Origin of the sequence: Arcicella rosea (assembly GCF_014204325.1) — a bacterium.
Taxonomy (GTDB): Bacteria; Bacteroidota; Bacteroidia; order Cytophagales; family Spirosomataceae; genus Arcicella; species Arcicella rosea_A.
In genome coordinates, this window is the sequence record NZ_JACHKT010000032.1 from 1 (window position 1) to 57,671 (window position 57,671).

The 57,671-nt window shown below is 33.8% G+C and carries 47 protein-coding genes (1 of these 47 running past the window's edge); 15 read left to right on the forward strand and 32 right to left on the reverse strand.

The genetic code is table 11. The features are described 5' to 3' along the window. Positions 1-278 precede the first annotated feature (278 nt). Positions 279-1,904, reverse strand: coding sequence for an L-glutamate gamma-semialdehyde dehydrogenase (pruA, locus tag HNP25_RS17450; protein WP_184136256.1), 1,626 nt, complete (start codon positions 1,902-1,904; stop codon positions 279-281). 406 nt (positions 1,905-2,310) lie between these two features. Here pruA and HNP25_RS17455 point away from each other — a divergent pair, with 406 nt between their 5' ends. From HNP25_RS17455 to HNP25_RS17465, 3 genes are all read left to right on the forward strand, one after another. Then, positions 2,311-3,147, forward strand: a complete 837-nt coding sequence (locus tag HNP25_RS17455) for a bifunctional helix-turn-helix domain-containing protein/methylated-DNA--[protein]-cysteine S-methyltransferase (RefSeq protein ID WP_184136258.1) — start codon at positions 2,311-2,313, stop codon at positions 3,145-3,147. A 162-nt stretch (positions 3,148-3,309) separates the two neighbouring features. Continuing rightward, entirely contained in the window at positions 3,310-4,005 is a 696-nt protein-coding gene (locus tag HNP25_RS17460) for a 2OG-Fe(II) oxygenase (protein ID WP_184136260.1), read from the forward strand. Further along, the gene (locus tag HNP25_RS17465) at positions 4,002-4,265 is read left to right on the forward strand and encodes an Ada metal-binding domain-containing protein (RefSeq protein WP_184136262.1); all 264 of its coding nucleotides are present in this window, start codon (positions 4,002-4,004) and stop codon (positions 4,263-4,265) included. The genes HNP25_RS17460 and HNP25_RS17465 overlap by 4 nt, the downstream gene beginning before the upstream one ends. 12 nt (positions 4,266-4,277) lie before the next feature. On the opposite strand, the gene HNP25_RS17470 is transcribed toward HNP25_RS17465, so the two are convergent. The 3 genes from HNP25_RS17470 to HNP25_RS17480 all read right to left on the reverse strand — a co-directional run bounded on the left by HNP25_RS17470 (position 4,278) and on the right by HNP25_RS17480 (position 7,272). Then, positions 4,278-4,937 carry a tetratricopeptide repeat protein gene (locus HNP25_RS17470; RefSeq protein WP_184136264.1) on the reverse strand — a complete coding sequence of 220 codons (660 nt, stop codon included), beginning with the start codon at positions 4,935-4,937 and terminating at the stop codon, positions 4,278-4,280. 631 nt (positions 4,938-5,568) lie between these two features. Further along, positions 5,569-6,201: a LysE family translocator gene (locus tag HNP25_RS17475; RefSeq protein WP_184136266.1), complete on the reverse strand. Its 633-nt coding sequence runs from the start codon at positions 6,199-6,201 to the stop codon at positions 5,569-5,571. A gap of 87 nt (positions 6,202-6,288) precedes the next feature. Continuing rightward, positions 6,289-7,272 carry a ComEA family DNA-binding protein gene (locus HNP25_RS17480; RefSeq protein ID WP_184136268.1) on the reverse strand — a complete coding sequence of 328 codons (984 nt, stop codon included), beginning with the start codon at positions 7,270-7,272 and terminating at the stop codon, positions 6,289-6,291. Between the two features lie 252 nt (positions 7,273-7,524). Here HNP25_RS17480 and thrC point away from each other — a divergent pair, with 252 nt between their 5' ends. Then, on the forward strand, positions 7,525-8,835 hold the full coding sequence (gene thrC, locus HNP25_RS17485) for a threonine synthase (protein ID WP_184136270.1): 1,311 nt from the start codon (positions 7,525-7,527) through the stop codon (positions 8,833-8,835). A gap of 157 nt (positions 8,836-8,992) precedes the next feature. Here thrC and HNP25_RS17490 read toward each other — a convergent pair whose 3' ends face one another. The 11 genes from HNP25_RS17490 to HNP25_RS17540 form a co-directional block, all read right to left on the reverse strand. Then, positions 8,993-10,765, reverse strand: coding sequence for an AMP-dependent synthetase/ligase (locus HNP25_RS17490; protein ID WP_184136272.1), 1,773 nt, complete (start codon positions 10,763-10,765; stop codon positions 8,993-8,995). A gap of 191 nt (positions 10,766-10,956) precedes the next feature. Further along, entirely contained in the window at positions 10,957-12,030 is a 1,074-nt protein-coding gene (locus HNP25_RS17495) for a hypothetical protein (protein ID WP_184136274.1), read from the reverse strand. A gap of 196 nt (positions 12,031-12,226) precedes the next feature. Then, complete coding sequence (locus tag HNP25_RS17500) at positions 12,227-14,059, reverse strand: tetratricopeptide repeat protein (protein WP_184136276.1); 1,833 nt, start codon at positions 14,057-14,059, stop codon at positions 12,227-12,229. Positions 14,060-14,496: 437 nt separating this feature from the next. Further along, positions 14,497-16,131: an Ig-like domain-containing domain gene (locus HNP25_RS17505; protein ID WP_184136278.1), complete on the reverse strand. Its 1,635-nt coding sequence runs from the start codon at positions 16,129-16,131 to the stop codon at positions 14,497-14,499. Positions 16,132-16,312: 181 nt separating this feature from the next. Continuing rightward, a complete protein-coding gene (locus tag HNP25_RS17510) occupies positions 16,313-17,197 on the reverse strand; it encodes a class I SAM-dependent methyltransferase (protein ID WP_184136280.1) in 885 nt (294 codons plus the stop codon). Positions 17,198-17,296: 99 nt separating this feature from the next. Next, entirely contained in the window at positions 17,297-19,159 is a 1,863-nt protein-coding gene (gene mnmG, locus HNP25_RS17515) for a tRNA uridine-5-carboxymethylaminomethyl(34) synthesis enzyme MnmG (RefSeq protein WP_184136282.1), read from the reverse strand. Between the two features lie 486 nt (positions 19,160-19,645). After that, the gene (ybeY, locus tag HNP25_RS17520) at positions 19,646-20,065 is read right to left on the reverse strand and encodes an rRNA maturation RNase YbeY (RefSeq protein ID WP_184136284.1); all 420 of its coding nucleotides are present in this window, start codon (positions 20,063-20,065) and stop codon (positions 19,646-19,648) included. 156 nt (positions 20,066-20,221) lie between these two features. Then, entirely contained in the window at positions 20,222-23,572 is a 3,351-nt protein-coding gene (locus HNP25_RS17525; RefSeq protein WP_184136286.1) for a DUF4175 family protein, read from the reverse strand. Between the two features lie 164 nt (positions 23,573-23,736). After that, entirely contained in the window at positions 23,737-24,501 is a 765-nt protein-coding gene (locus tag HNP25_RS17530; protein WP_184136288.1) for an exodeoxyribonuclease III, read from the reverse strand. Continuing rightward, on the reverse strand, positions 24,498-24,845 hold the full coding sequence (locus HNP25_RS17535; RefSeq protein WP_184136290.1) for a hypothetical protein: 348 nt from the start codon (positions 24,843-24,845) through the stop codon (positions 24,498-24,500). Before HNP25_RS17535 ends, HNP25_RS17530 begins: the two co-directional genes overlap by 4 nt. An 89-nt stretch (positions 24,846-24,934) precedes the next feature. Beyond that, positions 24,935-25,279: a carboxymuconolactone decarboxylase family protein gene (locus HNP25_RS17540; protein ID WP_184136292.1), complete on the reverse strand. Its 345-nt coding sequence runs from the start codon at positions 25,277-25,279 to the stop codon at positions 24,935-24,937. An 88-nt stretch (positions 25,280-25,367) separates the two neighbouring features. Here HNP25_RS17540 and HNP25_RS17545 point away from each other — a divergent pair, with 88 nt between their 5' ends. Further along, entirely contained in the window at positions 25,368-26,045 is a 678-nt protein-coding gene (locus HNP25_RS17545; protein WP_184136294.1) for a ComF family protein, read from the forward strand. A gap of 49 nt (positions 26,046-26,094) precedes the next feature. Here HNP25_RS17545 and gldJ read toward each other — a convergent pair whose 3' ends face one another. The 5 genes from gldJ to HNP25_RS17570 all read right to left on the reverse strand — a co-directional run bounded on the left by gldJ (position 26,095) and on the right by HNP25_RS17570 (position 35,594). Continuing rightward, complete coding sequence (gldJ, locus tag HNP25_RS17550) at positions 26,095-27,321, reverse strand: gliding motility lipoprotein GldJ (protein ID WP_184136296.1); 1,227 nt, start codon at positions 27,319-27,321, stop codon at positions 26,095-26,097. 206 nt (positions 27,322-27,527) lie between these two features. Next, positions 27,528-30,887, reverse strand: coding sequence for a transcription-repair coupling factor (mfd, locus tag HNP25_RS17555; RefSeq protein WP_184136298.1), 3,360 nt, complete (start codon positions 30,885-30,887; stop codon positions 27,528-27,530). Positions 30,888-31,036: 149 nt separating this feature from the next. Then, a complete protein-coding gene (locus tag HNP25_RS17560) occupies positions 31,037-33,535 on the reverse strand; it encodes a S9 family peptidase (RefSeq protein ID WP_184136300.1) in 2,499 nt (832 codons plus the stop codon). A 234-nt stretch (positions 33,536-33,769) separates the two neighbouring features. Next, complete coding sequence (locus HNP25_RS17565; protein WP_184136302.1) at positions 33,770-34,771, reverse strand: sensor histidine kinase; 1,002 nt, start codon at positions 34,769-34,771, stop codon at positions 33,770-33,772. A gap of 91 nt (positions 34,772-34,862) precedes the next feature. Next, a complete protein-coding gene (locus HNP25_RS17570; RefSeq protein ID WP_184136304.1) occupies positions 34,863-35,594 on the reverse strand; it encodes a LytR/AlgR family response regulator transcription factor in 732 nt (243 codons plus the stop codon). A 169-nt stretch (positions 35,595-35,763) separates the two neighbouring features. Between HNP25_RS17570 and HNP25_RS17575 the strand changes: the two genes are divergently transcribed. Further along, a complete protein-coding gene (locus tag HNP25_RS17575; protein WP_184136306.1) occupies positions 35,764-37,035 on the forward strand; it encodes an erythromycin esterase family protein in 1,272 nt (423 codons plus the stop codon). A gap of 374 nt (positions 37,036-37,409) precedes the next feature. Here HNP25_RS17575 and HNP25_RS17580 read toward each other — a convergent pair whose 3' ends face one another. Further along, positions 37,410-39,059 (reverse strand): OmpA family protein, encoded by a 1,650-nt coding sequence (locus HNP25_RS17580; protein ID WP_184136308.1) that lies wholly within the window; start codon positions 39,057-39,059, stop codon positions 37,410-37,412. A 58-nt stretch (positions 39,060-39,117) separates the two neighbouring features. Then, positions 39,118-39,699 (reverse strand): LOG family protein, encoded by a 582-nt coding sequence (locus HNP25_RS17585; RefSeq protein WP_184136310.1) that lies wholly within the window; start codon positions 39,697-39,699, stop codon positions 39,118-39,120. Positions 39,700-39,921: 222 nt separating this feature from the next. Here HNP25_RS17585 and HNP25_RS17590 point away from each other — a divergent pair, with 222 nt between their 5' ends. Then, positions 39,922-40,998 carry an acyltransferase family protein gene (locus tag HNP25_RS17590; RefSeq protein ID WP_184136312.1) on the forward strand — a complete coding sequence of 359 codons (1,077 nt, stop codon included), beginning with the start codon at positions 39,922-39,924 and terminating at the stop codon, positions 40,996-40,998. 77 nt (positions 40,999-41,075) lie between these two features. On the opposite strand, the gene HNP25_RS17595 is transcribed toward HNP25_RS17590, so the two are convergent. Then, a complete protein-coding gene (locus tag HNP25_RS17595; RefSeq protein ID WP_184136314.1) occupies positions 41,076-41,981 on the reverse strand; it encodes a TIGR01777 family oxidoreductase in 906 nt (301 codons plus the stop codon). 196 nt (positions 41,982-42,177) lie between these two features. Between HNP25_RS17595 and HNP25_RS17600 the strand changes: the two genes are divergently transcribed. Beyond that, the gene (locus HNP25_RS17600) at positions 42,178-42,984 is read left to right on the forward strand and encodes a lysophospholipid acyltransferase family protein (protein WP_184136316.1); all 807 of its coding nucleotides are present in this window, start codon (positions 42,178-42,180) and stop codon (positions 42,982-42,984) included. 4 nt (positions 42,985-42,988) lie between these two features. Then, positions 42,989-43,690 carry a DNA repair protein RecO gene (gene recO / locus HNP25_RS17605; RefSeq protein WP_184136318.1) on the forward strand — a complete coding sequence of 234 codons (702 nt, stop codon included), beginning with the start codon at positions 42,989-42,991 and terminating at the stop codon, positions 43,688-43,690. 12 nt (positions 43,691-43,702) lie between these two features. Here recO and lptB read toward each other — a convergent pair whose 3' ends face one another. From lptB to HNP25_RS17635, 6 genes are all read right to left on the reverse strand, one after another. Beyond that, on the reverse strand, positions 43,703-44,434 hold the full coding sequence (gene lptB / locus HNP25_RS17610) for an LPS export ABC transporter ATP-binding protein (protein WP_184136320.1): 732 nt from the start codon (positions 44,432-44,434) through the stop codon (positions 43,703-43,705). Then, positions 44,431-44,673 (reverse strand): hypothetical protein, encoded by a 243-nt coding sequence (locus tag HNP25_RS17615; protein WP_184136322.1) that lies wholly within the window; start codon positions 44,671-44,673, stop codon positions 44,431-44,433. Before HNP25_RS17615 ends, lptB begins: the two co-directional genes overlap by 4 nt. Continuing rightward, the gene (locus HNP25_RS17620; protein WP_184136324.1) at positions 44,670-45,110 is read right to left on the reverse strand and encodes a hypothetical protein; all 441 of its coding nucleotides are present in this window, start codon (positions 45,108-45,110) and stop codon (positions 44,670-44,672) included. The genes HNP25_RS17615 and HNP25_RS17620 overlap by 4 nt, the downstream gene beginning before the upstream one ends. Beyond that, positions 45,107-46,414, reverse strand: a complete 1,308-nt coding sequence (locus tag HNP25_RS17625) for an AAA family ATPase (protein ID WP_184136326.1) — start codon at positions 46,412-46,414, stop codon at positions 45,107-45,109. The genes HNP25_RS17620 and HNP25_RS17625 overlap by 4 nt, the downstream gene beginning before the upstream one ends. 70 nt (positions 46,415-46,484) lie before the next feature. Further along, positions 46,485-48,209, reverse strand: coding sequence for a single-stranded-DNA-specific exonuclease RecJ (recJ, locus tag HNP25_RS17630; protein ID WP_184136327.1), 1,725 nt, complete (start codon positions 48,207-48,209; stop codon positions 46,485-46,487). Positions 48,210-48,298: 89 nt separating this feature from the next. Then, positions 48,299-48,889, reverse strand: a complete 591-nt coding sequence (locus tag HNP25_RS17635; RefSeq protein WP_221432500.1) for a NifU family protein — start codon at positions 48,887-48,889, stop codon at positions 48,299-48,301. Between the two features lie 121 nt (positions 48,890-49,010). On the opposite strand from HNP25_RS17635, the gene HNP25_RS17640 reads away from it, so the two are divergent. From HNP25_RS17640 to HNP25_RS17660, 5 genes are all read left to right on the forward strand, one after another. Further along, on the forward strand, positions 49,011-50,390 hold the full coding sequence (locus HNP25_RS17640) for an MptA/MptB family glycosyltransferase (RefSeq protein WP_184136329.1): 1,380 nt from the start codon (positions 49,011-49,013) through the stop codon (positions 50,388-50,390). A gap of 99 nt (positions 50,391-50,489) precedes the next feature. Further along, positions 50,490-52,379: a DNA mismatch repair endonuclease MutL gene (gene mutL, locus HNP25_RS17645; protein WP_184136331.1), complete on the forward strand. Its 1,890-nt coding sequence runs from the start codon at positions 50,490-50,492 to the stop codon at positions 52,377-52,379. Between the two features lie 32 nt (positions 52,380-52,411). Beyond that, complete coding sequence (locus HNP25_RS17650) at positions 52,412-53,425, forward strand: M28 family peptidase (protein WP_310587179.1); 1,014 nt, start codon at positions 52,412-52,414, stop codon at positions 53,423-53,425. Positions 53,426-53,629: 204 nt separating this feature from the next. Beyond that, positions 53,630-54,727 (forward strand): glycine cleavage system aminomethyltransferase GcvT, encoded by a 1,098-nt coding sequence (gcvT, locus tag HNP25_RS17655; protein ID WP_184136333.1) that lies wholly within the window; start codon positions 53,630-53,632, stop codon positions 54,725-54,727. A 27-nt stretch (positions 54,728-54,754) separates the two neighbouring features. Further along, positions 54,755-55,459 carry a 2-phosphosulfolactate phosphatase gene (locus tag HNP25_RS17660; protein ID WP_184136335.1) on the forward strand — a complete coding sequence of 235 codons (705 nt, stop codon included), beginning with the start codon at positions 54,755-54,757 and terminating at the stop codon, positions 55,457-55,459. A gap of 82 nt (positions 55,460-55,541) precedes the next feature. Here HNP25_RS17660 and HNP25_RS17665 read toward each other — a convergent pair whose 3' ends face one another. Beyond that, entirely contained in the window at positions 55,542-56,237 is a 696-nt protein-coding gene (locus HNP25_RS17665; RefSeq protein ID WP_184136337.1) for a DsbA family oxidoreductase, read from the reverse strand. A gap of 268 nt (positions 56,238-56,505) precedes the next feature. On the opposite strand from HNP25_RS17665, the gene HNP25_RS17670 reads away from it, so the two are divergent. Beyond that, on the forward strand, positions 56,506-57,090 hold the full coding sequence (locus tag HNP25_RS17670) for a DUF4136 domain-containing protein (protein ID WP_184136339.1): 585 nt from the start codon (positions 56,506-56,508) through the stop codon (positions 57,088-57,090). A gap of 20 nt (positions 57,091-57,110) precedes the next feature. Here HNP25_RS17670 and HNP25_RS17675 read toward each other — a convergent pair whose 3' ends face one another. Beyond that, positions 57,111-57,620 carry a cupin domain-containing protein gene (locus HNP25_RS17675; protein WP_184136341.1) on the reverse strand — a complete coding sequence of 170 codons (510 nt, stop codon included), beginning with the start codon at positions 57,618-57,620 and terminating at the stop codon, positions 57,111-57,113. Next, a protein-coding gene (locus HNP25_RS17680; RefSeq protein WP_184136343.1) for an RES family NAD+ phosphorylase crosses the window boundary here: on the reverse strand, positions 57,607-57,671 show its final stretch. It continues 403 nt past the right edge of the window; 65 of the gene's 468 nt are visible here — the last part of the coding sequence; the start codon falls outside the window, past its right edge; the stop codon is at positions 57,607-57,609. Before HNP25_RS17680 ends, HNP25_RS17675 begins: the two co-directional genes overlap by 14 nt.

Consider the following 57,671-nt stretch of genomic DNA (forward strand, 5'->3'; position numbering starts at 1 on the left):
AACCCGTTGGCGTCGTTTGGGAGTGCAAAGATGTAGGATTAATTCGTAACCACCAAACTTAATCGCAAAGTTTTTTGAAAATATTTCTATAAAAATCCATAACATACACCGCAAATAACTTAATATCAATACTTTATTGCACTCAATAAATATTGAAAATATTTGAAAGTTTTTTCGATATTTATCCCAATTGATAAATCTGATAACAAAAAAGAGGTGAAGCATATAATTAATACCTCACCGCTCTTTATATTTTCCTACAAGATTTTTATCCAATACTAACCTAAAAATGGATACTTATAGTCTGTTGGCGATACAAATGTTTCTTTGATTGTTCTTGGAGAAACCCATCTTAATAGATTTAACATTGAACCTGCTTTATCATTTGTTCCTGATGCTCTTGCTCCTCCGAATGGCTGTTGTCCAACTACTGCTCCTGTTGGTTTGTCATTAATGTAAAAGTTTCCAGCTGCGTTCACTAACTTTTTATTAGCTACTTCTAAAGCATAGCGGTCTTGTGAGAAGATTGCTCCCGTTAAAGCATAATCAGAAGTTGTGTTTACAATATCTAAGGTTTCTTCATACTTTTCTGCATCATATACATAGATAGTAAGTACTGGACCAAAGATTTCTTCAGACATGGTTGTATAGTGCGGGTCTTCTGTTAAGATAATGGTTGGCTCTATGAAATATCCTTTTGATTTATCATAGTTTCCTCCTGCAATTACTTTTGCTTTATCAGATGCTTTTGCATTCGCTATATAAGTAGTGATTTTATCAAAAGCCTTTTCATCAATTACTGCATTGACGAAATTTGAAAAGTCTTCAACTGGGCCAACTTTGATTTCATTTAAGTCTGCTTGAACATATTCCCACGTTTGTTCCCAAAGTGTATTTGGAATGTACGCTCTTGAAGCTGCCGAACATTTTTGTCCTTGATATTCAAAAGCTCCACGTACCAAACCTACGGCAAGTGCTTTTGCATCGGCTGATTTATGGGCTACCACAAAATCTTTACCGCCTGTTTCTCCAACAATTCTTGGATATGATTTATACTTATGAATGTTTTCTCCGATTGTTTTCCAGATATGTTGGAATACTTTGGTACTTCCTGTAAAGTGTACGCCTGCAAATTGTGGATGATTGAAAACAATATCACCTGTCAATGGACCATCGGTGTAAATTAAATTGATTACGCCATCTGGCAATCCTGCTTCTTTCAAAATTTTCATTAATACATTGGCAGAATAGATTTGTTGCGGTGAAGGTTTCCACACTACAACATTTCCCATCAATGCTGCCGAAGCTGGAAGATTTCCTGCAATGGCAGTAAAGTTGAAGGGTGTTACGGCAAAAACGAATCCTTCTAATGGACGATACTCTAATCTATTCCAAACATAATCTGAAGAGATTGGCTGTTCTGCATAAATCTGCGTAGCGAAATGTACATTGAAACGAAGAAAGTCTATCCATTCACAAGCGGCATCAATTTCTGCTTGGTAAGCATTTTTTGATTGACCTAACATCGTTGAAGCATTCAATTCATTACGATATTTTGTTGCTGAAAGGTCGGCTGCTTTTAAGAAGATAGCCATTCTATTTTCCCAAGGTAAATTTGCCCAAGCTTCTCTGGCAGCTAAGGATGATTCAATAGCTTGGTTTACATGAGTAGCATCGCCTTCGTGATAATATCCTAAAATATGTTGATGGTCGTGTGGGGAAGTTAATGCTTGTTTGTTTCCTGTTCTTACTTCTTCTGAACCAATATACATTGGTACATCTGCTACGATACTTCGCATTTCAGTAAGTTTCGCAATAAGTGCTTCACGCTCCTTAGTATTAGGTGCGTATGAGTTGATTGGCTCATTCTTGGGCGTTGGTACGCTGAAAAATCCTGTTGACATTTGATGAAGTTTTTGGTTTCATGTAAAATTACTGATTTTTTTGGACTGTATGACTTTAGAATTTGGAGACTTTAGGATTTTTGGACTTGAAGACTTTAAGACTGGAGGATTGAAAGACTAAGGATTTTACAAATTTCAAGACTGGGGTGTTTAATAACATGAAGTATTATAAATTAGGAAAGGAATATTTGGGAGTGTTGAAGTATTTAAGTCTAAATTTTTCTAATCCTAAAGTTGATAATTATTGAAGTCGTTAAGTCTCAAAATCCTAAAATCTTAAAGTCTTAAAGTCCTCCAGTCCTAAAGTCTTTAAGTCCAAAAATCCTAAAGTCACTCAAAAAAAGCAACTTTCGGGTTGAGGATGTTCTTTTATCAATCGACATTTGTATCGTTAATTTTATAAATCATGACAACAGATACTTATCATTATGAACGCATTGCGAAAGCAATTGAGTTTATTAGCGAAAATATTACAGCTCAACCTACTTTGGAGGAAATCGCTGAGAAAGTAAATCTTTCTCCTTTTCACTTTCAAAGAATATTTACGGAATGGGCTGGCGTGAGTCCGAAGAAGTTTTTACAATTCTTGACGGCTGATTATTTAAAAGCGAAAATTAAATCGACGGCTACTTTGATTGAAGCCGCAGAAATCGCTGGACTTTCAAGCCAAAGTAGAGTGTATGATTTATTCACAGGTATCGAAGCGGTTACTCCGCAAGAATTCAAAAGTGGTGGAAAAGGTTTGCATATCAGTTATGCTTATCATCCAACTCCTTTTGGTGAATGTTTTTTGGCTGTTACTGAAAGAGGAATTTGTGGCATGGCTTTTACGGATGAGCAGACAAAAAAGGAAGATTTAGCAACCTTCAAGAAAAAATGGTTTTTTGCTACCATTCAAGAAAATGCTTCGATTACTTATCCTTATATAGAACGCATTTTTATGCCACATCTTAGTTCATTAGATAAACTGCATTTATTGGTACAAGGCACAAATTTTCAATTGAAAGTTTGGGAAGCATTGCTGACGATTCCGCAAGGTTCATTGACTACTTATCAACAAATTGCTGAAAGTATTGGAAAAGACAAAGCTGTAAGAGCCGTCGGTACGGCAGTGGGAAATAATCCGATTGCGTATTTGATTCCCTGTCATCGTGTGATTAGAAAAGAAGGAAAACTTGGAGAATATCATTGGGGAAGTATTCGGAAGAAGGCAATTGTTGGATGGGAAGCGGCAAAAAATTAGTGATTGAGTGAGTTGTGATTTAGTGATTTTTTTTCAAAAAGTACAAATGTATCTTTTGAAAAATTATTGGCTGAAAAATATTCTGAATACTTATTTAATACTTTCATACTAAACATAAAACATTTAATCACTCAATCACAATTCACTAACTCACAATTAAACATGAATATCAATTCTATCAACTGGCAAAATGTTAAAGCTGATTTGGATGAACAGGGTTATGCTGTGATTCCTTCGCTGATACCGACTGAAGTTTGTTCACAATTAATTACTTCTTATACACAAGCAGATTTATATAGAAGTACGATTGTGATGAAACGCTATAATTTTGGAAAAGGTGAGTACAAATATTTTGCTTATCCATTGCCCGAAAGCATTGCGTATTTAAGGAATGAGATGTACAGTCCTTTATCAAAAGTAGCGAACGAATGGAATCAGAAATTGGGCATTGATTTTACTTATCCAGAAAAGTACGCTGATTTTATAGACGCTTGTCGCCAACAAAATCAATGCAGACCAACGCCTTTAATTTTGAAATATGAAAAGGGAGATTTCAATACACTTCATCAGGATTTGTATGGCGACTTATATTTTCCTTTTCAAGCAGTATTGTTTTTAACACAAGTAAATGAAGATTATACTGGCGGAGAATTTGTATTGATTGAACAAAAACCAAGATTGCAGTCGCAAGCAATTGTACTGCAACCCAAGCGTGGTGATATGGTAATTTTTACCACTAATTTCAGAGCAGCTAAAGGGACAAGAGGATATTTTCGTTCACAGATGAAACACGGAGTAAGTAAATTACACAGTGGTAATCGTTATACTGTGGGCATTATTTTTCATGATGCGAAATGAAAACACATCAATCATTTTTAGACGAAAAAGGGACGAATCGTTTATTACTTTCTTTAATTAAAAATAGAAAAATACTTTGGGCTGGAAATTGTAAATTAAAAATTTATGGTAAGCTCAATTGTAAATCTGGCAAAAGAATGAAAACCCAAAACCGTGTCTTCTTTCAAAATGAGCAAGAAGCCATAGCTTTGGATTTTCGTCCTTGTGGGCATTGTATGAGATTGGAGTACTTGGACTGGAAAAGAATTAACATTGATTGATACTTCAATGCTTTATTTTTCCATAAGAAATTTCCTTACCTCTGGATTAATAGCGTTGGGGTCAAGCTTATCAGTAATCTTCAAAAAAACTAAAGCACTATCTTTTTCCATATAATATGAATAAGCCATTGTTAACTGAGTATAAGCCTCTACGTTCTTATTATCTAATTCAACAGATATTCTAAAGTTATCAATTGCTTTATTCAACAATTTAATATCATTGTTTTTAACAAACATTTGGGCATAACTTGTCCCCTTTGAAAGCCATACTTTAGAGTTTTTAGCGTTTAATTTTAACGAATTATTAAAGTAAATTAATGATTCTTCAAACTTCAATTGCATTCCAAGTATATTACCAAAACCCCAATAAACATCTGCATTAGTACTATCTAAAAGCCAAGCTTGGTTAAATCGTTTCATTGAATTGTCATAATCCTTTTTATAGAAATATGCCCAAGCTTCCTTCAAATGACGACTAATAGCCTCATTCCTACTTTTAAAGTATTTGTCACACTCTTCAATAAAATCCTTGTCAATTTCTAATTGCTCTTTACATTTTTTTACTCCACTATTCACACCATACATTGGTAGAATATTGATATTCTCAGGACAATCTTGAGAAGATGAACAACTCAAAAAGAACACGATGATAAGTGCGTGAATCTGTTTCATAGAAATTGGTTTATATTAAAAATTGACTTTCCGAAAGTTTACATCATTCTCATGTAATCTAACACCACAATTTTATTTGTTTACATGGGAGTTAAGTAAGCTTACAAAATAATTTTGATGACTTACATAGCTTCTTTGTAAGCTTAATTTGTCTTCTTGAAGCCTTACATAGCTTTGATGTAAGTTTACAAGAACATTTTGTTTGTTTACAAAATTTCTCTGCAAGCTTACAAAAATATTTTGTTGACTTACATAGCTTTTTTGTAAGCTTAATCTGTGTTTTTGATGCTTACAAAACATCGTTGTAAATCAACAAAAAAGTTTTGCTTGTTTACAAAATTTCTCTGCAAGCTTACAAAAATGTTTTGCAGACTTACAGCAAACCTATGTAAGCTTACAAAATGTCATTGTTGTATGATTTTACATTAAAATAGAGTTTATAAGGTGCTTTGTAAACATCTTTTGTAATTGATTAAACCTACAAAACATTAAAAGCAGTTGATTCTGTAATTTTGTTTGTTTACAAAGAATAATTGTAATACTTAAAATATTGATTATTAATAACTTATAAGTCAAATCAAGTTAATCTTGAAATGCTGTTTACTTACATCAATATTAATAGAATAAATATTCATTTGGCTTTATCTAAGGCTAATTTTATGGCAAGACTTCCCAATATTCCAGCCATAAACCATTTTTGAATTTTAATCCATCTTGGTCTTTCGCTGAACCATGTTGAAATACTGGATGCAAACAAAACTATCAATAAGTTCACCGAAAAACTGACTGCCATTTGGGTAAATCCTAATTGAAAATTCTGAAGTAAAACATTGCCATATTCTGGTTTAATAAACTGTGGAAAGAATGACATATAGAATACCGCAATTTTGGGATTGAGTACATTGGTTAAAAAGCCCATCTGAAACAATTTGAAATTACTGTCGTCTTCTAAAGATGTTGTTTCAAAAACTGATTTACTTCCTGGTTTGATGGCATTCCAAGCCAAGTATAAAAGGTAGCCAACTCCCAACCATTTCAGAAAAGTATAGGCAAATGGTACTGCCATCAAAATTGCGGTGAGTCCGAAAGAAACCATAATGACATGAAATAGAAAACCGACAATTACACCCGACAGCGAAATAATGCCTGCTCGTTTACCTTGTGAGATGGAACGAGAAATTAAATAAATCATGTTCGGTCCAGGCGTGATGACCAAACCGAAAGCGGCGATGATAAAGATAAGTAAGTCTGAAAATGGAATCATATTTTTTTGGTTCTGTACCACGGGATTCCATCCCGTGTTTTTGTTAGAGTTATTAAAATGTCACGGGATGGAATCCCGTGGTACAGTTTAGAATGATAAATATGGTAAAAGTCTTTCAAGGGTTTGTGCGTCCAAGAGTTTAATATTTTCTAAATCTTTTTTACTCGAAAAATTTCCGTGCTGTTGTCGATAGGCAATGATGGCTTTCGCAATATATGGTCTTAAATAAGGATGTTTAAATTCTTCCAAAGTCACTTCGTTGATTTTAATTTTCCGAATCGAAGGATTATTCACTCGCCCATATTTCAACAATTCATCAATAGAAAGTGAGTCTAAACCCCAAATGTATCGTACTTGTTCTACCGAATGAAAACCACCTAATTTTTCTCTTTCTTGCACAATCCTCATCGCACGTTTTGAAGCAACGCCTTTTAATTTCTTTAAATCGTTGGTATCGGCATGGTTCAAATCAAAAACTTGTACTTTAAAGGATTCCTTCACAGCATTTGGAGCAGTAGATTTTTTTTCAGGAATTACGACTAATTGTTCCGTCACAGTATTCTTTGTTGTCGATTGAGTATTCGATAAAACAATATAAGGTGCTAACTTTTGATAAAGTGTATTTGGAAAATTATAAATTTTTAATAAATCTTCTTTTTTACGAAACACTCCTCCTTTACTTCTATACTTAACAATGCGTTCAGATAGCCAAGTTGGTATGCCCAATTTTGTTAAATCGTCAGCAGTAGCCAAGTTAGGTTCAAAGTTGAATAAATTTATTTTATTTGCACTCTCTATAAAGTCGTTTCCTTTCGAGTATTTGTCCGAAAAAAAATTATTTTTCGTTCTACGATTCTCTGAAGCTTCTTTAATTTCGATTTTTGCTATCAATTCTTCTATCTTCCTTGAATCTACAGAAGACACAACGCTCTGTTTTTCAGGAATATAATCAACAATAAAAGTAAAAAATATCAGCAGAAATACTAAAAAGATAAGTAAAATGAAGCCTTTAATTTCCGTCTGATTAAAAGCAAAAAAATCACGGAGGTAGTTTTGTAGTTTCTTGTACATGGTGTTATTATTAAAATCAATAAGAGGTTGAAGTACAGAAAATCAAATGTTTATTCTGTAATTCGGGCTTTTGAACTAATTTTGTAATTCTTTTATCGCTTTAAGCCTTAGGCTGTAAGCTGTAAGCTATTTTTAAATTATTGTTATCAAAAATAATCTCGACTATTTTTGATTTTTTGATGATACTAATTTACAAGATTTCTTATTACGAAAGTCTTGAAATTGAAGCTTTTATCTGTTCCAAAAACGTTTATGATACTTTATAGCACAAATCATCAAAGTGATGATGTTTCTTTAGAAGAAGCAGTTTTTAGAGGACTTCCTCCCGACAATGGCTTGTATATGCCACACGTTATTCCGACTTTACCCGCTTCTTTTTTTGAAAAGATTGATACGCTTTCAATTTCAGAAATTGCTTTTGAAGTAAGTAAAGCTTTATTGGGCGACGATATTCCTGAAGAAGATATTAAAACGATAGTAGAAAGAGCGATTGATTTTGATGCTCCTTTGGTTGCTCTTGAAAAAGATACTTACGTTCTAGAATTATTTCATGGGCCGTCAATGGCTTTCAAAGATTTTGGTGCAAGATTCATGGCATCGTTGATGTCTTACTTTTTGCAAAAATCACAAAAAGATATTCATATTCTTGTGGCAACATCTGGCGATACCGGCGGAGCAGTGGCACAAGGTTTTTATAAAACGCCGGGCATCAAAGTAACGATTTTGTATCCGACTGGAAAAGTATCGGACATTCAGGAAAAACAATTGACTACTTTAGGCGAAAACGTAACAGCTTTAGAAGTAGATGGTACTTTTGACGATTGTCAGGCTTTGGTGAAAGCTGCCTTTTTGGATAAAGAATTATCTACAAAAATCAATTTAGCTTCTGCCAATTCAATTAATATTAGCCGATTGATTCCTCAATCTTTCTATTATTTCAATGCTTATGCACAATTGAAAAAAGCTGGCAATACCAAACCAGTCGTTTTCTGTGTGCCAAGTGGAAACTTTGGAAATTTATCAGCAGGATTGATTGCTCAGAAAATGGGCTTACCTGTGAAAATGTTTGTGGCTGCTACCAATGTAAATAACATCGTTCCTAAGTATTTAGCTTCTGGCAATTATGAACCAAAGCCTTCACAAGAAACCATTTCAAATGCGATGGATGTAGGAAATCCTTCTAATTTTATCAGAATGCGTTTGTTGGCTGGAGATGCTTTCGAAGAAGTAGTAAAACATATTGCTGGAGATTTCAGTGATGATTCTGCTACCAGAGCAGCCATGAAAGATGTTTATGAAAGAACGCAATACGTAATGTGTCCACATACAGCGGTAGCATACTTAGGTTTGAAATCTTATACCGATACTTTGTCAGAAGAAGTAGCAGGCGTGTTGTTATCCACAGCTCATTATGCTAAATTTTTGGATGTCGTAGAAGAAACTTTAGGCACATCAGTAGTAGTTCCAGAAAGACTTTCGGCTTTACTTTCTAAAGAAAAAGTAGCCATTCCGATGACGAAGGAGTTTGGAGATTTTAAGGAATATCTTTTGGGTTTAATTTGAAGATTTGAGAATTTGAAGATTTGAAAATGATGTAGAAAAAAAGCGAAGCTCTCAAGTAATTTTGAAAGCCTCGCTTTTTTTTATTAAAAGATTTATATCATTTTCAAATTCTCAAATCTTCAAATTTTCAAATTCCCATATCTTCAAATCAAAAAAATCAATTATACATTCCTTCAATCAAATTCTTATAATTATTATGAATGATTTTTCTTTTTAGTTTCAATGTCGGTGTTAATTCACCTGATTCAATGGTGAACAATTTAGGTAATAATTCTACTTTTTTCACTTGTTCGTATTGAGCAATATTCTTCATCAAATCTTTTACTACTTCATCCAATTTATCTTTTACTTTTTGATTTTTGATAATTTGTTCAGGATTGGTATATGAAATTTCATTTCTTGAACACCATTCTTTCAAAGCATTGAATTCTGGTACAATTAAAGCCGAAGGAAATTTTTGTCCCTCTCCTACTACAATTGCTTGTTCAATCAATACGGCTTCTTTTAATTTATTTTCAATTACTTGTGGTGCAACATATTTCCCTCCAGAAGTTTTGAAAATTTCTTTCTTACGGTCTGTTATTTTCAGGTAACGACCTTCAAAAAATTCACCAATATCACCTGTATGAAACCAGCCATCCGCATCAATCGCTTCGGCAGTTGCTTCTGGTTTTTTGTAATAACCTTTCATTACTGATGGCCCTTTTACACAGATTTCACCATCTTCAGCAATTTTTACTTGTAAGTTTGGCAAAACTGTTCCTACACAACCCACTCTGAAATCCGATAAAATACTCGAAGAAACCACTGGTGAAGTTTCTGTAAGTCCATAACCTTCAGCAATTGGAATTTCAGCAGCCCAAAATACTCTTGACAAACGAGCTTGTAAAGCCGCAGAACCAGAAGCGATGATTTTAATATTTCCGCCCAAAGCTTCTTTCCATTTACTAAAAATCAATTTACGAGCAATTTTTAGTTGCGTATCGTACCACCAACCCATGTCTTTCATCGGGTCGTATTTCAAACCTAAGTTTAAAGCCCAGAAGAAAAGTTGTTTTTTGATTCCAGAAAGTTCATAGCCTTTTGCTACAATTTTATCATACACTTTTTCTAATAATCGAGGAACAGTAGCGAATACTTGCGGTTTTACATCTTTTAAATTATCTGCAATGGTTTCCATACTTTCGGCATAATATACCGAAACGCCATAATACATGTAAACATAAACATCGGTGCGTTCGTAGATATGACAAAGCGGAAGGAAACTCAAAGCTTTATCATCCGAACACAATTCTAAATGCTTTCCAATCACCAAACCATCAATATTAGAAACGATGTTATCGTGCGTAAGCATTACTCCTTTGGGTTTTCCTGTTGTACCAGAAGTATAAATTAATGTTAATAAATCGTCTGGTTGAACAGCAGCTTTGAAAGGTTCAATCTGAGCGAAGTCTTCACCTTTTGATGAATCCAATAATTCTGTCCAATGTTTGGCTTCTTTTGTTTTATCAAAAGTATAAATCCCTTCGATGCCAGTTAATACGCTGGTCGCTTCTAATACTTTTGCTAATAAAGCTTTATCAGAAACAAAAACCAATTTTACTTCTGCATCAGTAAAAATATAACGGTAATCTTCAATCGTAATGGTTGGGTACATCGGTACTAAAACAGCTCCCAATTGTTGAACACCCAATTCGATAAAATTCCATTCAGGTCTGTTATTAGAAATCAAAGCAATCTTATCATCCTTTTTAACTCCCAATTTTATTAATCCAATACTTACTTGATTGACGATTTCAATTACTTCAGTAGCACTGTATTTTTTCCATTCGCCTTTTACTTTACTAGCGAAAGTATCATCTTTATTGACAGCTAAAACACAATTTGGTAGTAAGTCAAATACTCTGGTAATGTTCGGATTGCTCTTCATGACGATCTTCGTTTAATCAATACACTTTCAATATAAAATACAATTAAAACCCTATATTTTACAATAAGATTTAAGCAAAGATAACAAGATTAACTAAATCAAAATAGTATGCACGCATAATATTTTTACTATTTTTTATACTTTTTATCATAATTTCAAAAAAATGTCATCATTGTAATTTCTCTATTTGTTTACTCATTTACAATCTGAATGATTTCTTTTCTACCATCAGAGAAAAAATAAATTAATTCTACATCGTTTGTATTATTGTCATTCAAGATAAAGTAACCTTTTTCAGTTGTACCATCATTTACGAATTTTCCTTCAAATCTTGCTCCATACTGAAAATAGTAGATTCCATTTCCTTCTCTTTTTCCAGCTTTATATTCGCCTTCAAACATTTTTGTTCCATCTGGATAATATTGAATTCCATAACCATCTCTTTTTCCATTTTTCCACATTCCTTGATAACTTCCTTGTGTTCTATGTACAAAAAGCCCTTCTCCATCTTTACAATCTCCTGAAACACATCCTGTTTTTTTCAAAGAAGATTCTATTGGTGAAATTGGTTTACTTTCAATTAATGAAATACTTTTAAAAGATTCTTCATTATCTGATTGAACTTTGGGTTGATTATTTTTAGGTTCTCTTGATACTTCTATTTGTTTTTCGGTATCTGCTTCTTCCCAACCTTTTTTGATGGCTAATAATCTTTGAGATTTTGGAGGATGTGTTGAAGTAACATTTTCTTCCTGAAAATAAATAATAGCTTGTTGGGCTTGTGCTAAAGTTGCTCCCATCTGATGTAACCAAAATCCAGAAAAGTAATCAGCTTCCAGTTCTTTTTCTGGTCGGCTACCTTCTTTATCAATCGTGTGAAAATTGGCGTGATGTCCGATTTCATGTGCCAAAATAGAAATTGCCGCCCAGTCAGTTTGGGCAGTGCGTTCTACTCTGTTCAAAAAGTCACGGTCATAAATGATATAAGGCTGCCCATTGATAATCGTAGCAAAACAATTATCTGTGTTTGAACATTGCATTACTTTGAACTTACTATGGAACTGTCCCATCTTTTTGGCAAACTTTCCGATTACTTCCGCAGCATGACTTTCAGAAGCATAACCTAACGGTTGTGGACAAATGTCTTGAGGGATTACTTTTTTACCAAAATAATTACAAGCAAAAACAATTTGTTTATCCTGAGCAGAAAGCTCATAAATAGAAAAAAGAGAAACAAAAATGAATAGAGAGAAGAGCTTTTTCATGGTTATTTTACTTGATAGTGAATAAATCAGAGGAAAGAAAGCAAAATAAAACCAGACCATTTCAACAATGGTTTTTACAAATTTTATTTAAAGCAATCAAGTAAAGTTAAATCATGTGTTAGGATTTAGCATTTATCCACAAAAAAAGCCTGTAAGTGGATAAGCTTACAGGCCTGATAACAATACGTTTAGGTAATTAATTTATTGTATCACCTCTTAAATTTCTAAATCTTTTTCTAGCTTCTGCACTATAAATACTTCCGGGATACCTTATCAACAATTCTTGATACAATTTCATAGCTTTCGTTGATTGATTCAATACTTCTTGATAGGTTTTGGCTAGAAGATAAAGAGCATCATCACCTTTAATATCGTGTGGAAAATTCTGGATGACAAATTCTAAATCTTTTACTCCTTTTTCCACATTTCCTTGTTTCAAGTAAATATTGGCCCTGAGGAATATCAAATCATCCATGATAGGATTTCCACGATATACTTTTTCTATTTCGACCAATTTAGCGATGGCTTCATCATTTCTATGTTGAAAAAGTAAAAGTTCAATGGCTGAATAATCTTTCAAAGCAGCTTCTGTACTATCAAAGCCAGTGTTTTCTTGAATGAGTAAACTCAACTCCATCGCATCGTTTGCAATTTCACGGGTTGTGGCTTGTTTTAAAATATCCAGTACTTCTTTTGATAATTCAAAATCGCCTCTGAAATAAGCCAATTTAGCATTACGCAATTTTGCTTCGTAGCCCATAGGACTATCCTTTTGTGATTTTTCTACTTGTGAATAAAGTAAGGTAGCTTCCCAAGGTTCTGATTTTAATAAGAAAATATCTCCTAAATCTAGTTTACATTTATCCACAAAGATTTGGTCATTGTTGGCAAGTTTGATAGCTTTTTCTAAAACAGCAATGGCGGTATCTTTTTCATTCAAGTAAAAAGCATACAAAAGTCCTTTACTTCTTAATGCTTCCAAAGTTCTTTGGTTTGTTCCAAGGTCTTCAAGCATTTTAGTGTATTCAGCAATGAGTAAACGAATATCAGATTGATTGATTGGATACGTAGTTTTGATTACTTCTTCTTTAGCATTAATCAACATTCTTCTCCACAATGGATAATTCTGATGTCTTGGATATTCTTTAATCAAGTATTCAAAGATTTTACCTGAGTTAACAAAGTCTTTATTTTGATGTGCCATAAAGCCCAATTCTGTAACCTGAGCTCCTTCTTTTCTGTAGCGTTTATCCAATGCTCTTGCCTGAACAAAAGCTTTATAAAAGTCTTTTTTCTGAACCAAATGCCAGATTAAAATATCGGTGTAATAAGAAGTCTGTGGATATTTCTGAACTTTTGCGTAGAGTATTTTTTCTAATTCTTCTATTTCTTTGTCTTCCTTCAACTCATCCTGAAGGATTGACTGCACCATTTCTTGATTTTCAGTCACTAAACCAAACTTCAAGTACTCTTCTATCATTTCTGTCACTTTGCCTTGCATACGAAACAAATTGGCTAACTGCACAGCGTATTTATCTTCCGACTTTCCGAAAACCCTAGATACCTCAATCGTTTGTATAGCTAATTCGGTTTGTTGTTGTTGAACAAAGTAATTCACCAAATCCATCATTTCATCGTCGTTGGCTTTTACTTTATCAATGGCTAAATCATAATTCTTTTTTGATTCTTCTTTCTTTTCAGTGGCTTGGTAAAGTCTTCCTAAGTCAACTAAATATTTAGCTTGCTTACTTTCAGAATTTTTGATTTGTCTTTTAACGAACTTTTCAGCCTCGTCCCAATTTTTCAGTTTAATCAAAGTTTCCAAATAAGGTTTATAAATATCTTTTGCGGTTTCTTTGTTCTTAGCCAATTTCTGAAAAATGGTTCTTGCTTTTTCATACTCTCCAGCTTTCAGGTATTCAACTCCCAACTGAGCATCCTGACTGAAAACTTCAAAAGAACTCATCAAGACAAAACATAAGCAAAGAGCCTTCAAAAAAGTTTTCAACAACATCTTATATTTAATCATAATAATTTTTATTTAATTTTTAAAGAAAAGAAAACTATTACTTCTATTATACTGTGGATATGTTGAAGAGTATTGTGAAACATTATTTTCACGGCTGATTGTTAATATCGAATTTGTTATCAACATTTCAGATACACTTATCAACACATAACTAATTGATTTATAGTACACATTTAATTAATTAACATTTATGTGCATAACTTTAATCATTTTCTCAACATTGTCAACATTCAATATTTATGTGGTTAACATGTCTTAAAAATCGGGATAAAATCGATAGTTTTCCACTTTTCAAAAAGCCCATTTTTACTTTCCACAATGAGGTGTTTTCTTTCCACAAAAATGAAGGGTGAAAAACAACTACTTTTCCACTTTTTTGAACGACTATTTGCCCTATTTTGGTACTTATCCACATAAGGTTGACCAGTTTTCTGATTTTAGTCAATTGTGAAATCATTTCCAGAAAGGACAAAGTTTTGTTTCAGCTTTATCTTGTTCGGATTGTAGATAATTTTTTCGGGAAGCGTATTGGTCTGAATATCGCCTTCATCCCAGCGAGCATTTTGATTTTCATCCACAATTAATCTTAGATAATAAATACCCGCTTTTAGAAAGGCGAATTCGTATTTTAAAAGGTTGTCCACTTTTCGAACTACCTCATTTCTTTCATTCATCAATTCGATGAAAAAATGTTTCTTATTCGGATTTTTCACTTCACCTTCAATGATGCCATAATTTTCTGGATCACGAATTGGATGATTAGCTTCGTACTTTGAAGTTGTATCATTTTCAAGTGAGATAAATGCTTCTTTTTGCAACCTTACTCTTACAAATTCCTTTGGATTTTTATCATCTTTTTGAATGATAAGTTTCGTTTTATCTTGATTCCATTTAATATCTTTTTCAGTAATTGGTACTTTAATCAAAGTATCATTCATGATTTCAATTTTATTCAAATCGTATTTTATAATAGATTTTGTAAAATTGATAGTGTAGCCAACATCTTTCAAATCGATGTCTTCATTATTACTTGGACTTACTTTGAAACTGAATTCTTCTTTTATACTTTCATCCTTTTTACCTTTTACTCTAAATTTTATTTTTTGGTCATGTGTAAAAATTCTATCAAGAGAATCCGTTACAGAAATTTTCACTTTTACAGTATCCGCAGAATTGTTGATTGTATTATAAATTCTAAGATTTTTTGCATCTATTTGTTGATAAGCGAGCGTATCTTTTCTACCAAGAAAATCAATTTTGACATTTTTAATACCACGATTGTATTCTATATAATAATAGCCTGATGTATTTCTTGTCTTAAATACTTTGTTTGGACTTTTATCCATTTTGGCAATGTTGATTTCTAGGTTAGATAAATTACTTTTTAAGTCAATTGTATCTTTTACAAAGCCTATCATTTCTTTGGCTTCTTCATATAAAAGATTACTATTTGCATCAGTAATTGCGAAAAATCTATATTTTCCTGAAGCTACATTTTCAATTTTAAAAACTCCAGAACTATCCGTTTTAGTGAAATAATATGGTTTTACTTTTTTAGGATTTAGCGTATCCGTGTAATTATATAAACCCACATTAATATCCAAGACTGGTTTGTTCGTTAGAGGATTAAAAACTTTTCCACTCACACTCATAGAATCTATGATATTACCAGTACTAAAAACCAATCTGATATTTTTAGCAATATTTCTTTCAGTAATATCTTTAATGGCATTTCTAAAATTTAAACTATAAGTAGTATTTGGTTTGAAAGGTTTATCGAAAGTAAGTCGAACTCCTTTTGGTAATGCTTTGCTTTCATAAGTCCCTTCAATATTTGGTGTGATTAATAATTGCTGTTGAATATTATCAATACTTACGTATTCATTGAATTCGACTTGTACTAATCTTCCTGAAAAATTGATGGCTTGATTGTTCGGAAATGTTTTTACGATTACGGGTGAGAGCGTATCTTTTTTACCGCCAGTAGGTGCTACGATTTGGGCACAACTAAACAGCATTTCAATGAGTATAAAACTTAAAAAACTTATCAAGACTAAATTCTTCACTTTCATGTTAATATGTTGAAAACTTTGTGGATAAAATGGATACTAATGTTTAAATAACTATAATAAGGACTTACTTATCCCAAAATTGCTTAAAAAAATTGGTTTATCGAAATGTTGACCATTTTGCAAAAAGAAACCCTCAGCGTTTGATAAACTCTGAGGGTTGTGGAAAAGTGTGTGAATAATGTTAATTCTTCTTAAATATGTAAATCAAGCTAGAATAATTCTGTTGATTACTTTCAGCTTTAAAGTTTGACTTCAACCCATCTACAAAAGCTTTTAGATAATTGATTTTTCCAGTTTGATATTTAGTACTCAATATCGAAACGTAGAAAGAATCAAACTTCATTGGCATTGTTTTTTCTAAACGGAAGTTATGTTGTTCAAAAAGTTGCTTTATTGTCTTTTGCGAGAAATGATATAAATGTCTTGGCACATCGTAGGCTGCCCATTTATTGCCATAAATAGCTGCATCTTCAGATTCATGGTTAGGCACAGCAATAATCAACGAACCATCTTTTGAAAGTCTTTCATAGAGCCAATCAATCGTTTCATTTAATTGATGAACATGTTCTAAAACATGCCAAAGGGAAATGATGTTAAATTGCTCATTTGGAAATGAACTCAGCACATCATTTTTAATTGTTGATTGATTAATTTGTTCCGCAATTGCCCTTGCATCGTCGTCTGGTTCAATACCAAATACTTTCCAACCATCTTCTTTACAGACATTCAAGAACATTCCTGTTCCACATCCAACATCCAATAATTTACCTTTTGAAGGGAATAAATTATTAACTAATTCTAATTTACCTTTCAAAGTATATTTTCTTACTGAATGATAAATTTTAGCAATTAATCCTTTTGAAGTATTAGTATGTGAAATATAAGATTCAGCCTTATAATATGATCCTATTTTATCTATTGGAGGGCGAGGATTGGTAAATTTAAAACCGCACGAATTACAATTGACAATATCAAATGTTTCTTGGCTTACGGTATAATCTTGAACATTAAGAAAAGTACTAAATGAATTCTGTTGACAGATTGGGCAAGTGCTAATTTTTTCCATGGTTGTTAATTTTCACAAAGATATAAAAAAAGACTTGCAAGGCTTTGGTTTGGAATTACCATTACTTACAAGTCTTTCTGATAGTGAATTTTCTTTATTTTATCTGTCCATATACAACATAAGTACAGAAACATCAGAAGGCGAAACGCCACTGATTCGTGAAGCTTGACCAATAGTGGCTGGTCTTATCTTTGATAGTTTTTGACGACCTTCATTTGAAATTGCTTTTAGATTAGCATAATCGAAATTCACAGGAATCTTTAAGTTTTCAAATTTCAATAGTTTATTAACCATTACTTGTTCTTTTTCAATATAGCTTTCATATTTTACATTGATTTCAGCTTGTTCAAGAATTTCGTCAGCAAAGTCAGAAAGATATGCTTCTACTTCTGGCGTTAAAGTTTTCAATTTGACCATATCAATATCTGGTCTTTTCAATAAATTGATTACTAAAGTACCTTCTCTTAAAGCAGATGTTCCTATCGCTTCTAGTTTAGCATTTACTTCCTCAGGCTTAATTTTCAATGATTTTAAGCCAGCTATCAATTCAACTGTTTTAGCTTTCTTATTATTTACATTATTTAATCTTTCATCTGAAGCCAAACCAATAGAATGTCCTCTTTCGGTTAAACGAATATCAGCATTGTCTTGTCTTAAAAGCGTTCTGTACTCCGCTCTTGACGTAAACATTCTATAAGGCTCTTCTGTACCTTTATTGATTAAATCATCAATTAGAACACCGATATAAGCTTCTGAACGAGATAAAGTAAAGTCTGGTAAATCTTGCGCCCTTTGATGTGCGTTAATGCCAGCCATTAAACCTTGGCAAGCAGCTTCCTCATAACCAGTAGTTCCATTAATTTGACCAGCAAAGAATAGATTGTGAATCAGTTTAGTTTCTAAAGTTTGTTTTAATTGTGTTGGAGGAAAGAAATCATATTCAATCGCATAACCTGGACGGAACATTCTTACGTTTTCAAAACCAGGAATCTTTTTCAGGGCTGCATATTGAACATCTTCTGGTAAAGAAGTAGAAAAACCATTTACATAAACTTCAACAGTATTCCATCCTTCTGGCTCTACAAAGATTTGGTGACGGTCTTTATCAGCAAAGCGATTGATTTTATCTTCAACTGATGGACAGTATCTTGGCCCTAATCCTTTGATTCTACCCGCAAACATTGGAGACTTTTCAAAACCAGTTTTTAATACATCATGTACTTCATGGTTCGTATAAGTAATCCAACAGCTTCTTTGTTCTGTTAATGAAGGCGTATCCAAATAAGAAAACTTACTCGGATTTTCATCTCCTTTTTGTTCTTCCATTTTAGTGTAATCCAAGCTTCTTCCATCAACTCTTGGCGGAGTACCCGTTTTCATTCTGCCAGCTTCAAAACCTAATTGCACCAATTGTTCTGTAATACCTGTAGCTTTTCCTTCGGCAGTTCTACCACCACCAAAGTTTTTCTCACCAATATGAATTAAACCGTTTAAGAAAGTACCGTTTGTTAAAACAACAGACTTAGCTTTAAATTCAATTCCTAATTGAGTTTTTACACCTATTACTTTATTATCTTCAACAAGTAATCCAGAAACCATTTCTTGCCAAAAATCCACATTTAAGTTTCTTTCTAAAGCCAATCGCCATTCTTCAGCAAAACGCATTCTATCAGATTGGCATCTTGGTGACCACATGGCAGGACCTTTTGAGCGATTCAGCATTCTAAATTGAATCATGGTTTTATCAGAAATAACTCCTGACATACCGCCCAAAGCATCTACTTCACGCACAATTTGTCCTTTGGCAACACCACCCATCGCTGGATTGCAAGACATTTGTGCGATAGTATTCATATTCATCGTAATGAGTAATACTTTTGAACCCATCGTTGCTGCAGCGTGAGCGGCTTCACATCCTGCATGACCAGCTCCTACTACGATAACATCATATTCTTTGTACATATTTTTAATTGGTAATTAAATTCTATTCTCTGTTGTTTTTATAATCTTGTTTGTTTTTCTCTTTGGAAGATGCTTTTGATACTTTTAAGGATAATTAAATTTATACTCATAATATCCTTTATCTCATTACTATTTCACGAAATTAAATTTGTGTTTCACACTTCTCTGAAAGTGTATGTATAACTACTATTTAGATTCAAAAGTGATACTTATTAGTTCTATATTATCTGATATTCTTAGTAAACTAATTTTTATGTATAAATTGTGATTGCTATTTAATTTCAAATAATCTCATTTTATCTGAACATCACGTCTTCAAGTATTATTAAAGCTTAGTATATTTTTATCTATAAAGTATTACTTTAGTTGTATCTATGTTTATTTAAAACTATACTTCACCTTTTTTAAGCACTTTGTAAACATGTTTTAAAAACAGTATTTTTTGTAAGTGTTCCACGTGGAGTGTTTGATAAAAATAACAAGCCGTTAATTATTGAAAATTGAAATATACTTACTTTCAAGCTCTCTCATCTGTGCTTCATCTTCATCTGAATGATCGTCGTAACCGCAAAGATGTAATAAGCCATGAACTAAAACACGCTTAAATTCATCAAGAAACTCGGTTTTTAATTCTTGAGAGTTGTCTTTTACTCTTTCAATACTTACAAAAATATCACCTTCAATATCTTCTTCTTCTTCTGAATTGTCGAAAGTAATGATGTCTGTATAGGTGTCGTGGTCTAAGTACTCAAGATTGATTTTATGAAGGTACTCGTCAGAACAAAATATATAGTTGAGGTTCCTCATCTTAAAGCCCTCTGATTCAGCAACTTTTTTAAGCCAAGCTTTTAACTGGTTTTTCTGACCAAATTTGAAATCAATATCCTCGTTGAAAAAAACAATCATTGTGTAATAACATTGTTAAGTTTGAAATAATTCGTTTACAAAGATACAATATAAAATTCAGCTTGTGAATATCAGCGAGTTAGACTGGAATGTAGAAATAGCCTTCACACCAATAAAAATAAAATGGACTCAGATTTAAACCTGAGTCCATTTGGATTAATTGATTTGTTTGAAGTAACTATCCACTTGACGTTTGTAATATTGATTCAAGTTGGGAGGAACAGTCCGAAGTAATTCAGTTTGCTTTTGTTTGTCTTTCACATACTGCTGAAATTGTGGCGGGACTTTCCTTGCTAAATCTTGTCGAGCAGATTCAGCTTTACGTTTTTGCTCTTCTTCCTGTTCTTGCATCGCTTTTTCAGATTCCAACAAACGAGTCAATAATTCTTGCTGACGCTTCATCAAATTTGGATTCAGCCTTTTATTCACTAAATCAGTTTCGCTTTCTTCCATTTTCTTCATCAGCTCTTTCACTTCATTTCCTAAACTTTTTCCTTTGTCAGTTCCTTTATTATTATCCAAAAACTCTTGAAGCATTTTTCTGATTTGTGCTTGCTCTCTTGCCATCTTTGCCAACTGCTCTGAAATACCACCTTGACCCTTCGCTCCTTTTTGCATTGACTGCTGCATTTGCTGATTCAAATCTTTTTGACTTTCGCTAATGCTTTTCCCTTTTCCTTTACTTTTTGTTTTTCCTTTTCCAGAACTTTGCATCATCATTTGTTGATTTTGTTGCATTTGCTTCAACACATCAGAAAGTAACAAAGCCAAATTATTCATCGAAGTCATCGCAAATTGTTGTTTTGAAGTTGTCATCGGCAATTTTCGTTCTTTAATCAATTTTGTGGATTCGCTCATAAAACCTTTCATATTACTCATTTCACGAGTAACGAAACTTTCAATTTGTAAAACCCTTTTCGACAAAGCATATAAACTATCTTCAATCACTTTTGCATCATCTTGAATTTTTAATTGTTCTTGCGAAAGTTTAATAAAGCGTGGATCTGATGGATTCATACCTCTAAAGTCTTTCATCAACTTTTCTTGGTTCAACGAAATTTTTACAAGGTTTTCAAGAATGTCACGAAGGTCATCCATATTCTCTTCGTTTTGTTTCATTTCTTGTTCTTGTTTTTCCTTTGCTAATTTCTGTGCTAAATTCTTCATTTGCTTTGCAGCTTGCTTTTGTTTTTGCGAAGCACCTTTATTATCTCCTTTTTCAGATTTCTCTTCCGCTTCTTTTTGATCTTGAGAAATATCTTCTTGCTGTTCTTTTCCCATATCCATCTGTTCAGCATTTTTTATTTCTTGATTAATCTTTTCAGCTTCTTTCAAATCTTTCTTTACTTCTTCAAAAGCATTGCTTAAATTTTCTTGTTCCTTTTTATTGGCATCAGCTTCTTTTTGTTTCTCGGCATCGCTTTTATTGGCTTTATCTAAAGCTTCATTTTTCTCAGCAAGTTTCTCTTGTTTATCGGCTTGGTCTTCCAAATCTTTAATACTCTTATCCAATTTTTGCTCTAATTGTAATTTTTTGAAAAGTTCCTGCATACGCTCCAACTCCTTTTCCATGTTACGCTCTTTGTTTTTGAGCTTATCCATTTGTTCAAGCATTTTATTATCGTCAGGATTTTGCTCAAGCATTTTTTTCAATTCTTCATATAATTTCTGAGTTTCAGGATCCATCAAATCATTCATCATTTTTTGGAGTGCTTCCATTTTCTGTTGATTTTCTGGTTTCTGTTCATTGAATCGTTGTTGTTTATCATTCAAATCTTTGTTTGCTTCCTGCAAATTTTTGATTTCATTCATCAATTCAGCTTTCTTTTTAATGAGTTCTTCAGCTAATTTTTTGTCTTGATAATCCAGTTCTTTTTTGTTTTTCAAACGATTTTCCAAAGCAGCAATTTCTTTACGAAGTTTCTGTGCTTTCTCGAAAGTCTTTTCTAATTGAGCTTGTGTTTTATCAACCGAATTTTCTATTTCATTATCGATGGCTTGCTTGTCTGGAATAGCATAATTCATGATTTGTGAACGAGTAGATTTTGCTCCATTCACTCCGTCATTATCCCAAACTTGCACAAAGTATTCGACTCTATCAGAAGGATTGAGTTTTAAACTATCCAAATTCCATTGCTTATAAAAGCTTTGAATTGTTTGGTTTGCTTGAATTGGCAAGCCCAAACTCGCATAATTTTGCTGATTGTTTTGTCCATTTCTAAGTACTTTGTAAAAAACTGCAAGGCGACTAATACCATAATCATCAGCGATATTTCCGCCTAAAACCATGAAATTATAAAGAGTTGAGTCTTTGTATTGCTCTAAACTTAATTGTGGATATTTATCAGGAATAACGTTCAAATAGAAACTGATTCCTTCTGAATTTGAAGCGTGTTTATTTTTCAGAAATACTTTATAAGTACCAGAAGCTTTTACTTTTTTAGTGAAATCGAATCCACCGCCCAATATTTTTTTGTCAGCGTGATAAGTATTTTTATCGCCTTCAAAAACCATTGTGATAGAATCAGTATTACTAACGTTAAAATCCCATTCAATTGAAGTACCTTCTGGAACGGTTAAATTGCCAACATTTTTTAAAGATTCATCAGGTTTATTGAGATATGAAGGATAGTTTACATTAACATCAAAAAAAGCCAAACTCGGTTTGTTGACCAATTCTACTTCATATTGACCAGATTTGAAACCAGCGGCTTCAAACTGAAAATCGAAGCCATTTTGAACTTTAGAGAAAGTATAAGTATAATGACGTTTGTCATTCGTTTCCATTTTTAGCTTTCTGTCATTATAAATTACATAAACAGCGTCAGGAATAGTATTGCCTTGAAGACTTAGATTAAGCGTAAAATCTTCGTTTTTGAAAGCCTGTAAACTTTTGTTTTCAAGAAGGAAATTGAAAGGAGCTTCTTCTTGATATTCGTTTTTAAAATTGACAATTCGTTCTGTACTTTTAGAAAAGAAAGCAGGATAAATCATTAAAATTCCGACAATCAAAATCGTTGGAAAAATGGCGAACTTCAAATATTTTCGGTTATCGTTTATCTTAATAGCATCGGCAAATTTCACAATTCCCAATTGCTGAGATTTCTGTTTGATAGAAGCAATCAGTAATTCATTTTGCTCTTTGTCGATATTTCTAGTCAGTTGAAGCGTATTGATAAGTTTATCGCCTACTTCAGGAAAATACTTTCCAATTTGTTCAGCAGCCAATTCATTTGATAAGGGCTTTTGTTTTCCATAGAGAAAAATCAACGGTTTTATCACCCAAAGTATCGTTGAAATGATAAATGCTAACAAGAAAGAAAAGAACAAAATGGTGCGAAAAGTTGTACCAAAATGACCGAAATATTCAAGGACATTAAAAACCAAAAAAGCGGACAAGATAACTGCCGCTGAAAAAATACTGCCTTTGATGAGTCGATTGAGATAATACTTTCGTTTGTATTCTTCAATCCGCATGAGTAATGTTGCGATGGGTGAAGTAGTCATATTGTTAAGGTTTATTCCCGAAGATATTCAAGTATTGATGAAACAAATTAGTAACGAAAAAGAAGCTTGTAAATGTAGAATTTTGAAAGATATATTGAAAAGAATTATAAAAAAAGCGAATCATAAATCTTTCAAATTCAAAAATTTATGATTCGCTAGTTACTTTAAACTGAAATTTCAAGTAAAACTGGGCAGTGATCAGAATGTTTAGCTTCTGGTAAAATCGCAGAACGCACAAGTCTATCAGTCATACTTTCTGTTGCACAATGATAATCAATACGCCAGCCCAAATTTTTCCCCCTTGCTCCTGCTCTGTAACTCCACCAAGTATATTGATGTGGCTCAGTATTAAAATGTCTGAAAGTATCCACAAAACCATTGGCTAAAAACTTGGTAACCCACGCTCTTTCCTCAGGTAAAAAACCAGAACTGTTGGCATTTGATTTTGGATTATGAATATCAATTGGTTGATGACAAATATTATAATCTCCAGAAATAATCAGATTTGGAATCGACTTTTTTAGTTCGTCAGAATAGCCATAAAAATCATCCAACCACTGCATTTTAAAACCCTGACGCTCGTCACCACTAGAACCCGAAGGCATGTAAACTGACATTAAAGAAAAGGTATCAAAATCGGTACGAAGTACTCTTCCTTCACGGTCGTATTCTGGCAAACCACAGCCGAAATCAATGTTGTTTGGTTTTACTTTTGTAAGAATGGCAACACCGCTATAACCTTTTTTTTCGGCAGGAAACCAATAAACATGATAACCCATATCCTCAAAAACAACTTTGTCGATTTGGTGTTCTTCTGCTTTAATTTCTTGCAGACAAATCATGTCTGGATTGCTCGCCTTCAGCCAATCAATAAAACCTTTGTTGATGGCAGCACGGATGCCATTTACATTATAAGTGATGATTTTCATACAAATACTTCCCTTTCAAAATATTCTATAACTTGTGCTTTCAATAATTTTTCTTGTTCAATCACATTCACAAAAGGTAATGGTTGAATTAACTTCCAATGCGGCCAGCCGTCTTGATCTGTGCCTTCCAATTCATAAATACCGCTGTAGCTAAGTACTTTACAAATGGCAATGTGCATTAAATCTTGCTTTTGTTCTTTGGTAAAAAACTGATGTCCTTTTCCTAATTCTTGAACGCCAATCAAGAAAAGTACTGCATTCAAATCAGCAGGTTTTTTTCCAAGAACTTGTTCTAATTTATCTAATAAAATATCCCATTGCTGGGCGAGATTCTCTATTTCCATTTTATAATTGTGATTTAGTGAATTGTGAATGAGTGATTTTTAGTAAAGACTTATCTTTTAAACTTAATAAAATCAGCATTCATAACTCCCTACTCTACGCTTTGAAGTTCTTCCCAATATTCAACAGCTCTACGCAAATGCGGAATAACAATTGTTCCACCAATTAAAGTAGCTACAGAAAAAATCTCTTGCATTTCGGCATCGGTTACTCCTAATTCAAAACATTTTCCGAGGTGATATTTGATACAATCATCACAACGTAAAACCATTGAACAAGATAAGCCCATCATTTCTTTTGTCTTTTCAGACAAAGCTCCTTCGGCATAAGTATTGGTATCGAGATTGAAGATTCTTTTAATTACTTTATTATCAGAAGACAAAATTTTATCATTCATTTTGCTTCTATACTCATTAAATTCTGTTACTAAACTCATGATTATTGTTTGATTGATGTTAAATTGTATGCAAAATACAAAGAAAAAATTGTAATCAGTTTCTAACCTTAACAACATTACAGAAATCATGTTCAGCTCATTTATCGACCTTATTTTTCCAAGAATTTGTGCAGCTTGTTTAGAGCCGCTACAACTCAATGAAGAATTAATTTGTACGCACTGTAGATTTGATTTACCTAGAACGAATTTGCATCTCGAAAAAGAGAATCCACTAGCCCATAAATTTTTTGGAGAAATACAATTGAAACATACTTTGAGTTACTTGAAGTTTGTAAAAGGAGGAAAAGTACAGCGACTCATGCACGAATTAAAGTACAAAGGCAACCAAGAAGTAGGCGAAATGCTTGGTCGTTGGTATGGTGCAGAGTTAAGAGAAAGTGGTTTGGGCGATGCTTTTGATTTAATCATTCCGGTGCCACTTCATCAAAAAAGATTATTACAAAGAGGTTATAATCAGTCAGATTGTTTTGCAAAAGGTTTATCTGAGAGCTTGAATATTGAGTGGAGAAATGATGTTTTAATCAGAGTAAAAGAGACAAGCTCACAAGTCAACAAATCAAGGTTAGAACGATATGAAAATATGGACAAGGTTTTCATGGTGAAGAATTCAGAAATTTTAAGAGATAAGAAAATTGTAGTTGTTGACGATACGCTAACAACTGGAGCAACGCTAGAATCCTGCGTTTTAAGCCTCCAAGAATTTGATATTAAAGATATTTCCATACTTACTCTAGCAATGGCATAAAAAAAGGCGACAGAATCAAATTCTGCCGCCTTAATAATGGGTAAAAAAATTATTTGTTAGATCCTGCACTAATCATAGCACATCTAAAACCAATCGTTGATGTAGAAGAATCTTGATCAATAAATCTACGTGTTCCTGGTGCTAACCAATAAGCTACATCAGCCCATGAACCACCTTTGTAAACTCTTGATTTATTGTCTACTAACGAGTTGTTGTTCTTTCTATCGTAATTCTTAGCGTTGTCTAAATAATCGTTTCTACGAATTGGGTTTAAATCATTGAAATCTTCATAAGATAATGGACGATACAAGTCATAAACCCACTCGTTTACATTACCAGCCATCTGATATAAACCAAAGTCATTAGGAGGATATGAATAAACCTCATAAGTTATAATTGCACCATCGTTTGATTTACCAGCGATACCAGCGTAGTCACCACGTCCACGCTTGAAATTGGCTAACATTGAGCCTTTTTTCTTGCCTTGTGAAGCACGCATGTTTGGACCATCCCAAGGATAAATTCTTTGATTGGTTTGATTTTCATCCTCATACTGAGTACCAATCATTGCTTTTGCAGCGTATTCCCATTCTGCTTCTGTTGGAAGACGATATGCTGGTAATACTTTTCCTGATTCAATCGGTAAACGTTGACCAGCTGTATAAACTGGTGCAGTTCTGCTTTCAGCTCCTTTTTTACCTTTTTTCTTTTTCTTCTGGCTTTTCATAGCGATGTCGTTGTTAACGGCAGCGGTTCTCCAAGTACAGTAATCAGAAGCTTGTACCCACGATACACCCACAACAGGGTACATACGGAAGCCAGGATAACGTAAATATTGTTCTACATAAGAATCGTTAAAAGCTAATTCATCTTTCCAAACTAAAGTGTCTGGTAAAGCAGATTCATAGAATTCTTGAGAAGAGTCTTTCATGACCGAATTCAAATATTCAAGATAGTGAACGTTTCCAATTTCTGTTTCATCCATGTAAAATGACTGTACAGAAACAGTTCTTTCTAAGTTATCTCTTGAATTCATAACATCCTCTTCTAAAGCCCCCATCGTAAAACGTCCGCCTTCTACAAATACTAAGTTCGGACCCGTTGGTTGACCTTTGAAGGATTTATCAATCTGAAAACCTCCTTTTTTGTTATAAGCAATACCAGTAGCAGTACTTTTCTTGCCTATTTTTACACTAGTTGACTTTTTCGATTTACAAGAACTTACGATTGCAAGACCTGCTAAAAGAATAGCCATTGATTTGAGAGACAACTTCATCTGTTAATTAATTTGATTGTCGTGAATAAGAATAATTTTAAAATCTAGTTATTTCCTTTCAAGGAAGATTGCAATTTACAGAAAAGACTACAAATTTAAGCTAAAGCGTGTAATTTCTGCTGGGATTCTGGTAGAAGATTCTTCATCCTCATCATAATCAATGGAATATTACGAATAAATAAGCAAAAATTTGAATTGTATAGGCTTTATAATTTTGCAATTTCCTTTAAAATCCATTTCAATTCTTCAATTGAAGTAATTTTATCGAAGTAAAGCATAAGCTTTCCTTTGACTTCTTTCAGCGAACATTTTCTTGAATTTTGCTTAACATATTCAATAACCTTGCCGAAAACTGCTGATTTATAATACTTTTCATTCTCTGAGGGAACGAAATAACATTTCAGATTATTATTTTTCAGCAATATTTTTTCCATCCCCAATGATTCTGCAATCCAACGAACCCGCACAATTTCAATCATATCAGACATTTCTGGTGGAATTGGTCCGAATCGGTCAATAATCATACTCTCGAATTTCACCAATTCTTCTTCCGTTTTCATATCATCCAATTGGGTGTAAAGCGAAAGTCTTTCAGAAATACTACTAATATATTTTTCTGGAATTAATACTCTTAAATCTGTTTCAATCTGACAATCAATTTTGAGTTTTTCGGCAGTTTCTGCTAAATCTTTCTCAAATAACGCTCTGAATTCATTTTCTTTCAATTCTTGAACAGCTTCGTCTAAAATTTTATGATACAATTCATAACCTAAATCATTTACAAAGCCACTTTGTTCAGCTCCTAATAAATTTCCTGCACCACGAATATCCAAATCTCGCATCGCTACTTTGAAACCATCACCCAAATCAGAGAATTCTTCCAAAGCACTCAGTCTTTTTCGGGCTTCGGTAGTCAATAAGGAAAGTGCTGGTGTCAATAAATAACAAAATGCTTTTTTGTTGGAACGTCCTACTCTTCCACGCATTTGGTGTAAATCTGATAAACCAAAATGGTTGGCATGATTAATCAAAATGGTATTCGCATTCGGAATATCCAAACCAGCTTCAATAATATTGGTTGAAACCAACACATCAAAATGTCCTTCAATGAAATTCATCATGGCTTTTTCCAACTTATCACCATCCATTTGTCCATGAGCAACACCTACTTTGGCATCTGGCACCATGCGTAAAATCAGGTTGGCGATAGATTCCAACTCTCCTACTCGGTTATGCACAAAATATACTTGTCCGCCTCTTTTGATTTCATAACTTACAGCATCACGAATAAGTGTTTCACTGAAAATCTGTAATTCAGTCGTAACTGGCTGACGATTTGGTGGAGGCGTTGCGATGATAGATAAATCTCTTGCTCCCATCAAAGAAAAATGAAGTGTTCTTGGAATTGGCGTAGCCGTGAGCGTAAGTGCGTCAATGTTTACTCGCATTTCTTTCAAACGGTCTTTTACTTTTACGCCAAATTTCTGCTCTTCATCAATAATCATCAAACCTAAATTCTTGAAAACGACATCTTTGTTCACAATTCTGTGCGTGCCAATCAGAATATCCGTTTCGCCAGAAGCTACCCTTTTGAGTGTTTCTTTGATTTGTTTATCCGATTTGAAACGATTGATATATTCTACACGACAAGGAAATTTTTCCAAACGGTCACGGAAAGTTCTGAAATGCTGCATTGCCAAAACCGTAGTCGGTACTAAAATCGCTACTTGTTTTGAATCTGCCACAGCTTTAAAGGCCGCACGAATTGCCACTTCCGTTTTTCCAAAACCTACATCACCACAAACTAATCTGTCCATCGGATGTGGTTTTTCCATATCCGCTTTTACGTCGGCAGTAGATTTTGCTTGGTCAGGCGTGTCTTCGTACAAGAAAGAAGATTCCAGTTCTGCCTGCATGAAAGTGTCTTTTGAAAAAGCAAAACCTGGTGCCATTCTACGTTTAGCGTAGAGCGAAATCAATTCCTTGGCAATGTCTTTTACTTGTTTCTTTACTTTCGATTTTCGATTTTCCCATTCTGGAGAACCTAATTTAGACATCACTGGCGGGCCGCCTTCTTTGCCTGAGTACTTCGCAATTTTGTGAAGTGAATGGATTGAAACCATCAACACATCGTTGTCTTTGTAAATCAAACGAATGGCTTCTTGTTCGGCATCGCCAACCATTACTCTATCTAAACCTGCAAAACGCCCAATTCCATAATCAACGTGCGTAACAAAATCGCCTACTTGAAGAGAACGTAATTCTTTCAAGGTCAATGCTTTTGACTTTGAGTATTTACTTTTTTCTCGGAAACGATGAAAACGGTCGAAAATCTGGTGGTCGGTGTAACAAACAATTTTTGATTGCAGGTCGATGAATCCTTCTCTCAAAGAAATATTCAAGGCTTGGAAGCGAACATTTCTATCAATTTCATCAAAAATGGTAGCTAAACGTTCAAGTTGCTTGGGTGAATCGGCAGTGATAATATTGGTGTAATGAAAACCTTGATTTTCACGGAGATTATCAGCCAATCTTTTAAAATCTTTGTTAAAAGTTGGTTGTACTTTGGCTTGATAAAGTAATTTTTCTTGAACAGACTTGAAGTAAAATCTTTTGCCAAATTCAACCGTACCAAATTCTTTAATCAGATTCAGAAAACTTCGGCGAGTTTCAAATAATTGATTGGGTTCAGAAATTACTTTGATGCCACCACTTTTGGCAATGATTTCTTGAAAGTTCGCTTCTACTTTCTCGAAAGATTTTTCGATAATTTCCAACGTCAATTCTACATCTTTGAACCAAAGACGAGTATTTTCTGGTAAAAAATTAAAGAAAGGTTCACGAGTTTCCTGAATCAATCGGTTTTGAACATCTGGAATAATATTAATTCTGGAAATTGATTCTACCGAAAGCTGAGATTCAGGGTCGAAAGTTCTGATACTTTCTACTTCATCACCAAACAGGTCGATTCGGTAAGGCAAATCATTAGCATAACTAAACACATCCACAATTCCGCCACGAATGGAATACTGACCCGCTTCATAAACAAAATCAGTTTTTTCAAAATCATAACTTGACAATACTTCACCCAAAAAAGCCGTATCTAATTTCTCAGAAACATTTATCGTGAAAGTATTTTTAGAAAGCGAACGCTTGTTGATTACTTTTTCAGAAAGAGCTTCTGGATAAGTAACGATCAATAATCCTTCTGTAATGTTATTGAGTTTATTCAATACTTCTGCTCGCATCAATACATTGGCGTTGTCAACTTCTTCGTATTGATAAGCCCTTTTGTACGACATCGGAAAAGAAAGTACTCGCTCCTCGCCTACTAAATTTTGTAAATCATTGATAAAATATGCCGCTTCTTCACGGTCGGAAAGGACAAAAAGGTGTGATTGTTTTTCGTCAAGTAAATGTAAAGCAGAAGCAATAACGGCATCCAAACTACCAACAAAGCCTTTGATTTGGATGTGTGGATAGTCTTTTGGCGTTTTAATTTGTTCTGCAATTGTCTGTACAAAACCGTCTTCACGATACAGAGTAAGGAAATCTTTTACGAGCATAATCTTGTCTTCAATAACAACAATAGCCACGAACCGCCAGATTCCTAAAAATCCGAGCAATTCGTGGCGAAAAATTCGATACAAATTTAACCTTAAAAAGAGGTTTTTGGTTTGGTAAAAGTTTTATTTTAAGATTAAGAAAAATGAAATTATCGTTTTCTTTCTATTTCTCGATTCATTTCTTCAATATCTACACTTCTATCGCTGAAATCGTCTAAGAGATATTTTGTAAAATGATCAGCCATTTTCCAGAAGAAATATTCATTCATGTCTCCAAAACCATGTCTTTGTGTTGGTAAAGTAAGCATTTCGAAGCGCTTATTGGCTTTGATTAAAGCATTTACTACTCGAATTGTATTGGCAGGATGCACATTATTATCAATTTCTCCGTGAATTAATAACAATTTACCCTTTAGGTTTTTAGCGACATCAGGATTTTTCTCTATGCTGTAAACAAAACTTGTATCATTTTTTTCAGAAATTAATTCTTTTACGCCATGATGTTTTTCAGACCACCAACGATTGTAAATACTGTTATCATGATTTCCAGCACAGCTCACAGCCGATTTGAAGAAATCTGGATAAACAAACATCGCTGCGGTACTCATAAAACCACCACCACTATGCCCATGAATACCAACTTTATTGATATTCATAAAAGAATGTTTGTCGGCTAATTGTTCTATCGCAGCTTTTTTGTCGGCCAAACCGTAATCTCTTAAATTTCCATAGCCATAATTATGATACCATTTGCTTCGAGCAGGGTTTCCACCACGGTTTCCAACAGTAATCACAATAAAGCCTAATTGTGCCAAACGGTCTATTCTATCCATTCCTTTGCTGAAAGTTTTATTGACACTCTCAGTTTGTGGCCCTGGATAAACGTATTCAATAATTGGGTACTTTTTAGTGCTGTCAAAATCATAAGGTTTGTACATTACACCAAAAAGGTCTGTAATGCCATCGTCAGCTTTTACTTTAAATGTTTGAGGGAATTTATAGCCAGAAGCCATCAAAGACGATAAATCTGTTGTTTCTAAATCTAAGATTTTTTTACCTTCAGTATTGTATAAAACTGCTTTTGGAGCAGTATTTATTCTTGAAAAATTATCAACAAAGTATAATTGATTATCGTTAATACTTGAAGCGTGGTCGAAATTACCTTCATTTAATAATCTTAAACCTGTTCCATCGAAGTTCACCCGATAGGTGTGCAAATAATATGGGTCTTCGTTACTTTCACGATTATTGGCGGTGAAATAAAGTACACGTTTTTTCTCATCAATACCGATAATTTCTTCAGTGTGAAAAGCCCCAGAAGTAATTTGATTTTTGAGTTTTCCAGTTTCATCATACAAGTAAAAATGTCCCCAGCCATCTCTTTCGCTCCAATGAATTAACTCTTTTCCGCCGTTTACTAAACCCAATTTGCGGTTTTCTAAATAAGTATTCATTCGTTCTTCAATGATACTTTTTACCGAATTTGTATTTACATCAGCCACCAAAACATCAATACTTTTCAAATCTCGGCTGGTGCGGGTAAAATAGAATTTATCTTTTGTACCAAGCCAAATATTTGGGCGATAGTCATCGTCACGAGTATTAGCAAGTGGTGTTGTACTCCAAATACCGATACTTTGGTCTTTGAACAAATCGGCATTTAATTCTTGTTGACTTTTACTTGCTATATCAAAAAGAATCACATTTTCAACTGGAGCTTCTTTCTCGCCAGGCATCCAATACTTATACGTTTCTAAAGTTGGTCGTGGGTCGGCAATGCTGTTGATAACCCACAAGTCTTTTACTTTTCTGCTATCGGTACGAGTCAAAACAAATTTCTTGCTATCTGGACTCCAGAAAATGGAAGCAGGCTTACGCTTATTTTTGTTTTTTTCTTTATCGACATTGGTTTCGTTGTCGCCAAAAGAAAGAGATTCACGGTGATAACCAAAATTTTCAATACCATCTTTTGTCAATTGTACTTCAACGATTGTGCTATCTTCTTCGTTTTTGAGGGCTTTTTCATAGTTGAGTTTATCCATCAAATACAAATTCTGCTTTTTACCAAAAATAATCGTGTTTCCATCTGGAGAAATACTTGCCCAAACAGGTTTTCTTTTAGGTTTTTTAAAATCATTTAATTCAATCAATTCGCCAGAGTTAAGGCTATATTCAAAGTAAAAAGTCTTTTTGCCTTTTGGTTTTTCTTTAGCTTTCGCATCTTTTTTGGCGGTTGAATCTTTTTTCTCAACAATGTCTTGCGTACTTTTTACTTCAAACTGAATCCAGTTTTCATCACGCACAAAACGCATACTGTCTAGACCTAAATGTTGGGCATCAAAAGGGTCTTTTACAATTTTGGTAATAGCCGCTGCCAATTTCTCATTGTCGAAGAGTAGCTTTTTCTCTGCTTTCAAAGGGTCAACGATATACCATTTTTTGCCTTCGGTAGTTTCATAAACATACCAAAAGCGGTCGGATTTCTTCAACCAGTGCGGGTCAACGCTGGTAGAGAAAATCATTTTATTTAATTTTTTAGGAGAAAATTTAGCTGCCAATTGATAATTGGCTTTTAAGCTTGAATTTTGAGCATTACTCGAAAATGAAACTACAAAAAGTAGTAACAAAGCAAAGGAGAGCTTTCGCATAGTATTGATGTTAGATTTGATGAATGAAGTATTCCCTCAAAGATAAAAATCAATCATGAAAATTAAAGGATTAATTATCGGTTATGATTTACTTGTTGAGCTGAAAAATGAGAACCTTGACCAAAAGGATTAAGTTTTGAAATAATTGTAAAGAAGATAACCAGAAGTGGATAAAATCAAAATGTTTCACATACTTCTTTGTTAGAAAATAAATGAAAGAATAGAAGTATCAATTTAAAATTTTAAGGAGATTTTAGCATAGTAAGAATCAACCTTTTCAAGAATGTCTAGCTGATGAGAATTAGGATAAAGTAAATCCAGTCTTTTCTTTGAATTTGTTAGTCCAATTCCTCCAATTTTAGCTTTAGCTTGCACTTTAGGCTTACTATTTTCAAATTCAGCAACAAGAATTCCATCGTTGGCATTAATAATGACTTTCACCCAAGCTTTATTATTTGAAATTTCCTCTTCAACGCCATGTTTAAATGCATTTTCTACAAACGAAAGAAGTAACATTGTTGGAATAAAACCATCATCGTTATTTTCTTCTTCATAAGAAATAATAACTCTTGAACCATACCGAATTTTGGCTAAGGATAAATAATCGGTAATGAGTGTAATCTCTTGACTCAATGGTGTTTTTTCAGTATCAGCTTCATACAGAGTATGTCGCATTAAGTTAGACAATTTTAATAGTGCAGTTGACGCTCGTTCGTCTTGCTTTAAAACCAGACTGTAAATACTGTTGAGATTATTGAAAAAAAAATGAGGGTTTATTTGATTTCGGAGGCGATTTAGTTCTAAAACAGATTTATCTCTCTCTAAAGTAATTGTTTTAATGTGGGCTTCGTAAAATGATTTCCCCAATTTTAACACTAATGGAAAAAGTAATTCAAAAAAAGTATCGAAGAGAAAATAAAACGAAGCTCTTTTTCCCAAAAAAGCAACAAAAAATCCATTGTTTACTAGAAGAATATTTTCTGTAGTTTGTGTAGCTTGTCCGCCAAATTTGAGATAAGACCAAACAGTAAAATAATTAATGAGTATCATCAAACAGTAAAGTACAATTACTAGAAACAAGCATTCAATTAGTTTTTTGAGCAATAATTTGGGTAAACCGTAGTAAACTAAAGAGTAAAAGAAAATGATATTGATAATAAAATTTGAAAGACCTGTTGGTAGTGGTCTTGTAGCATTTAAGCTATCAATTAGAAAGAAAAATCTTAGATAAAACATTACTATCCAGAAACTTAAATGTAAAGAAAATCTAAATTTAAAAGAGTTATGGAATAGTAAATCAAGTTTTTTTTCTGAAAATAAATTCATATTAATTGATGGCTTTTATGTAATTAAAAACATTATCACGATACTGTAAACCAATTTGTAATTTATTTTCATTTTCCAACTCCACGATATTTCCTTCAATTGATTTTACAGCACTAATTTTTACGATAAATGATTTGTGAATCCTGCAAAAGAGATTTTGAGGTAATAAACTTTGTATTTTTTTCATCGTGATAAGTGTAACGATTGGCTTGTCAATGAGTGTAAAAATCTTGACATAATCTCCGAGGGCTTCAATGTAAATAATATTGTCGAAATCAACTCTTCTGAGTTTTCCATTTTCTTTTACATAAAAGCTATCGGTTGAAGAATTGATGATTTTATCTTGGTTTTCAATGAGATGATAAGGAATCTGATATAATGACTTTACTTTATTAACTGCCTTTAAAAATCTATCAAATGAAAAAGGTTTGACTAAAAAATCAATCACGTCCAAATTAAAGCCATCAATTGCATATTCTTGAAAAGCGGAAGTAATAATGATACTAGGCTGTTTATTGAAAGATTTTATCATATCAATCCCTGAAATTCTTGGCATTTTCACGTCTGTAAAAACAATATCAATTTCATATTTGGCAATATATTCAATGGCTTCAATAGCATTGAAAAAAACTGCTTCTAAGTCTAAAAAAGCTACTTGTTCGATAAAATACCGAAGAATATCTTGGGCAGGTTCTTCATCGTCAACGATGATACATTTCAAGGTTTGATTCATAGTTATTAAGAAGATTGATAAGACTAATTTTAAAAGCCATCGTCTCGAAGATAAAGTTTATCGACCTACAAATCAAGTTTATCGAATAAACTTCGGATTAGAAAGATGCTCATAGATATTTGAACAGAAATCAAAATAAACATTTAACTTTTTAATACTTCGTAATACGATGAGAATAAAATTAATACTTATCACCAGCTTCTTGATTGGATTCCAATTGTTTGGTCAGAAAACATTACCTGTTCATGCATTGAACTTAGAGAAACCAGCACTTTTGCAAAAACAATTAAAACCAATTATTGATAAAATAGGAAACAAAAGAATTGTAGCTTTAGGAGAAGGAACTCACGGCACAAAAGAATTTAATGAAATTAGGATTGCCTTGATAAAAGAATTGGTTGAAAAAAAAGGTTTTAACCTCATTTGTTTTGAAAATGCTTTTGGAAATAGTTATTATCTGAATCAAATGATCAATTCTGATAGAAATATTCAACAAGCGATAAGAGAGAATATTACATCTGTTTGGCAAACTAAAGAAATAGAATCGCTATTGCTTTGGATGAGACAGTATAATAAAATACATTCTGATAAAATTGAATTTACTGGAATGGATTGGAATTATATCGAGTATTCAGCCAAAATAGTATTGGATGAACTAAAATCAACTCAAAATAAAGCATTAATCTCTTTTGCTGAAAGTCTATACAAAAATGCAAAAGAGCAAGATAAAGCATGGAATGCACAAAATGATTCAACTATAAAATTGAATATGGAAGAAATTGTAAAAAATGCTACAGATGGACATCAAATAGTTGTTATGATTGATAGTTTAATATCCAAGAATCCTAAACAATATAGTAATACACTGAAAAATGCGTTACTAAACTGTAAGCAAGGTTTTCATGTATTGTACAAAGCAGGAATGAGTCAAGAGGCAAAAACAAGAGATGAAATGATGGCAGAAATGGTAAGTGAACTAGCGAAGCAGTCTGGTGAAAATAAGATGGTTATTTTCGCTCATAATGGACACATTGCCTATAAAGCATCAGATGCGACGCAAAAAGATTCAAATCCTGGAGGTATGGGGAGCTATTTAAAAAGAGCATTTAGCAATCAATATTATGCCATTGGAACAGCAACAGCTAAAGGTACTTATAGTGCAACATCGGATTTTGTCGATACGCATGATAATCAATACAAAAAATATACACTTATTGCCCCATTACCCAATTCTTGGGAGCATCTACTAAAAAATGAAAAGCAACACTCGTTTTTTATTGAAACGAAAAATACAAAAAGCATAAATAAAAGATTAAAAATAAGACAAATTGGATACCGACCAGAAGATAAAGATGCTTACACAGAAGAAACAAAGCTATCAGATTATTTTGATGGATTAATTTTTATAAGAAATACGACAGAATCAAACCATAAATTATAATACTTTAACCAAAAAGGTGTGTATTTGAAATTGAATTCAATAAAAAACCCTCAGAAAGCTAATTCTGAGGGTTGGGAATATTTAAGTTAATCTCTTTTACTACTCTTCTTTTCCTGTTTTGCCGCTCTTTTTTCCTTTAAGGTTTTGGTCGGTTCTTTTTTTACTTCCTTGATTGAGCCTTTGTCCTTTGCCATTGTTATGTTTTTTTAGTTAGTTACAAGGTAGTTTAAAATCAGCGATAATTTTATACTTGATATTCTTTTAATTTTTCAAAATGATTTTCAAAAATAATCTTCAGTGATTACAGCAAACAAAATATTTGAAAACAGAAATTTTAGCCTAATGCTTAGAGCCTATAGCCTAAAGCAATTCAATCAATTCTTCAACACTTCAAATTCTACTCTTCTATTAATCGCTTGATTTTCAGGCGTATCGTTTGCTACTTTTGGTCTGGTTTTTCCGTAACCCTTGGCTTTAATTCTTTCTGCTGGTACACCTTGAGTAAGTAAATAATTACGAACCACATCAGCACGTTCTTGCGATAATTTGTTGTTTATTTCATCAGTACCAACATTATCGGTATGTCCGCTTACTTCCGAAATAAGTTTGCTATTTGTTTTAAAGAAATTGGCAATTCTATTCAGTTCTGGATATGATTCTGGTTGTAAAGCGGCTTTTCCAAATTCAAAGAAGATATTATTCATTTCCACTTTTGTACCAGCTTCAATAGGTTTTACCGTCATGTCTTTCCCTTCTACTTCCAAATATCTTCCAGAAATTTTACTTAAATCTATGTTTTGCGAAGTACCAATATAACCGTCAATTTTGGTACTGATACCATAATTTGTGCCATAAGGCAACACAATTTTATAGATTCCAGTGTTGGGGTCTGGCGAAGCAATACCCAGTTCTTTACCTGTACTTAAATCTTCATAAATAACTTGTGCATTTTGCGGTACTTTCCCCGTTTTTCCATCAATTACTTTCCCAGAAACTAAAACAACAGCATCTGATTTTGTTGGTTGAGTAGGTTTTCTGTCTTCTGACTTTCTAGTTCCGCCACCAATTGGGTTTGTTGTTACAGTTGGTTTGGAATCAGCTTCAATAGGTTTCGGAACATCTAACTTTAACCTAAAGATGTCTTTTTTACCCAAAGAATTATTTCCTGAAACAAAATAAGCATAATCGCCAGCCGCAGAAATAGTATAATAAGCATCATACTGGTCGGTATTGATGGGTTCACCGATATTGATTGGTTCAGTCCAATGAATCCAAGTATCATCTTTTCTCTTACTTACCCAAATATCATTACTTCCTTTTCCTCCTTCTCTATTGCTCGAAAAGTATAAAGTTTTACCATCTGGGGCTAAAAAAGGAGTAGTTTCGGTAAAGTTGGTATTAATTTCATCGCCTAAATTCATTACTTCCGACCATGTTCCGTCGTTTTCTAAGAAGGAAGCATAAATATCATCTTCGTCTGAATTCTTTTTTTCAGAAAAAGCCATTAGAAGTACTTTGCCATCGTTTGAAAGAAAACCGTATTCATTTTTTCCTTTACTCAGACGTTCATATTTGGGAATGATTACTTTCTTCGGAATCTCCCAACCATTTGCAGACTTTTTGGCAATCGAAAAACCTCTTGTTTCGTATTGACCATTCACATAAGCTCCTTTCAATAAGATTGTTTGTCCGTCGGGCGAAATACTAAGAATAGAATTATACTGATCACGATTCAAGCTTTCAGGCATTCTTCTAGCAGCAGACCATGCCCCCATCACATTTTCGGCAAACCAAATATCTTGCGAACCTGAAATTTGGTCTGTTCCTGCTACGCCATATTTATTTTGCGGGTGACTTTTTCTTCCGAAATATAAAATTCTTCCATCAGGTGCTATCACAGGATTCAGTTCTGAATATTCAGAATTGACGGCTGCACCCAAGCTTTCAGGCTTATTTTGAGCTATCATATCTGTAAAACAGAGCGATGATAAAGAAGAAATAAAGAAGGTAGTAAGCTTTTTCATACAAAGAATAACACAATCACGATTAGGTTTTGAACGAAAATTACAAAAAAACATTGTTTTAGGCTTTATCAATCCTCTTTCCGATTAATTCGCCTTCATAAGAATCATTTCTGAGTTTTTCTATTAAAGAATCAATGTTATCGTCGATAATCAAAAATCTAGCATTGGCTTCTCTGACAAATCCTTCTGTCACCATTTTGTTAAGCATTACAATTAAATCATCATAAAAGCCATTTGTATTTAATAAACCAATCGGCATTTTGTGTAAACCGATTTGTCGCCAAGTAAGAATTTCAAACAGTTCATCTAAAGTACCCCAACCGCCCGGTAAAGCAATAACAGCATCTGCCCTTTCAGCCATTAATTGCTTGCGAACGTGCATAGAATCAACGACGATACATTCGGTTAAACCTTTGTGTTGTACTTCCCAAGCTTCCATAAACGAAGGAATAATTCCTGTTACTTCACCACCATTTTCTAGTACAGCATCCGCTACAACACCCATTAATCCGCCACTGCCACCACCATAGATAAGTCTGAGTGATTGTTGAGCAAGTAATTTGCCAAGGTTTTTGGCGGTAGATTTATAAATTTCATTTTGCCCAAAAGATGAGCCACAATACACTAAAATGTTTTTCATGAAGTAATAATATTAATATTTTGAGGATGAATAACGGATATTTTTTAAAAGTCCCAATGGATTTTTGTCTTTAATCAAAAATGTTTTGCGTTTGTAAAATATAAGTTGAATTTACCATGATAAAATAAAGTAAGACTAAAGAATTTGTTATTTTTGGGGTGTCTATAATCGAAAAAATATTAAACCTTATTTTAATAACCTACATTTTTAAATCCTATTTCAATGAAAAATCGAGAATCAAACATCGAACTATTGCGTATAGTTTTGATGATAATGATTATTGTTCACCATGTTATTGTTCATGGATACGCTTTAGAAAAAAACATCAAAGACTTTTCACATGCCAATAGAACAGTTTATTCAGAACTCTTCATTAATAGTTTTGTCATCGTTGGCGTAAACACCTTTATTTTTATATCAGGTTATTTTGGTATAAAGTTCAGACTAAGGAATCTGATTTCCATCATTTTCCAAGCTTTTTTCTATTCAATTTGTATTTCATTGGTGTTTTTTTTGACAAGTAGCATTAAAATTAGCTTCACAGACTTTGTCAAATCTATTCTTCCAATCTCAGGAAATGTGTGGTGGTATTTAGGAGTATATTTAGGATTGTATTTTATTTCCCCTTTTCTCAACAAAGGTGTCGAATTTATTGATAATCGTCAACTTGTTTTATTGTTAGCGGGTCTGTTGTATTTGGATAGCTTTTCAGGATTTATTTTCAGAACAGTAGCGGGGGATGGTTATACTATTTTTCATTTTATCTCAATTTATCTTCTAGCAAGATTACTCAACAAGTTTAACTTCAAAATAAAAACTCCAATTTACTACTTTATTGGCTTGGCGATATTTTTATTTGGAGGTATTTTGGTTTTATTAGCTTTAGGAAAACCACAGTTTGCATGGAGATTATTTTCATATAATAATCCGATATTGATAATATCGGCAATAATGCTTTTCTATTCTTTTAAAGAAATTAAAATACAAAATAATGCAATCAATTTAGTTTCAAGTGCTGTCTTTGGAATTTATCTCATTCATGACCATCCACTTATCCGAAAAATCATTGTTTATTTTTTGAATCAGGTTCAGGGAAAAGATTCAATTTTACTACTCATCTTAAATATTTGCATCATAGTTATTGTTATTTTTTCTATTGGAGCAAGTATTGAATTGTTACGGAAATATATTTTTTACAAAGTAGAATACAAAATGTTTCAGCTTTGGCGTACCAATGTATGGCTTGAAAGGAACAAAAAAATGTTACGTTCACAATTTCAATTACAAATTATCAAATAGATAATTACGCTGGAACATTCATTTTTTGCATCAAGATTTGGGTTGAGATAATTTTTAAATTAATGCTTTTCACCAATCTACAATAGAGCCTCTAAAGCCTTTTTTACAGAAATATATTGATATTGAAAAGATGTTTCCGAAGCAATTCTTTGATTCAAGACATAATTGCCGCCCAAAACGATATTCGCCATTTCTCCGAAAATCATTTTTAATACCCAAGCAGGTATGTTGGGCATAAAGAAAGGTTTATTAAGAATTTCAGCGGAGGTAATTGTCAATCCAAAATTGCTAACAGGATTGGGTGCAACTGCATTATAAACACCAGACATCGTATTGTCAGTCAGCGATTGAATAAATAATTCACATAAATCATCAATATGAATCCAAGATTGATACTGTTTGCCAGTTCCCAAAGCAGCACCTAAACCGAAGCGCACAGGCAATAATATTTTTGGCAAAGCACCACCTTTAGTACTCAGGACGATACCAGTACGTAATTTTACGGTTCTAATGCCTAGTTTTTCTACTTCATCTGCTACCGCTTCCCACTGAATACAGCAGTCAGCTACAAAATCATTACCAGAAGGATGTTGTTCAGTAATGATTTCATCGCCAGTGTCAGCTCCATAAAAACCAATGCCCGAAGCAGAAGCCAAAGCTTGAATTTTATGAGGAAGTGTTTTTAAACTTTCGGTAATTAAATGAAGAGATTTCGTTCTACTTTCGATAATTTCCTTTTTTCTGGCATCCGTCCATTTCTCATCCGCAATCCCCGCTCCTGCCAAATGCACCAAGTAGTCGGCTTCAAGTAAAGCTTTCTCGTCGATGATGCTATTTTTAATATCCCAATGATATACTTTTACCTTTCCAGTAGTATTTGTAGGCTTTCTACTCAGATGCGAAACCGTAAATCCATTGGCAATTAGTATTTGTGTCAGGCGAGTACCAACTAAGCCCGAACCACCTGTGATGAGTACATTCATAAATCGCTATTATTTGAAAAAAACAGACGATTTTCGCTGTTCATAAGAATAACCCAAAATGTAATTAAGAGTTTAGAAAGATTGAGGAAGAACAATTTTTAAACAATATACCAAAAATTATCTATCTTCGATTTTACAAGTATAAGAAAATTACCCTTAAAACCTGATTATAGTAGCGTAATAATAACCAGAAACGATGAATCAACACTTAAAAAAACTTTTACCAATGTTGGATGTATTTGGAATCTTTGAAAGAGATCCATTTGGCAATTCAATGCTTGTAAAAAGAATTATCATGATTGTGTTAGGATGGATAACATACTCTCGTTTAAGAGGCATCAATAAAACAAGAATAAGTGGAACACAACATTTAGAAGGCTTACCGAATGAAGGCGTACTGTTTTTATCAAATCATCAAACATATTTTATGGATGTGATTTGCCTTTACCATATTTTCTTTAGTGTGAAATGGGGCTTTCGGAATTCAATTAATTTCCCGATTTATTTGTTAGCACCACGCTCAAAAGTATTTTATGTTGCAGCCTCAGAAACGATGACCGAAGGAGGATTATTACCAAAAGTTTTTTCGCAAGCAGGTGCCATTTTAGTGAATCGCTCTTGGCGAGAAAAAGGGAAAGATGTTAAGAAAGAAGTAGATACAGCGGCAGAAGATAAAGTAGGCAAAGGATTATCTTATGGTTGGGTAGTAAGTTTTCCGCAAGGAACAACCACCCCTTATGCTCCCCTTCGTAAAGGAACAGCACATTTAATTAAAACACATAATCCAATTGTTGTTCCTGTTGTAATCAATGGTTTTAGAAGAGCTTTTGATAAAAAAGGACTTCGATTCAAGAAGCGAAATACCACGCTTTCTGTTACTTTCAAAGAACCGATTCGCTTCGATAAAGATATGCCAACCGAAGAAATAATGGATATTTTAAGAGATAAAATTGAACAGAAAATACCTGTACAAAAATTGGTTTGGCTAAGAGAAAAAGAGTAAAACTATGTTAAATAAAACCAGAGGCATCGTGATAAATTATATTCGTTACCGAGAAACGTCGGTAATTGTGAATATTTATACCGAAGAATTTGGGATACAAGCCTACATTGAAAATGGTGTAAGAAGTGCGAAATCAAAGAATAAAATAGCCTTGTTTCAACCACTTACTTTATTGGATTTAGTGATTTATCAAAAAGGGAAAAATGCAGGAGCAAATAAGCAAATACATCGCATTGCCGAAATAAAGTGCAATAATCCGTTTCATACTTTACCTTATGATATTTATAAATCTTCGATTGCCCTTTTTATCACAGAAATCTTAGGGAAATCACTCAAAGAAGAAACTGGGAATCATCTTCTATTTGAATTTCTGCACAATTCAATTATTTGGTTGGATGAAGTAAAAGAACATTTTGAGAATTTCCATTTACAGTTCTTATTGCAATTGGGTACTTATTTGGGTTTTTCTCCCGAAAATGCACACGAAATTTCAAATGAATTAAGGATTCATAATTTGCCAGTACTTAGCTTGCCATTAGAAAACCAATTAGATGTTTTATTGAATACACCATATCATCAATCTCCCAAAATTGATAGAAATAGCCGTAATCAATTATTAGAATCCATCATTTTATTCTACCGACTTCATGTAGATACTTTAGGAGAAATAAAATCTTTAACGGTTTTGAAGGAAGTGATGAGGTGAAAACACTTTCGTTTAAATCTTCCGCTTCAATTCAAAATGTTTACCCAAGTACAAGCGTCTTACTTGTTCATCATCAGCCAATTCTTGTGGTGTACCAGCTTTCAGAATTTTACCTTCAAAAAGTAAATAAGCACGGTCAGTGATTGAAAGTGTTTCGTCCACATTGTGGTCGGTAATTAAAATTCCGATATTTCTATACTTTAATTTGGCTACAATTCCTTGAATTTCTTCTACCGCAATGGGGTCAACCCCAGCGAAAGGCTCATCCAACAAAATAAATTTTGGGTCAACCGCCAAAGCACGAGCAATTTCAGTACGACGACGCTCCCCACCAGAAAGTACTTGACCTAAGTTTTTACGAACGTGTGTCAACGAAAACTCTTCTAAAAGCGATTCAGTTTTTTCACGTTGTTCTTGTTTAGAAAGCTTAGTCATTTCCAAAACGGCTAAAATATTTTCCTCTACCGAAAGACTTCTAAAAACCGAAGCCTCCTGAGCCAAGTAACCAATTCCCAATCTGGCACGTTTGTACATGGGCAAGTCCGTTATTTCGGTATCATCCAAAAATACTTTGCCAGAATTCGGCTTTACCAAGCCTGTAGCCATGTAAAAGGAAGTGGTTTTCCCAGCACCATTTGGCCCTAAAAGCCCCACAATTTCACCTTGTGCTACTTGGTAACTAACGTTATCATTTACGAGACGCTGCCCGTACTTTTTAACTAAATTTTCTGTTCTTAAAATCATAATTCAATAGTACTCAACAGCTCGTCGTCTTGCCAAACAAGCCGAAAAGTTCTGTCAAATGTTAAATAATTTCCTTCTACTAAACTAAATACCCACACTGGGTCGCCTTCTTCGTCCAAAGCAATCGTTATTTCGTTATCGTCTTTCAAGCAGTCTGTTATGACCAAATCATAAGCTTCACAGATACAATCTATTATGCTATCTTCATAAATTATTTCTTTTGAAAAAAGGTTTTTCATAGCTGTTCTTCCATTTTTTTACTTCCATACACCAGAGTTCCATTAAGTTCTTTTAGCCGTTTACTAAGTTTTATTAAACGTGTGTCACGCAAATCTGGAGTATTCACTTTTGAAAGTACAATTATACCATTTACAGCATTATGACTGAATGAAGATAAAAGCTTATCAAGTGAAGTGTTGATTTGACTGACGGCTTTTATTAAATCTGAGCCTTTTAATTCAATGAAATAAAGCTTTTCATCTTCAACAACCAAGAGATAATCACACTTTTCTCCTTCACTAATCAAGCAATTATCAACCCTGTATTTCTTTAAAGATTTATTTCTAAGATTATTGACGATAAATTCCCGACTCTCTTTGTCATCCTTGAATACTGCTATTCTACGAGTGTCATTAAATTCAACACATTGTTCTGATAGGTTGGTAGTTAGTCTCATGTTAAATCAAAAAGTTGGTCAAATTTATCATTATTAATTCTGGAAGCGGTGTCTATTTCTTCTACTCTAATAATTTTTAATTCCTCATCAATGATGTCACGAATACGCCCTTTGTTGTCTTTTCCTCCCACAAAATAGGATTTTATTTTTTCTGGACTTAGCCAAAGTTGTTTGTCAATAATCTCAGATACTTTTTCAGGATGTTTTTCTCCGACTTGGTAAGCATAAATCAAATTGTTTATCGAAGTCAATAAATAGGGTGAATGAGTAGTGATAAATACTTGATTGCCATTTTGATTGGCTAATAAAGCAATTAAATCAATCATATTTTTTTGTGCTTCTGGAAATAAATGAGCTTCTGGCTCTTCTATTACAATAAATAGGTTTTGTGGAATATCAATAAATAGGAGTATCATTTGAACAATCCAAATCGCTTCTTGTTGACCAGACGAAGCAAGAAGAAGTCTGATATAGTGTTTATTATTGATTCTGATTTTATCACCTTCATTGTTATCATAGAAATACTCTCCAATCAATATGTCACTTGCGAGTTTTTGAGCGAGTATAAATATTTCTTCATTGTTATTATATTCATCTTCAAAATTTGAAGAATATGAGCTAAAGATATTTTTGGCATTATCTATCCGTTTTAGAAAATCTTTAGTCAAAAAATCAAATTGTTGCGACGAAATCTCTTGGACTTTTTCTGAAAGTGCGGAAAATGCACTTCGTCCAGCAGGAATGAAAAGTAAGTCTTTCTCAAAACTAAAACCTAAGAGGTCGTTGAGGGAACTTTTTACCTTTTTAATGTAATTACTTCGTTGCTCATCTATATCATTTAACTCACTTGATGTCAAAAATTTATTATCAAATTTGTGGTATTGGTTAGCTCTGATACTAAGAAAATCAATTTCCTCATTTAGACTCTTTTCAAAATAATCACTAAACACCACCTTAACAAAATCATCTTCATAGTCTAGGGATATACTTAAAGAAACATTTTCGCTATAAAAAAACGCTAAAGTAAAATTTGAATTGGTTTGATGAACCGAGCCAAAATAATCGGTAAGTTTATTTCTAACAATCTTGTTAAGTGAAGTAATCGGAGTATCAAAATTATTATCGTCAAAAGCATTCCTTAAATATTTCATCAAATCATCTCGCAATGACAAAAAGAAAAATACAGTTTTGGCAATAGTACTTTTTCCACTTGCTTGTGGTCCAATAAAAATAGCAAAGTCGTTGATTTCCATCTCGACATCTTCAATTGGACCAAAGTTTTTGATGATTATCTTTTGCTTCATTTTCTGAACAGTATTAATTCCTAATCTCTATTTTATACATGGCTGGTATCCCTACCAGCCACTAAAATCCCTAAACCTTAATATCCTTCAACATCAACTGAAATGATTTTCTTCCTTGCCATTCGTTGATTTCTATGGTATAGCATATTGAAAAGGGTTTGCCTTCTTGTAGTTGCTCAAAATAGTCTTCTACCATCCCGAAACCTACACAAGTATAAGCGGGTGAATCTTCTTGAAAAACATTGATTTTTAAATGCTTTTCTTTCATCTTCAATGCTTTGCCATGCAAGTAAACATTTTCCGAAACAAAAACTGGCGTCATATTTTGTGGACCAAATGGCGACATCTGCGACATGATTCTATGAAATTTGTCTGAAATTTCTACCAAAGGCAATTTCAAATCTATGTCAATCTTGGGCGACAATTGTTCGGGCAAGATTTTTCGATTAACGACCTCTTCAAATTTACGTCTAAAATTTTCTATCTCAGCGATTTCCAACGTTAAACCTGCCGCAAAAGTATGTCCGCCAAATTGTATCAAATGTTCTGAACACTCCTCAATGGCATCATACACATCAAAACCCGGTACTGAACGAGCCGAACCCGCAGCATGTCCATGCGATTCTGTCAGAATAATCGTTGGGCGATGATACTTTTCGATACATCTACTCGCTACAATTCCGATTACTCCTTTGTGCCAATCATTTTTAAAAAGTACTGTACTTTTGGCAGATTTCAGCAATTCGTCTTCTTCAATGATACTCAAAGCTTCGGCGGTGATATTACTGTCAAAGTTTTTTCTGTCGTTATTATGTTTGGTAATAATATTGGCAAAATCTGTGGCTTCTTCTTCGTTGTCGGTCAATAATAAGTTAACGGCATCATAAGCGTGTTTGATTCTTCCTGCGGCATTGATTCTTGGTCCTAAGCCAAAAACAACTTTCGTAATATCCATTTTACCTGCCAAACTTGCCGATTGCATCAAAGCTTTCAATCCCGTTCTTGGATTGGAGTTCAATTGTTGCAAACCATAAAAAGCCATAATTCTATTTTCGCCCGTAATCGGCACAATATCGCAAGAAATAGAAGTAACGACTAAATCTAAGTAAGGCATTAATAATTCTTGAGAAATTCCCTGCGTTTGGCAATACGCTTGTAATAATTTAAAACCAACGCCACAACCTGTTAATTCTTTGTAGGGATATACACAATCAGACCTTTTGGGGTCAAGTATTGCTACGGCTGGTGGAAGGTCGTTATCGTCAGGACGGTGATGGTCGCATACGATAAAGTCAACGCCATGTTCTTTTGCCCAAGTAATTTTTTCTTTGGATTTAATTCCGCAGTCTAAGCTCACTATCAATCCAAATCCTTCATTAGCCGCTTTTTCCACACCAGCTTGCGAAACGCCATAACCTTCGGCATAGCGGTCGGGAATATAAAATTCTAAAGGACAGCTTGCTGAATTTTGATAAACGACATTTTTCAAGAAACCGTAAAACGTTGCAACCGAAGTAGTTCCGTCCACATCGTAGTCGCCATAAATCATCACTTTTTCGCCCGACGAAATGGCTTTCGTTAGGCGTTCTACTGCTTTGTCCATGTCTTTCATCAAGAATGGGTCGTGCAGATGAGCTAAATCTGGGCGAAAAAATGCTTTGGCTTCTTCAAAAGTATTAATATCACGCTGAGTTAAGAGCGTTGCTATTTCCGTTGAAACATTAATTGCTTCAGCGACTTGTTTTATTTTTTCTGTGGAAGGAATGGGTTTATAAATCCAACGTTTTTCTGTCATAAGGCAAAAATACAAAGACCTGCAAGGTTTCGGAAGCCTTGCAGGTCTAATCTATATAATTTAAGAAAAATTAAGCTTAAAGCATGGTTTTAAACACCTTCTGCTACTACTTCTTTTACTTCTGGAACCATACGAGTTAAAAGGTTTTCAATCCCTTGTTTCAACGTCATCGTTGAAGACGGACAACCTGAACATGAACCTTGTAACAATACTTTCACCGTTCCTTCATTGAAAGAGTGAAAATTGATTGCTCCTCCGTCTGATTCTACAGCTGGACGAACGTACTGTTCTAAAACTGCTTTGATTTTCACAACTGTTTCAGAATCTTGCTCACCTCCTATTACATCGTTGGCAGCAATTGTTGCTTTCGTGAATACTTCTTTTTTCTCTTCAAAGAAACCTTTCAAAAATTGTTTCAAACCAAATAGTTCATCTTCCCATTTTGTGTCTTCGTCTTTGGTAACGGTTACAAAATTTGATGAAATGAATACTCGTTTGACAAAATCAAAGCCGAATAAAGCAACTGCCAAAGGTGAATTTTTGCCTTCTACTACTGCATCTGATGGCATAGCGTAGTCGAACGATAAACCTTCAGGAGCTAACACAAAGTTCAAGACAAACTTCATTGAGTTTGGGTTTGGCGTTGATTCTGTGTAAATTAATATCTGCTGTTTTAACATGAGTTCTATTTAATTTGTATCTGGATTGGGTCAAATTTTAAAAATGCACTGAATTGACTATAAAATTAGCAAGCATTCAGGAAACATTTAAAACACAAAATTAGTTTTCAGAAACGTATAAATGTCAGAATACCTTCAAAAAAATAGTATTTGGGTACTTCCTATATCAATTGTTTTGTCAGCAATTGGTTATGTTTGGATATTATATTACTTACCAAGAACCCATTTCAATATTTTTATTAGTATTATCGCTTTACTTTTTGGTTTATATTTTTTAATCGTAAAAAGTTTGTCAAAGTACTTCAACATAAAGTACTTATTGGGCATTGCGGTGGTTTTAAGATTGCTGCTATTATTCGTAACTCCGAATTTATCTGATGATTTTTACCGATTTATCTGGGATGGACGATTAATTGTTGCAGGAAAAAATCCATATTTATATTTACCCAACGAATTTCCAGAAAATCCTCTTTTTTCTTATTTAAACTCGCCAAATTATTACACGGTTTATCCACCTTTCAACCAGTTTATTTTTGGACTTGCTTCATGGTTTTTTCCAGAAAACTTGTTGGGAAATATCGTTTTGCTAAGAGTAATCATCGTATTGGCAGATGTTGGAGTAATGTTTTTACTGTATCAACTGAAAAAAGATAGTGTACTACTTTATGCTTTCAACCCATTAATTATCATCGAACTGACTGGTAATTTACATTTTGAAGGAGTGATGATTTTCTGGTTTTTATCGGCCATTTATTTTTTTGTTCATGGTAAAATACAAGTTTCGGGACGAGATAAAATTTGGGGAGTGATATGTTTTACTTTATCGGTCGCCACCAAATTAATACCGTTGATTTTTTTACCTTTAATCATCAAAAAGATTGGCTTTAAAAATGGAATCTGCTTATCTTTTCTTTCGGCTTTTTTATTTGTGCTACTTTGGCTTCCCTTTTTTGACGGAGCAATAATCAGTAATTTCTTTTCAAGTATCGACCTTTACTTTCAAAGCTTTCAGTTCAATGCCTGTGTATATTACATCATTAGGGAAATCGGTTTTTTGATACTTGGTTTCGATGTTGTTTGGTGGGTTGGTGGAATCTTGGGGCTTTCGGCTTTGTCTATTATCCTGAATTTATCTTGGGGAAAATTTTGGTGGAGGAAAGATAATATCAATACTTTACTGAAAAATGAAGGAGAAGAAATGACAGGAAAAATGCTTGAAACTTTCTATGTAACAGCATTATTGATTGTAACGACGTATTATTTTTTCGCTACAACAGTACATCCTTGGTACATCGTTTCGGTTTTTACATTATCCTTACTTACTCCTTATCGTTTCGGAATTGTATGGTCTGGAATGGTGATGATTTCTTACTTTGCTTATCGACAAGTGCCTGTTAATGAGTCACTTTATCTGATTGTTATCGAATATTCAGTCGTAATTGGCACAATACTTTATGAGCTGAAAATAAGCCGTTTAGCGATTTATCCACACCAAAAGTAGATTTTTTGTTGGCATTCCCTGCTTTTATCACGAACTTAGAGGGACAATTCGGAGAACTCCACTGTCAAAAAAAGCTAACCTAAAATACGTTTTCAGAAAATGTTAGATATCATCCAACTGCTCCCTGATTCCATTGCGAACCAGATTGCCGCCGGCGAAGTCGTACAACGACCAGCTTCTGTGGTGAAAGAGCTTTTGGAAAATTCCATTGACGCCCAGTCAACAAACATTCAATTAATCGTCAGAGAAGCAGGAAAAACCTTAATTCAAGTCATTGATAACGGTTTGGGTATGTCCGAAACCGATGCGAGAATGTGTTTTGAGCGTCATGCTACTTCCAAAATTCGTACTTCCGACGACCTCTTCAAAATCAGAACGATGGGTTTTCGGGGCGAAGCGATGGCATCTATTGCCGCAGTAGCACAAGTAGAAATGCGTACTCGCAGAGCAACCGACGAATTGGGTGTTTTAATAAAAATAGAAGCTTCGGAATTAAAAGCACAAGAAGCCATTGCTACGCCAGAAGGCACAAGTATTCAGGTTAAAAACCTGTTTTTTAATGTACCAGCCCGTAGAAATTTCCTAAAGTCGAATCCTGTTGAAATGCGTCATATCATCGACGAATTTCAAAGAGTAGCTTTATCTAATCCTGAAATTTCATTCTCTTTACATCATAACGATACCGAAGTATATAATTTGCCTGCGGGTAAATTGAGTCGAAGAATTGTAGATTTATTCGGGAAAGGTTATCGAGAACAATTAGCTTCTTGCGAAGAAGAAACCTCTTTCGTAAGTGTTCGTGGTTATGTTGGTAAACCAGAGTACGCCAAAAAAACTCGTGGTGAACAGTTCTTTTTTGCCAATAATCGTTTTATCAAAAATAGCTATTTGAATCACGCTGTGATGAGTTCTTTTGAAGGATTAATTCCAGAAGGTTCGCATCCGTTTTACGTACTTTTTATTGAAATCGACCCAATTCATATTGATATAAACGTTCATCCAACCAAAACTGAAATTAAGTTTGATGACGAACGAACGGTTTATGCCATCGTGCAAGCGGCGGTTCGGAAATCCATGAGTCAGCATAATTTGATGCCTTCTTTGGATTTTGAAACAGATGTGAATTTTGCTAATAATATTTTTCAATTCAACGGTTCTCCTTTTGAACAAAAAAAAGAAACGGCTGTAAGTGCTTTTGCAAGAACGACTGAAACACCTTTTAGAGAAAAAACAAATCTGACTAATTGGAATAAATTATATGAAGGTTTGAATCGTCAGCTTGATGATTTTGAAAGAAAAGAACCTGAAGTAGAACAAACGAAAGTGGATTTTGGCGATACCACAGAAAGTACTTCGTTCTTGCTAAAAAGCAAAGCGAATGATATTGGAAGTGATCGTCCGCAAAGAGCCTCGCAAGATTCAGAGGCTTCTACTTTTCAAATTCATAATCGCTACATTATTTCTCAAGTAAAATCGGGAATGCTTTTGATTGACCAACGTGCGGCTTATGAAAGAATTTTGTATGAGAAATTCTCGCAGAATTTACGCAAAAATGGTGGTGCCTCTCAACAGTTATTATTCCCGACAAAAGTAAAACTAACGACAGCAGATTTTCATTTATTACTAGAAATTCAAGATGAAATCCGAAATCTTGGCTTTGTGTTGAGTGTTGTAGAACATGATTCTTTCATGGTAAATGGCATTCCTGCTGATTCTCCAGAAGAAAATGAGCAACAAATGTTAGAGGGAATTTTGGAGCAATTCAAACAAAATGAATCAGAATTACATTTGGATAAAGCTGAAAACCTAGCTCGTGCTATGGCAAAACGTTCAGCAGGGCGTTATGGAAATCATGCTTTAACGGTTTTAGAAATGAATACTTTGGTAGAACAGCTTTTCGCTTCTTCAAATCCAAGCTATACGCCAAGTGGCGAAATAACGATGAAGATTGTTTCTTTATCAGATATGGCAAGTTTATTCTTGCGATAATCAACAATATTAAAAGAGTATTATAAAAATCAATGATGAAAACGAATCGAATAGCGCTACTCCTGTTAGCAATTTTTGTTTTTTCAGGTGTGGCAGTTTACTTTAAATCTTGCCAAACGACTAGCTCACAAGAAAGTGTTCCTCAAGAAGAAGTCACACTCAATCCCACGCCAGATTTCAATGCCGATTCAGCGTATAGCTTTGTTGAAAAACAAGTAAGTTTTGGACCAAGAGTTCCCAATACCAAAGCACACAAAGAATGTGCAATTTGGTTGGTCGAAAAACTAAAACAGTTGGGCTGTGAAGTAAGTACACAAGATTTTGTAGCAACTACTTTTGATGGAAAGAAGTTGAATGCAACAAATATCATTGGTTCTATCAATCCAACGGCTACGAAAAGAATTTTATTAACGGCTCATTGGGATGCACGTTCGGTAGCAGACAAAGATTCTGTGGATAAAAATAGAGCAATTGACGCTGCAAATGATGGAGGAAGTGGTGTTGGAGTATTGTTAGAATTAGCCAGAAGTATTCAACAAGCGAAAACAAAACCAAATGTTGGCGTTGACATTATTTTCTTTGATGTAGAAGATGTAGGCGAACCAGAAGATTTTAAAGGAGAGCATGGACAAAATTCTTGGTGTTTAGGTTCGCAATATTGGGCAAGTCATAAACACAAAGAAAACTACACGGCTTATTATGGAATCAATTTAGATATGGTTGGTGCCAAAGGAGCAGTTTTTCCACATGAAGGTACTTCAATGCAATATGCACCGATGATTGTGAGAAATGTTTGGGATATTGCTAGTAGATTAGGTTATTCTAATTTATTCATAGATGCAGATGGCGGAGGTTTGGTTGATGATCACGTTCCTGTAAACGATGTAGCGAAAATTCAAATGATTGATATTATTGAATTAAGACCCAACGACCCAAAAACTTTTGGGGCATATCATCATACGCATCAAGACAATATGTCGGTTATCGACAAAAATACTTTAAAAGCGGTAGGACAAACCGTTTTGACAGTTTTGTATCAAGAATAAGCGATAGGCTATAAGCCCTGAGCTTTAGGCAATATGCTTCAAAGAGTAATTGTCTAAAGCTTCTATCTTATAGCCTGCCGCTTTTTTTTGTTACTTTTGTGAAAATTTTAAAAATCATCTAAAGATTAATTTCTTCTTTAATGATGTTTTCAAATTTAATAGTTAATTTTTTCGGTTCATCAATTGCTAAGATAATCAAATCAAATGGAACAAACAGAAGCTTTAAAATTAGTACATCTTAATGATGTTCATGTGGCACTTGGGGCAAAAATGGTACCTTTTGCAGGCTATTCAATGCCAGTTTTATATACAAATCTTATTCAAGAACACATTGGTGTTCGTACTGGCGTAGGTGTTTTTGATGTGTCGCACATGGGTGAGTTTGTAGTAAAAGGCGAACGTGCTACTGAGTTTTTGCAATATGTTACTTCTAATGATGTTTCGGTTTTGGTTGATGGTAAAGTGCAGTATTCTTGTTTACCAAACGATAAAGGTGGAATTGTAGATGACCTTTTGGTATATCGTTGGAACGAAAACGAGTATTATTTGGTAGTAAATGCTTCGAATATTGAAAAAGATTGGAACTGGTTACAGCAGAATAATACATTCGGTGTAGAAATGGAAAACATTTCTGAAGGGTTAAGTCTTTTTGCGGTTCAAGGCCCTAAAGCGATTGATACGCTGAAAAAGCTAACGGATTTAGATTTGGATTCAATGGAGTATTATTCTTTCAAATCGGGAACGATAGCTGGTATTGGTGATGTTTTGATTTCTTCAACTGGTTATACAGGTGCAGGTGGCTTTGAAGTATATGTTTGGAATAAAGATGCCGAAGCGATGTGGAAAGCAATTTTCGAAGCAGGAGCCGAATTTAATATCATGCCTGTTGGTTTAGGAGCAAGAGATACTTTGCGTACAGAAATGGGCTATTGTTTGTATGGAAACGATATTGATGATAGCACTTCACCAATTGAAGCAGGTTTAGGATGGATTACTAAATTCAACAAAGAGTTTATCAATTCAGAATTCCATCAAAAAATTAAAGAAAATGGTCCAACTCGTAAATTAGTAGGTTTTGAAATGATTGATAGAGGTATCCCTCGTCAACATTATGAAATTATGGATGCAGCTGGTAATATCATTGGCGAAGTAACTTCTGGAACACAGTCGCCTACGCTTAGCAAAGGTATTGGAATGGGTTATATCACTAAAGAATACACCAAAGTAGGTTCGGAAGTATATATCAATATCCGTAATAAATATTTGAAGGCAGTTGTGACTAAAATGCCTTTTTTGAAGTAAAAATGTGAATTAGATTTTTTTGAAATTATGCAAAAAATAGATGTTTGTATCAGTCCCGAATTATTACATTTATATAATATCGAGAATTCGATTGTTGTTGTTGTAGATATTTTTAGAGCTACTTCTTGTATGACAACCGCTTTTGCCAATGGAGTAGAAGCAATCATTCCAGTATCAACAATTGAAGAATGTGTAAGTTATCAGCAAAAAGGTTACTTAGCAGCAGCAGAGCGTGACGGAAAAACCCCAGAAGGTTTTGATTTCGACAACTCTCCTTTCAGTTATATGGTCGAGAAAGTAAATGGTGCAACTATTTGTGTGACAACAACAAACGGAACTTTAGCGATTACCAAATCAAAATCAGCTGTAAAAGTAATGGTTGGGGCTTTCTTGAATTTAGGTGCTTTGGCTAGTTATCTAAAAGACCAACAATACGATATTTTGGTATTGTGTGCGGGCTGGAAAGGTAAACCGAATTTAGAAGATACGCTTTTTGCGGGAGCTTTAGTAGAACGCTTGCAAGAAGAATTTATGGTAGAAGATGATTCTGCTTTGATGGCTTTGCGTCAATACGAATTAGCAAAAAATGATTTATTATCGTTTGTGGCATCTTCTTCTCACGTAAAAAGATTACAACGTTTAGGCATTCAAAAAGACATCGCTTATTGTTTACAGCAAGATTTATACGATGTTTTACCCGTCATGCGTGGGAATACTTTAGTAAAAATGTAGCACGAGTTTCCAACTCGTGGATTGCAAAACTTTTATTTTTAGAGGGACTTGAATAATCCCTCTAAAAATAAAATAAATTTATCTAACAATTCTCTCCATCTACATCACACATATCTCCAGAAATTGCCTGTACTTGTTTTTCTTGGGCTAATTTTTCAAAGATTTCTTTAAATACTTCTGAAGGTTGTGCACCAGAAACAGCATATTTTTTATCAAAAATAAAGAAAGGTACGCCCGAAATACCTTGTTGGCGGAAATAGTGCATTTCTTCTTTTACTTCATCAGAAGCTTCATCTGACTGTAGAATGCCAACTGTTTTTTCAGCAGCCCAACCAAATTGACTCATCACTTCTGCTACAACGTTTTCGTCTGTTAAATCAACTCTGTCGATAAAATAGGCTTTCATCAAAGCTTCTTTTACTTCAACTTGAATCCCTTCTTGCAAAGAAATCATAAGTATTCTATGGAAAGCAAAAGTATTAATGGCTTTTGGGAGATTTTCAAAGTCAAAATCTAGATCCTCTGATTCAGCTGCTTGCTCAACTTGACGAAATTTTTGAGCATAATTAGCACCAAAACGACCTTCCATGTGTTCACTGAAGGGTATTCCTTCTTTGGGAACAGTTGGGTCTAGTTGAAAAGGATGATAGATAACTTGCAGATTACAAGAACTTTGTGTATCTTGAATAGCTTTTTCTAACCTGCGTTTACCGATATAACACCAAGGACAAACAATGTCCGAAACAACATCTACACGAATAATTGGTTTTGTATTCATTTTTTTAAAATTATAATACCTTGCTAAAGTATCAATGACTGATAAATAGAAAGCTATCGGTCATATTATAAGATAGTTAAACAATTTGCTTTAAAATCTATTTTATATACAGATTAACACACCACGAGAGAGACTATTCCCAAATTTTTACGTATTCATTATTAGAACCGCTTTTTGCGTTTGAAAATTCAATTTCGATTTTAGATTAAGTAAATCAACTAAAAATCAAATAGTTATAAGTTTCAAGTTTTAAATTAATTTTTACGTTATGAAAAAAATCTATCTTTTTGCAGTGGTTGCACTCCTTGCTTTAGCGTCTTGTAATCGTAACAGTTTTCAAATTGGTTCTGCTTGTCATCGTGAAATCGAAGATGAAGTATTTAAACCCAATTATCAATCTTTCACAACCGTTGAAAAACAGTTTACCATGATTGATACCACCTACAAATTTCAAGCTGTGATTGATGAAATTGGGAATCAAATGAAATTAAGAGGCTATGAAGATTCTAAAGAACGCCCCAATTTAATTGTTTTCTATGCACTTTTCCCTACAGATGTGAATCTTTCAGTGTTACAACGTTCCTTCAGAGGACTAGGAAAAGAAAGTATGAATGAAGAACTAAGAAGAGTAAAACTCAGAAAAGGCACACTTCTTTTACAATTTGTCGAAAACGATAGTAATCGTCCAATTTGGATGGGATATGCTGCTGGCATTGCGGCACCAGAAACACATAGTATTGACGAGAAAGCCTTGAGAGTCGCTACTCGTCAGATTTTTGATAATTACAGAATTTTTGCCAAAGATTACATCGCTGGGAAACCTGTTTCTGCACAAACAATCGCATTGAAGTAATGGACAGTCTGATAAAATTCTTAATAAGTAAGCATTGTTACAATATCCTCATGTTGGGGAAACATTTGTAGCAATGCTTTTCTATCTTTCATTTCAAAATCATTAAAGTCGAAACCAGGAGCAACAGTACAGCCTACTAAGGAATAAGCATTTTCTTCGACAGGTTTTGAACCAAACCATTTTCCAGCAGAAACCACTGCTTGGAAAACCTCCCCACAATAAGGATTATTACCTAGACGAATAATTTCTAAAGTGCCATCATCATCCAAAACGTAAATGTTTAAAGCAGAACCAGCATAAAAATGCCATATTTCATCAGAGGCAATACGATGTAATGCTGAAATATGATGGCTTTCCAGCAAAAAATAAATGCTTGTTGAAAATACTCTTTCACCTTTAAAACGTGGAGGTAATGCCGCTTGGGCAATACTTTCACTCGCACGATAGGTTTCCACAAAGTAGCCACCTTCAGGATGAATATTCATTTGATAGTTTTCTATCCAAAATTTGGCAGTTTTAGTCGATGACATCTTTAAAAAATCTTTCGTCAAAAGTGAATTTTTCTATATTTTTAATCTTTA

Bases quoted from the DNA above. Each gene is read 5' to 3' on its own strand.
- pruA (WP_184136256.1), bottom strand. From the start codon at position 1,904: ATGTCAACAGGATTTTTCAGCGTACCAACGCCCAAGAATGAGCCAATC.
- HNP25_RS17455 (WP_184136258.1), top strand. From the start codon at position 2,311: ATGACAACAGATACTTATCATTATGAACGCATTGCGAAAGCAATTGAG.
- HNP25_RS17460 (WP_184136260.1), top strand. From the start codon at position 3,310: ATGAATATCAATTCTATCAACTGGCAAAATGTTAAAGCTGATTTGGAT.
- HNP25_RS17465 (WP_184136262.1), top strand. From the start codon at position 4,002: ATGAAAACACATCAATCATTTTTAGACGAAAAAGGGACGAATCGTTTA.
- HNP25_RS17470 (WP_184136264.1), bottom strand. From the start codon at position 4,937: ATGAAACAGATTCACGCACTTATCATCGTGTTCTTTTTGAGTTGTTCA.
- HNP25_RS17475 (WP_184136266.1), bottom strand. From the start codon at position 6,201: ATGATTCCATTTTCAGACTTACTTATCTTTATCATCGCCGCTTTCGGT.
- HNP25_RS17480 (WP_184136268.1), bottom strand. From the start codon at position 7,272: ATGTACAAGAAACTACAAAACTACCTCCGTGATTTTTTTGCTTTTAAT.
- thrC (WP_184136270.1), top strand. From the start codon at position 7,525: ATGATACTTTATAGCACAAATCATCAAAGTGATGATGTTTCTTTAGAA.
- HNP25_RS17490 (WP_184136272.1), bottom strand. From the start codon at position 10,765: ATGAAGAGCAATCCGAACATTACCAGAGTATTTGACTTACTACCAAAT.
- HNP25_RS17495 (WP_184136274.1), bottom strand. From the start codon at position 12,030: ATGAAAAAGCTCTTCTCTCTATTCATTTTTGTTTCTCTTTTTTCTATT.
- HNP25_RS17500 (WP_184136276.1), bottom strand. From the start codon at position 14,059: ATGATTAAATATAAGATGTTGTTGAAAACTTTTTTGAAGGCTCTTTGC.
- HNP25_RS17505 (WP_184136278.1), bottom strand. From the start codon at position 16,131: ATGAAAGTGAAGAATTTAGTCTTGATAAGTTTTTTAAGTTTTATACTC.
- HNP25_RS17510 (WP_184136280.1), bottom strand. From the start codon at position 17,197: ATGGAAAAAATTAGCACTTGCCCAATCTGTCAACAGAATTCATTTAGT.
- mnmG (WP_184136282.1), bottom strand. From the start codon at position 19,159: ATGTACAAAGAATATGATGTTATCGTAGTAGGAGCTGGTCATGCAGGA.
- ybeY (WP_184136284.1), bottom strand. From the start codon at position 20,065: ATGATTGTTTTTTTCAACGAGGATATTGATTTCAAATTTGGTCAGAAA.
- HNP25_RS17525 (WP_184136286.1), bottom strand. From the start codon at position 23,572: ATGACTACTTCACCCATCGCAACATTACTCATGCGGATTGAAGAATAC.
- HNP25_RS17530 (WP_184136288.1), bottom strand. From the start codon at position 24,501: ATGAAAATCATCACTTATAATGTAAATGGCATCCGTGCTGCCATCAAC.
- HNP25_RS17535 (WP_184136290.1), bottom strand. From the start codon at position 24,845: ATGGAAATAGAGAATCTCGCCCAGCAATGGGATATTTTATTAGATAAA.
- HNP25_RS17540 (WP_184136292.1), bottom strand. From the start codon at position 25,279: ATGAGTTTAGTAACAGAATTTAATGAGTATAGAAGCAAAATGAATGAT.
- HNP25_RS17545 (WP_184136294.1), top strand. From the start codon at position 25,368: ATGTTCAGCTCATTTATCGACCTTATTTTTCCAAGAATTTGTGCAGCT.
- gldJ (WP_184136296.1), bottom strand. From the start codon at position 27,321: ATGAAGTTGTCTCTCAAATCAATGGCTATTCTTTTAGCAGGTCTTGCA.
- mfd (WP_184136298.1), bottom strand. From the start codon at position 30,887: ATGCTCGTAAAAGATTTCCTTACTCTGTATCGTGAAGACGGTTTTGTA.
- HNP25_RS17560 (WP_184136300.1), bottom strand. From the start codon at position 33,535: ATGCGAAAGCTCTCCTTTGCTTTGTTACTACTTTTTGTAGTTTCATTT.
- HNP25_RS17565 (WP_184136302.1), bottom strand. From the start codon at position 34,771: ATGTTTTATCTAAGATTTTTCTTTCTAATTGATAGCTTAAATGCTACA.
- HNP25_RS17570 (WP_184136304.1), bottom strand. From the start codon at position 35,594: ATGAATCAAACCTTGAAATGTATCATCGTTGACGATGAAGAACCTGCC.
- HNP25_RS17575 (WP_184136306.1), top strand. From the start codon at position 35,764: ATGAGAATAAAATTAATACTTATCACCAGCTTCTTGATTGGATTCCAA.
- HNP25_RS17580 (WP_184136308.1), bottom strand. From the start codon at position 39,059: ATGAAAAAGCTTACTACCTTCTTTATTTCTTCTTTATCATCGCTCTGT.
- HNP25_RS17585 (WP_184136310.1), bottom strand. From the start codon at position 39,699: ATGAAAAACATTTTAGTGTATTGTGGCTCATCTTTTGGGCAAAATGAA.
- HNP25_RS17590 (WP_184136312.1), top strand. From the start codon at position 39,922: ATGAAAAATCGAGAATCAAACATCGAACTATTGCGTATAGTTTTGATG.
- HNP25_RS17595 (WP_184136314.1), bottom strand. From the start codon at position 41,981: ATGAATGTACTCATCACAGGTGGTTCGGGCTTAGTTGGTACTCGCCTG.
- HNP25_RS17600 (WP_184136316.1), top strand. From the start codon at position 42,178: ATGAATCAACACTTAAAAAAACTTTTACCAATGTTGGATGTATTTGGA.
- recO (WP_184136318.1), top strand. From the start codon at position 42,989: ATGTTAAATAAAACCAGAGGCATCGTGATAAATTATATTCGTTACCGA.
- lptB (WP_184136320.1), bottom strand. From the start codon at position 44,434: ATGATTTTAAGAACAGAAAATTTAGTTAAAAAGTACGGGCAGCGTCTC.
- HNP25_RS17615 (WP_184136322.1), bottom strand. From the start codon at position 44,673: ATGAAAAACCTTTTTTCAAAAGAAATAATTTATGAAGATAGCATAATA.
- HNP25_RS17620 (WP_184136324.1), bottom strand. From the start codon at position 45,110: ATGAGACTAACTACCAACCTATCAGAACAATGTGTTGAATTTAATGAC.
- HNP25_RS17625 (WP_184136326.1), bottom strand. From the start codon at position 46,414: ATGAAGCAAAAGATAATCATCAAAAACTTTGGTCCAATTGAAGATGTC.
- recJ (WP_184136327.1), bottom strand. From the start codon at position 48,209: ATGACAGAAAAACGTTGGATTTATAAACCCATTCCTTCCACAGAAAAA.
- HNP25_RS17635 (WP_221432500.1), bottom strand. From the start codon at position 48,889: ATGTTAAAACAGCAGATATTAATTTACACAGAATCAACGCCAAACCCA.
- HNP25_RS17640 (WP_184136329.1), top strand. From the start codon at position 49,011: ATGTCAGAATACCTTCAAAAAAATAGTATTTGGGTACTTCCTATATCA.
- mutL (WP_184136331.1), top strand. From the start codon at position 50,490: ATGTTAGATATCATCCAACTGCTCCCTGATTCCATTGCGAACCAGATT.
- HNP25_RS17650 (WP_310587179.1), top strand. From the start codon at position 52,412: ATGATGAAAACGAATCGAATAGCGCTACTCCTGTTAGCAATTTTTGTT.
- gcvT (WP_184136333.1), top strand. From the start codon at position 53,630: ATGGAACAAACAGAAGCTTTAAAATTAGTACATCTTAATGATGTTCAT.
- HNP25_RS17660 (WP_184136335.1), top strand. From the start codon at position 54,755: ATGCAAAAAATAGATGTTTGTATCAGTCCCGAATTATTACATTTATAT.
- HNP25_RS17665 (WP_184136337.1), bottom strand. From the start codon at position 56,237: ATGAATACAAAACCAATTATTCGTGTAGATGTTGTTTCGGACATTGTT.
- HNP25_RS17670 (WP_184136339.1), top strand. From the start codon at position 56,506: ATGAAAAAAATCTATCTTTTTGCAGTGGTTGCACTCCTTGCTTTAGCG.
- HNP25_RS17675 (WP_184136341.1), bottom strand. From the start codon at position 57,620: ATGTCATCGACTAAAACTGCCAAATTTTGGATAGAAAACTATCAAATG.